Source organism: Enterobacter cloacae complex sp. P2B, from assembly GCF_014895985.1.
Classification (GTDB): Bacteria; Pseudomonadota; Gammaproteobacteria; order Enterobacterales; family Enterobacteriaceae; genus Enterobacter; species Enterobacter bugandensis.
On record NZ_JADBQQ010000012.1, the window covers coordinates 54,363 to 112,033 of the forward strand.

The window sequence follows — 57,671 nt, forward strand, 5'->3', positions numbered from 1 at the left end:
AGGCTGCTCCACCCCGCGTCCGTGGAAGCGCACTATACTCGGATAGGTTTGTGATGCAACCCCTTTTTCACATAAATCATTAACTTTGTATGTAAAGTGAACGGCATTGCGACATTTAGACTATTTTTTGCTCTGAATTTGCCAAAGGGCATGCGATCGCATTTCATTCGCTTTGTCGGTTTGTTATCTTCATCACGCGGAAATGGGCAACTTAAAGACGAGATATAATGAAAGGACGTTGGGCGAAGTATCTGATGGCGGGCGCAATGGTAGCGATTCTTGCGGCCTGTTCTTCCAAACCGACCGATCGCGGTCAGCAGTATAAAGACGGGAAGTTATCCCAGCCTTTCTCTTTAGTTAATCAGCCTGACGCCGTTGGCGCGCCGATCAACGCCGGTGATTTCTCCGAGCAGGTCTACCAGATCCGCAATGCGTCGCCGCGTCTGTATAGCTCACAGAACAATGTTTATAGCGCGGTACAGGACTGGCTGAAGGCGGGCGGCGATACGCGCAACATGCGCCAGTTTGGTATTGATGCCTGGCAAATGGAAGGGGCGGATAACTACGGCAACGTCCAGTTCACCGGCTATTACACGCCCGTGGTTCAGGCGCGACACACGCGCCAGGGCGAGTTCCAGTACCCTATCTACCGTATGCCGCCAAAACGCGGCCGTCTGCCGTCCCGCGCCGAAATCTACGCCGGTGCGCTGAGCGAAAACTACGTCCTGGCCTACAGCAACTCCCTGATGGATAATTTCATCATGGACGTGCAGGGCAGCGGCTACATTGATTTTGGCGACGGTTCACCGCTCAACTTCTTCAGCTATGCCGGGAAAAACGGCCATGCCTACCGCAGCATCGGTAAGGTGCTGATTGACCGCGGCGAAGTGAAAAAAGAAGATATGTCGATGCAGGCGATCCGCGAGTGGGGCGAAAAGCACAGTGAAGCCGAGGTGCGCGAGCTGCTGGAGCAGAACCCATCGTTCGTCTTCTTCAAGCCGCAAAACTTCGCCCCGGTGAAAGGGGCCAGCGCCGTGCCGCTGATTGGCCGCGCGTCGGTGGCATCGGATCGTTCTATCATTCCTGCGGGTACCACGCTGCTGGCGGAAGTCCCTCTGCTCGACAACAACGGCAAGTTCAACGGCAAATATGAGCTGCGTCTGATGGTAGCCCTGGATGTGGGCGGAGCGATTAAGGGCCAGCACTTTGATATCTATCAGGGCATTGGCCCGGATGCCGGTCACCGTGCAGGCTGGTATAACCACTACGGACGCGTATGGGTGCTGAAGGCCGCGCCGGGCACCGGAAACGTATTCAGCGGCTGATTGTGGTATTCTGAGCGCAATACGGATTACTGTTCAGGGTGAGGAAAACCTCACCCTTTTTACATCTGAGGTTTTATGTCTGTGGTAATCAGCGATGCCTGGCGCCAGCGTTTTGGCGGCACGGCACGTCTCTATGGTGAAAAAGCCCTGCAGCTGTTTGCGGATGCGCACGTCTGCGTCGTGGGCATTGGCGGTGTCGGCTCCTGGGCGGCGGAAGCGCTGGCGAGAACCGGGATTGGCGCAATCACGCTGATTGATATGGATGACGTTTGTGTGACCAACACTAACCGTCAGATCCACGCCCTGCGTGATAACGTCGGTCTGGCGAAGTCCGAGGTGATGGCGGAGCGCATTCGCCTCATCAATCCGGAGTGTCGGGTGACGGTGATCGACGACTTTGTGACGGCAGATAACGTCGCGGAGTACATGAGCAAAGGCTACAGCTATGTGATTGACGCCATCGACAGCGTGCGGCCTAAAGCGGCGCTGATCGCATACTGCCGTCGTTACAAGGTGCCGCTGGTCACGACCGGCGGCGCGGGCGGGCAAATCGATCCCACGCAGATCCAGGTTGCCGATCTGGCGAAAACCATTCAGGATCCGCTGGCTGCCAAGCTGCGTGAACGCCTGAAGAGCGACTTCAATGTGGTGAAGAACAGCAAGGGCAAGCTGGGCGTCGACTGCGTGTTCTCCACCGAAGCGCTGGTCTACCCGCAGGCGGATGGTTCAGTTTGTGCGATGAAAAGCACGGCGGAAGGGCCAAAACGCATGGACTGCGCGTCAGGCTTTGGGGCGGCCACCATGGTAACCGCCTCTTTTGGCTTTGTGGCGGTCTCTCACGCCCTGAAGAAGATGATGGCGAAGGCGGAACGTCAGGCCTGAGCCTGACGTGCGGCGTCCAGCACCGCGTCGCTGAGCGCGATCAGGCCCTGACCGCGCGAGGCGCTAAGCTGCGCGCGCAGCCCCAGCTCGTCGAACAGCGCCAGCGGCGAGTGCGTTAACAATTCCGCCGCGCTTTTCCCCTCAATGGCGGTTAACAGGACCGCCAGCAGGCCCCGGACGATGCGCCCTTCGCTGTCGCCGAAGAAATGCAGCTTCTCGCCGGAGACGCTCACGCCCAGCCAGACGCGGTTTTCACAGCCCGCAATCTCTTTCGCCTGCGCTTTAAGATCGTCGGAAAGAGCTGGCAGCTGTTTACCCAGCAGGATCAGCTGACGATATTTATCTTCCCACTGCTGGAGCGGGGCGAAGGTCTGTTTTAAGGTCTCTTCAGTGATGACCGTGCCAAACGGATGTCCGGCTAAAGCAGCGCTAGTCATTAATCCACCAGTATTTCAAGGGCGCGGTCAACGGCGCTAACCAGCGCGTCGACATCGCTTTGGGTATTATACGGCGCAAACGAGGCGCGCAGCGTACCGCTTACGCCGAGCGCCGCCAGCAGCGGCTGGGCGCAGTGCTGTCCGGCGCGCAGGGCAATGCCGTACCCGGCCAGCAGCGTCACCATATCGCTATGATGCACACCAGCAAAATCAAAGGCGAGCAGGCTGGAATCCTGAACGCGGAACGAGCGGAAACCCGGGCGTTTTTTCAGTTCTTCCTCAGCCAGCGTCGCCAGCCCTCGGCTCCAGCTTTCCGCCTGAACCACGTCCGTTTCCGCCAGCCATTCAAGTGCGGCGCTCAGGCCGATGACCCCGGCCACGTTCGGCGTGCCCGCTTCCAGACGGTAAGGCACCTCCTGCGTTTTAAAACCGTCGAAGGTCACCTCGGTAATCATTTTGCCGCCGCCGAGCCACGGCGTCATTTTTGCCAGCAGTTCTGGCTTACCGTACAGCGCGCCAATCCCGGTTGGCCCGTAGAGTTTGTGCCCGGAGAAGGCATAGAAGTCGATATCCAGCGCCTGCACATCAGCGGGGAAATGAACCACGCCCTGAGCACCGTCGACCATCACCACCACGCCGCTGGCATGGGCAATCTCAATGGCGCGAGCCAGATCCGGACAGCCGCCGGTGACGTTGGACATCTGCCCCAGCGCCAGAATACGGCTGCGGGGGGTAATCAGCTCAGGGAGACGGGCCACGTCAGGCAGAAAGTCTGCACTCAACGGGAGCTTAATAACGCGCGCGCCCGTTTGCTCAGCCACCATCAGCCACGGCACCATGTTAGCGTGGTGCTCTGCTTCGCTGACAATGATTTCGTCCCCTGGCTGCAGCAGCGGGCGGGCATAGCTCTGGGCCACCATATTGATGGCTTCAGTCGTACCGCGCGTCCAGACGATATTTTTCCCGCTTTCGGCATTGATCAGGCGTGCAACCTGATCGCGTGCGGCTTCATAGCGCGCGGTCAGGCGCTGCGCTTCGGCAAACTGGCTGCGATGTACGTTGCCGGCGCTCAGGCTGTAGAACTGCTGCGTGGCCTCGATCACCGCCTGGGGCTTCAGGGCCGTGGCGGCGCTATCAAGATAAATACCGGCATCGGCCAGCGCCGGAAACTGTGCGCGAAACTGCGCAGGACTGAAAGCGTTCATGGAATTCCTCGTGTCGATAGAGAGATCGTCGCGCAATTTCAGCGGCAGGGCAAGGAAGTTGATATCTATCAGATTTGTCTGCTTATCCTGGCGACCTCGAAAAAGCAGGTTATGCTAAATAGTGTTAGGCGGATGTTTTAGCCTGTTATAAATCGAGGTTTGAATAGCATTAATTGCTAAAGGAGAATAATCATGAATAAGACAGCTGCAATCATTTCTGCCTGTGCGTTTACTTTTGCCCTGAGCGCCTGTTCTGGTAACAACTACGTGATGCACACAAACGATGGTCGTTCTATCGTTTCGGAAGGGAAACCGACTACCGATAACGATACCGGGATGATTTCGTACAAAGATGCTAACGGGAACAAGCAGCAGATCAACCGCACGGACGTGAAAGAGATGAAAGAGATCGAGCATTAACCGATCGCAGGCGAAAAAAAAGCACCGCAAATTGGCGGTGCTACATTAATCACTATGGACAGACAGGGTAAATGTACAGGAAGTGAAAAATTGGTAGCGTTGCTACCGTGGTCTGAATCGCAGACCAATTGCAAACACAACAACACAACATCACAACCGTAAGCCAAAAGCCCTTCAGAACACGCATTCCGAAAAAAGCTCTTCGTTCCGGCTCAGGAAGTGCCGCCACTATAGGTATTTGCTGGTAGTTCCTCAACGGACAAATTATAATGGCTCAGATAAAAAAAACTAATAGGTTAAACGTTGTTTCCTGTTTGTTAAATTCCGTTAACATCTAAGCCAGATAACCATGTCAAAGCGATTGCCACCCCTTAATGCATTACGCGTTTTTGATGCAGCAGCACGTCACCTGAGCTTCACCCGTGCGGCAGATGAGCTTTTTGTGACACAGGCCGCAGTAAGTCACCAAATCAAGTCCCTGGAGGATTTCCTGGGCCTTAAGCTGTTCCGCCGACGCAATCGTTCCTTGCTGTTGACCGAAGAGGGGCAGAGCTATTTTCAGGATATTAAAGAGATTTTTTCCCAGCTCACGGAAGCCACGCGTAAGCTGCAGGCACGCAGTGCAAAAGGTGCCCTGACTGTTAGTTTATTGCCCAGTTTTGCCATTCAGTGGTTGGTGCCCAGACTCTCAAGCTTTAACTCAGCTTATCCGGGGATCGACGTTCGAATCCAGGCGGTGGATCGTCAGGAAGACAAGCTGGCCGATGATGTGGATGTCGCCATTTTTTATGGTCGCGGCAACTGGCCGGGCTTGCGTGTCGAGAAATTATACGCAGAATATCTGCTGCCGGTCTGTTCGCCTCTGCTTTTAACAGGCGACAAGGCGCTGAAAACACCCGCTGACCTGGCGCAGCATACGCTTTTACATGATGCCTCTCGCCGCGACTGGCAAACTTATACCCGTCAATTAGGTCTTAGTCATATAAACGTGCAGCAGGGCCCCATTTTTAGCCATAGTGCGATGGTGCTACAGGCTGCCATTCACGGACAGGGCGTGGCGTTGGCGAACAACGTGATGGCGCAGTCCGAAATTGAGGCAGGCCGTCTGGTTTGCCCTTTTAATGATGTACTGGTCAGCAAGAATGCATTTTATCTGGTTTGTCATGACAGTCAGGCAGAACTGGGTAAAATAGCCGCCTTCCGGCAGTGGATACTGGCGAAAGCGGCAAGCGAGCAAGAAAAATTCCGCTTCAGGTATGAACAATAACGTTTGTGTGCCGGGCACGCATTAATTCAGGACTTAAACATGACCAGCCGATTCATGCTGATTTTTGCCGCGGTGAGTGGCTTTATTTTTGTTGCACTGGGCGCCTTTGGCGCGCACGTATTGAGCAAGTCTTTGGGCGCCGTCGAGATGGGCTGGATCCAGACCGGCCTTGAATACCAGGCGTTTCATACGCTGGCTATTTTTGGGCTGGCGGTAGCGATGCAGCGCCGGATAAGCATCTGGTTTTACTGGAGTAGCGTATTTATGGCGCTGGGTACCGTGCTGTTTAGCGGCAGCCTTTACTGTCTGGCCCTCTCGCATTTGCGCCTGTGGGCGTTTGTTACACCTGTCGGCGGCGTGAGCTTCCTGGCGGGTTGGGTATTAATGTTTATCGGAGCTATCCGTCTGAAACGCAAGGGCGTTGTTCATGAATAAGGTTGTTTTATATTGTCGCCCGGGGTTTGAGAAAGAGTGCGCCGCGGAAATTACCGATAAAGCGGCGAAGCGCGAAGTCTTCGGCTTTGCTCGCGTAAAAGAAAATGCGGGCTATGTGGTATTCGAATGTTATCAGCCTGAAGACGCCGATAAGCTGGCGCGCGAGCTGCCGTTCAGCTCGCTGATCTTCGCCCGCCAGATGTTCGTCGCGGGTGAGTTGCTGAAAGATCTTCCGCCGGAAGATCGCATCACGCCGATTGTGGGCATGCTGCAGGGCGTGGTGGAGAAGGGCGGCGACCTGCGCGTTGAGGTTGCCGATACCAACGAAAGCAAAGAGCTGATGAAGTTTTGCCGTAAGTTCACCGTGCCGCTGCGCGCAGCGCTGCGTGACGCGGGCATACTGACAAACTACGAAACGCCGAAGCGTCCGGTGGTGCATATCTTCTTTATCGCACCGGGCTGCTGCTATGCGGGCTATTCGTACACCAATAACAATTCGCCATTCTTTATGGGCATCCCGCGCCTGAAGTTCCCGGCAGATGCGCCGAGCCGTTCAACCCTGAAGCTGGAAGAGGCGTTTCACGTCTTTATCCCGGCAGATGAGTGGGACGAGCGTCTGGCTAACGGCATGTATGCCGTCGACCTTGGCGCGTGCCCGGGCGGCTGGACCTATCAGCTGGTGAAACGCAACATGTGGGTGTCGTCTGTGGATAACGGTCCAATGGCGCAAAGCCTGATGGACACAGGGCAGGTCACCTGGCTGCGAGAAGACGGTTTCCGCTATCGCCCAACCCGCAACAACATCTCGTGGATGGTGTGCGACATGGTGGAGAAGCCGGCGAAAGTGGCCGCGCTGATGGCCTCCTGGCTGGTGAACGGCTGGTGCCGTGAGACCATTTTCAACCTCAAGCTGCCGATGAAAAAGCGCTACGAGGAGGTATCCCAGAACCTGGCCTATATTCAGGCACAGCTGGATGAGCACGGTATTAACGTGGAGATCCAGGCGCGTCAGTTGTACCACGACCGCGAAGAGGTAACGGTACACATCCGTCGCTGGTGGGCGGCTGTAGGCGGACGTCGCGACGAGCGATAGTGCGTGCTTTGTTTTGCCCGGTGGCGCTGCGCTTACCGGGCCTACAAAACCGTGTTGACGTTTTAACGTTCTAACCGCAACTGCTGTAAATTCCCGTCCAGCTGTAAATCTGTCTGTAGCGTCGCCACCTCGCGGCAGATAAACGCCATCTCTTTATGCGCCTCCAGCTTCTTGCGCCACTTTTCTGGCACCTCATCCAGACGGGCGTAAATCCCTTCCAGACTCTGAAAATCGGTCAGCAACTGGGCGGCGCTCTTTGGTCCAATACCGGCGACACCCGGAACCTTAGAGCTGCTGATGCCTGCCAGACCCCAATAATCCGGCAGTTGCTCAGGCAAGACGCCGAACTCGCTGGCAATAAACGGCGCGTCCAGCCAGCGTTTTTGAAAATAGTCGCGAATGCGGATCGTGGGGAAGAGCAGCTGGCAGTAGCCTTTGTCAGTTGAAACGATAGTGGCCTGATGCCCGGCACTTGCCACTTTTACGGCCAGGGTGGCCGCGAGATCGTCGGCTTCATTGCCCTGTGCACCCCAGCAGGGGACGCCACGCTGCTCAAAGGCGGCACGCAGAGCGGGCATTTCGGCATGGAGATCGTCCGGCATCGGCGCGCGTCCAGCCTTGTAGTCGGGCAGGCGCTGATGTCGCCAGCCGCTGTTGCGCGCTTCGTCATCAAACACGGCCACGACGTGCGTCGGCTCGCTGTGGCGAATAAGCTGCTCCAGCGCGTGCAGGCAGGTGTCCTTGCAGGGCGTGCCTTGTACCGCATGGATTCGGCGAATCAGATTGAGCGCGTCGACGATAAGCAAATGAACAGCCACAGATATTCTCCCTTAAATCTAATGGGTAAAGGGTATCACTGTCGGCAGGATGAAACGAATAGCGTGAGGGAAAACAGGAAGAAGCCTCGCAAAACGAGGCTTCCTGAGAGGCTTAATCGCAGGTTACGATCTTCATCGCCAGGCCGCCGCGAGAGGTTTCGCGGTATTTGGCGTTCATATCTTTACCGGTTTCGTACATGGTTTCGATAACTTTATCGAGACAGACGCGTGGCTCACTGGTGCGGCGCAGCGCCATACGCGCCGCGTTCACCGCTTTGACGGAGGCGATGGCGTTACGCTCGATGCACGGCACCTGTACCTGTCCGGCAACCGGATCGCAGGTTAGCCCCAGGTTATGTTCCATGCCGATTTCCGCAGCGATGCAGACCTGCGCCGGGCTTGCGCCCAACAGTTCCGCCAGGCCCGCTGCCGCCATGGAGCATGCCACGCCGACTTCGCCCTGACAGCCTACTTCCGCACCGGAAATGGAAGCGTTCATTTTATACAGAGAACCAATCGCGCTGGCGACCAGCAGGTAGCGCGCCAGGGAGTTAGCGTTCACTTCACGGATAAACTTGTCGTAGTACGCCAGCACGGCCGGAACGATACCGCAGGCACCGTTGGTTGGCGCCGTGACGACGCGGCCCCCTGCGGCGTTCTCTTCGTTCACCGCCAGGGCGAACATGTTGATCCAGTCGACGACGGCCATCGGGTCCGTTGTCGTTTTGTCGGTGCTCACCAGCATACGACGTAGCGCCGCCGCACGACGCGGTACGCGAAGCTTGCCCGGCAGAACGCCTTCGGTGGTGATCCCGCGCTCAATGCCGCCGCGCATCACTTCCCAGACGCTAGCGAAATGCTGTTCCAGCTCCTCTTTGCTGTGAAGGGCCAGCTCGTTTTTCATCATCAGGCCGGAGAGGGAAAGCCCCGTCTCCTGGCAGTGGCGCTGGAGATCTGCCGCGGTTTTGTACGGATACGGGACCTCAACAGAAGAGGTGGTGGTTTGACCAAAGTGGTCTTCATCGACGATAAAGCCGCCGCCGATGGAGTAATACGTCTGGCTGTAAACCGCTTTGTCGCCGGCCAGCGCGGTAATGCGCATGCCGTTTTCGTGCAGCGACAGGTTGTCCGCATGGAAATTCATGCAGTGGTCAACCGGGAATTCAACCTCATGCTCACCGTTTGCCAGCAGCAAACGACCGTGGGTGTTCACGTCCTGGATGAAGCCAGGGATCGCGTCAATATCAACGGTATCCGGCAGATTTCCCGCCAGGCCCATGATAATGGCGATATCGGTATGGTGGCCTTTCCCGGTCAGGGAAAGCGAGCCGTACACATCGACAACCACGCGGGTGATGTCGTGCAGAATGCCGCGTGCAATCAAGTCATCCGTGAACTGCTTACCGGCTTTCATTGGTCCGACGGTGTGAGAGCTGGAAGGACCAATACCGATTTTGAAAATATCGAATACGCTAATCATGATGCGTCCATTGCTTTCAGTCAGAGGGGGAGGAGTGCGCCGCCCGAAGGCGGCGCGGGCGTTCATCAGAACATGGTGTACAGGGAGTAGAAGATCGCAGAGATAGCGATAAGGCCCATGATAACCACAAACACGTTGCTGACCTGGCCGCTGTACTTGCGCATGGCAGGCACTTTCTGAATCGCGTACATCGGCATCAGGAACAGAATCATCGCGATAACCGGGCCACCCAGGGTTTCAATCATGCCCAGGATGCTTGGGTTCAGGGTCGCTACCGCCCAGGTGGTGAGCAGCATGAACAGTGCAGTGATTTTGTTCAGCTTGTTGATTTCAATGCTCTTGCCTTTACCGCGCAGAGATTTAATCACCATACCGTTGAAGCCTTCACGCGCGCCCAGGTAGTGGCCCAGGAAGGATTTGGTGATGGCGATCATCGCGATGATCGGTGCCATCCACGCAATCAGCGGTGCGTTAAAGTGGTTCGCCAGGTAAGACAGAATAGAGATGTTCTGTTCTTTCGCTGCCGCCAGGTCCGCCGGGGAGAGGCTCAGTACGCAGCTGAAGACGAAGAACATCACGGTCAGCACCATCATCACGTGAGCGCGGGCCAGGATGCTGGAGCACTTCTTCTCTGCACCATTACCGTACTCTTCGCGTTTCGCCACGGCGAAAGAGGAGATGATTGGGGAGTGGTTGAAGGAGAAGACCATTACCGGGATCGCCAGCCACAGGGTCATCAGCAGGCCGTTACCGGTCGCAGACGCGCTGCTCAGGGACAGGGTTTCCAGCGCTGCACCGTTCCACTGTGGGATCAGGTAGCAGGCCAGCAGCATCAGCGCAGCCACAAACGGGAAGACCAGCACGCTCATGGCCTTAACAATCATCTGCTCGCCGAAGCGCACGATGGTCATCATGCCGACGATCAGGATCAGAGACAGAATGGCACGCGGTGGCGGCGTCATGTGCAACTGGTGCGTCATGAAGCTTTCTACGGTGTTGGTGATCGCCACGCTGTAGACGAGCAGGATTGGGTAAATCGCGAAGAAGTAGAGCAGGGTAATCAGTTTACCTGCGCCAACGCCGAAATGTTCTTCAACCACTTCGGTGATGTCTTCGCCCGGGTTTTTACCGGACAGCACGAAGCGGGTCAGACCGCGGTGTGCGAAGTAGGTCATCGGGAAGGCGATGATGGCCATGATGATCAGCGGAATCAGACCGCCGACGCCTGCGTTGATAGGAAGGAACAGTACACCAGCGCCGATTGCCGTGCCGTAAAGGCCCAGCATCCACATGGTATCCGTTTTGCGCCAACCACTTCGGGATTCAATCGAAGCAACGGTGCTGGTTTGAGTGGTTTCCATCTGTATCTCCTGGAGGAAGCAAATTGTCAGGTTTTTAGTCAAATCCGATGAAAAAGTGCCTGACGGTAATATGAAATTCGTTCAGTGACGGTTTTTTAATAATTTTCGCCCGTAACTATTGGCGGGCGGAAAGATACATTCTCGTTATGAATCTATCAGTGATCGCGATCCCAAATGCAATAATCCACTTATGATGTGGGCATCTTTAGACCATTTATCTGTTAAAAAAACATCAAATAGAATTTACGGGCGCGAAGGCTACCACCAACGACATGTGGGCTAAAAGAGCGGCCCGCAATATAGGTGTCTTCCGCTGTAAAGATATGGCTTTTTAGGATTTTCTTGCGGGTAATTTAGTTTAAGGCTGATAAATTACGGTTGTTAAATGGAGGTAATCGATTGCGTTCGCCGTAAGTTTGTTAAAGTTATAAGTGAGGCCTATGAATTGATTCGCTAATAAAAAAGCCGGGACCCGCTACAGGGTGCCCCGGCTTTGAGAAGAAGAAACTGAGCGTTACGTGCAGATTTCGTAGCACGGAATGTAGGCTGAACCCGGCAACTTCATGCGGTGTTGAGCCACAAAGCCCTGAAGCATGTCGTCCATACGGCGCATCATCTCCGGGTCGCCGTGGATCTTGTACGGACCATACTGCTCAATCGCGCGGATGCCCATCTCCTTCACGTTGCCCGCCACAATCCCGGAGAAGGCGCGACGCAGGTCGGCGGCCAGCACTTCCACCGGCTGGTCCGGGTAGAGTTTCAGGTTCGCCATATTTTCATGGGTCGGCTCGAACGGGATCTGCAGGTCAGGCGCAATGCGGATTGACCAGTTAAAGCTGTACGCATCACCGGTATCACGACGATTCTCTTTCACCAGCGGCATCGCTTTTTTCATCTGGCGCGCCACTTCCGCCGCATCATCAATGATGATGCGATAGTGACGACGCGCGGCTTCTCCCAGCGTATGCACGATAAACTCGTCCAGCACGCGGAAGTAGTCGGCGCTCTCTTTCGGGCCGGTCAGGATCAGCGGCAGAACCTGATCTTTGTTGGCCGGGTTCATCAGAATCCCCAGCAGATAGAGCAGCTCTTCCGCCGTTCCCACGCCGCCCGGGAAGATGATAATCCCGTGAGCGATACGAACAAACGCCTCAAGACGCTTCTCGATATCCGGCATGATAATCAGCTCATTGACCAGCGGGTTAGGCGGCTCAGCGGCGATGATTGACGGCTCGGTCATGCCGATAAACCGCCCCTCTTTGTAACGCTGCTGCGCATGACCCACGGCTGCACCTTTCATTGGTGCTTCCATTGCACCCGGACCACAGCCGGTACAGATATTCAGCTCGCGCAGGCCAAGCTGCGTTCCGACCCGACGGGCATAGAGATATTCGGTTTCGTTAATCGAGTGGCCGCCCCAGCAGACGACCATGTTTGGTGCTTCGCCAACGTGCAGGGCGCGGGCGTTGCGCAGAATAGAGAACACCAGGTTGGTGATATGAACGGAGCTTTCCAGGTCGAGATGCTGGAAGCGGCCCGCGTTGTGAATCTGCCCGTTAACAAACAGGATGTCGCGCAGGACGGCAAACAGGTTGGCCTGAAGGGAACGAATGATACGTCCGTCGACAAAGGCCTCTTCCGGCGGGTTGATCACTTCCAGTTTCACGCCACGCTCGCGGCGCAGCACGTTAATATCAAAGCTTTCGAAGCGGGACAGCAGTTCTTTACTGTTATCTGTCAGGCTTCCGGAGTTCAGTACGGCAAGTGAACAGTTACGAAACAGTTGATAAAGATCGCTGCTGGCCGTGCGTTTAAGCATGTCCACTTCCAGCTGCGACAACATATCCATTGAGCCAAGCGGGCTAATATGTGTAATCAAGTGAGCTCCTTATGGGACGATTATCGTCATTCCCTTTGATTACAATAGCCCTGGCGCGTGACGTTTCACAACACTTCGGAGGAATACCGCACGCATATTGTGAAAATATTTATATTATTGACGCACCAGCCGGCCCGTTGCCGGCACAAAATCGGTGTTAGTGCGCCACGGGTTAATGTCCAGCCCGCCACGGCGGGTATAGCGCGCGTAAACGCTCAGTTTCTCCGGCTGGCAGAAACGCTGAATATCGTTAAAAATACGCTCCACGCACTGCTCGTGAAATTCGTTGTGATGGCGGAACGACACCAGATAGCGCAGCAGTTTTTCCCGGTCAATTTTCGGGCCTCGGTACTGGATCTGCACCGAACCCCAGTCCGGCTGGTGGGTAATCAGGCAGTTGGACTTCAGCAAATGGCTGACGAGCGTCTCTTCAACCACTTTTCCGCTCGCCGCGTTTTCGAGGTAATCGGCGCTGAATTCATAATTCTCCACCTCGATGTCCTGCTCGTCGATGCAGGTTCCGTGGAAGTGGGCGATGGGCTGTCCTTCCAGCTCGTGCAGGCGGTATAACGAGACGGACACGTTCCCCTGTGCGCAGGCGGCTAAATCCCGCTCCAGCGTTTGCTGAACCTCGTCCCAGCTGTTGAATCGGGTCTGGTTGAAGCTGTTGAGATAGAGCTTAAAGCTTTTGGACTCGACCAGGTTCACGCTGGCATAGTCCAGCTCAACGTGGCCCACGGCCACCTGCGGCAGACCGCGCGCGTTAAGCCAGGAGAGTTCGTACAGCGTCCAGATATCGCCGCCGACAAACGGCAACGCGTCCGCATGCAGTCCAAGAGGATCGCGGTTCAGGCTGCGCGGCACGCCCTGCAGCAGGCTTGCATCGTAGGTATCGCGGTAATCGGTCGATTTACCCAGCGTTAGGCCGGTTAACGCCTGATGATTTTCGTAAGACATGTTTCATAGCCACTTTACAGGTACACTTATGGGCAGAGTTTATCCTGTCTTACAAGAAGAGAGAAATCGGTGGACATCGAAACTGCAAATGCCCTTACTACCTTCACAACCCGCTATTGCGACGCGTGGCATGAAAAGCACGGAACATGGCCGCAAAGCGCTGATTTATATGGCGTGCCGTCGCCGTGCATTATCTCTTCGCAGGATGACTATGTTATCTGGCAGCCGAAGCCCAATACCGCTGAGCAAAATGTAAATGCGGTTGAACGGGCTATGGACCTTGTGGTACAACCAGCGGTTCACGCGTTTTATGCCACGCAGTTTGCAGGGGATATGCCCGCGCGCTTGGGTGATTTGACGCTGACGCTGTTGCAGACCTGGAGCGAAGACGATCTGCAGCGTGTTCAGGAAAACCTGATTGGTCATCTGGTCACGCAAAAACGCCTTAAGCTTTCTCCGACGCTCTTTATTGCCACGCTGGACAGCGAACTGGATGTGATATCCGTCTGCAACCTGTCCGGGGAAGTGATTAAAGAGACCATCGGTACCCGCAATCGCGAAACGCTCGCCCCCTCTCTTGCGGATTTCCTTACCCGGCTTGAGCCACTTCTGTAATCCATGATGCTACGACGCGTGTGAGAGATCTCTTACAAGGTTTGTGAGAGATCGCTGGATCATTCAGTATTGCCTTATTTAATTCAGATTAATATCACTCTGTTTTTCAAAGAATTAGTTGTTCATCGCATCTTTTTTAGGGATTTCTTACGGCTTACAGTGCTGCAAGGGTGGGTTGTAAGACGAAGCGGAATAGCGGATTCTATCTCCGTCGACAGGATGCCGACACGAGAAACGAACATCAGGATGATGGCGTTTCTTACTCAGGACACGTCAGGATGGCGCTGCAGGAAGGCTTCAGGATGAAGCAAAAGGATAACGCAGGACGCGTAAGGGACACCTCCAGGAAGGAGAACGAGAACCGAACAGGATGGTCGGTGGGTCAGGAAGGCCAGGACGTTTCAGGATGAAACAAACACGTCAGGAAGATGTGTGCAGGATGCAAAAGGTATAAGGATGACCAGGCCTTCGGGCATCAGGAAAAGTTGTCACGGAAGAGCAGGGAGCACGAATTGTAGCTGGAATGCTGCGAAACGAACCGGGAGCACTGTTTTTACAGTGCTCCCTTTTTTATTTCTGTCTTCCGCAATGCTATGCTGCGCGCCGTTCACTTTTTCAGTTGAGGTTACTATGACGCAACACGATAGCGTTCGTGCTCAGTTGCACGCCATCGAAGCCCTTTTGCGCCAGCATCAGCTGTGGCAGGAGACCGCGCCGAATCCGGAAGCGTTTGCCAGTACCCAGCCATTCTGCCTGGATACGCTGGCACCGTTCGAGTGGCTCCAGTGGGTATTAATTCCGCGCATGCACGCGCTGCTGGAAGGCGGTCACCCTTTGCCGCAGGCGTTCGCCGTTTCTCCCTACTATGAAATGGCGCTTGAGGCGACGCACCCTGCGCGCGATGTGATGCTGGTTGAGCTGGAAAAACTGGACGCCCTGTTTGCCGGTGAAGAGGCATGACGCTGGAAATCCTCTATCAGGACGAGTGGCTGGTGGCGGTGAGTAAACCGTCTGGCTGGCTGGTGCACCGCAGCTGGCTGGATCGCGATGAGAAAGTGGTGGTGATGCAAACCGTGCGCGACCAGATTGGTCAGCATGTGTTTACCGCGCACCGCCTCGACAGACCGACTTCCGGCGTGCTGCTGATGGGGCTTTCCAGCGAGGCGGGCCGCCTGCTGGCGCAGCAGTTCGAACAGCACCAGATCCAGAAGCGCTACCACGCGATCGTTCGTGGCTGGCTGACCGAATCCGCCACGCTGGACTATCCGCTGGTGGAGGAGCTGGACAAAATCGCCGATAAATTTGCCCGCGATGACAAAGGCCCGCAGCCCGCGGTGACGGATTATCGCGGCATGGCGACAACGGAAATGCCGGTAGCAACCAGCAAATTCCCCACCACACGCTACAGCCTGGTTGAGCTTTTGCCCAAAACCGGACGCAAGCACCAGCTTCGCCGTCATCTTGCGCACCTGCGCCACCCGATTATTGGCGACAGCAAGCACGGCGATCTGCGCCAGAACCGCAGCGCGGCAGAGCATTTTGGCTGTAACAGACTGATGCTGCACGCCAGCGAGCTTAGCCTGACTCACCCGTTTACCGGTGAACCACTGATTATTCGTGCCGGGCTGGACGACGTCTGGATGCAGGCGCTGTCACAGTTTGGCTGGCGGGGACAACTCCCCGAAAATGAAAGGGTTGAGTTTGTATCAGGCAACGTTCAGGATGAACGGTAAGCGCAATAATTACGGGAGCAAAGCATGGCTGAAGTAGGCATTTTTGTCGGCACGATGTATGGCAACTCGCTGCTGGTAGCGGAAGAGGCTGAGGCGATTTTGACAAGCCAGGGCCATAAAGCCACGGTCTATGAAGACCCGGAACTGGCGGACTGGGAAAAGTATAAAGATAAATACATTCTGGTAGTGACCTCCACCACCGGTCAGGGCGATCTCCCGGACAGTATCGTGCCGCTTTTCCAGGGCATTAAAGATCGGCTTGGCTACCAGCCGGGCGTTCACTACGGCATTATTGCCCTCGGCGATAGCTCTTACGCCAACTTCTGCGGCGGCGGCAAGCAGTTCGATGCGCTTCTTCAGGAACAGAGCGCCCAGCGCGTCGGCGAGATGCTGTTGATTGATGCCGGTGAGCATCCTGAACCCGAAAGCGAGTCGAACCCGTGGGTTGAACACTGGGCAACGCTTCTTAAATAGTTTCGTAGGCCGGGTAAGGCGTAGCCGCCTCCCGGCAACAAAGCCGCATCAAATCCTCAATTCCGTGAAGTATCTTCCACTGCTTTGGGCTTATGCCTCAAACCACGTTCCCCACACTCCTCAATGTTGTGTTTCTGCACGGTGAGCGAACCTGTCACTCCTTCATATACTTTTCCGGTCACAATAAAACGGCTTCAGGCCGTACTAAAACGACAAAAACTTATCTCATTCTGATTACCCTACCGGTGCTGTACAGAATGAACAGGCGAAAGCTATGTTTCAGGAGTGCAACAATGAGTACATTAAGCCACGCAGCGAGCAGCGCTGAAAAGCGCACTAACGCCCGCTACTGGATAGTGGTGATGCTGTTTATCGTCACGTCCTTTAACTATGGTGACCGCGCCACGCTGTCGATTGCCGGCTCGGAAATGGCAAAAGACATCGGCCTTGATCCGGTGGGCATGGGTTACGTTTTCTCTGCATTCTCGTGGGCCTACGTCATCGGCCAAATTCCTGGCGGCTGGCTGCTGGACCGTTTTGGCTCTAAACGCGTCTATTTCTGGTCCATCTTTATCTGGTCTGCTTTTACCCTTTTGCAGGGTTTCGTCGATATCTTCAGCGGCTTTGGCATTATCGTGGCGCTCTTCACGCTGCGCTTCCTGGTGGGGTTAGCTGAAGCGCCTTCCTTCCCGGGCAACAGCCGCATTGTCGCGGCCTGGTTTCCTGCGCAGGAGAGGGGAACAGCGGTGGCAATTTTTAACTCCGCCCAGTATTTCGCAACGGTGATCTTTGCGCCCATTATGGGCTGGCTGACGCATGAGGTGGGCTGGTCGCACGTCTTCTTCTTTATGGGCGGGCTTGGGATCGTCATCAGCTTTATTTGGCTGAAAGTGATCCACGAACCGAATCAGCACCCTGGCGTGAACAAGAAGGAGCTGGAATACATTGCTGAGGGCGGGGCGCTGATCAATATGGATCAGAAATCTGACAAAGCAAAAGTCCCCTTCAGCCAGAAATGGGCGCAGATCAAGCAGCTCGTCGGCTCGCGCATGATGATCGGTATCTATCTCGGCCAGTACTGTATCAACGCTTTAACCTACTTCTTTATCACTTGGTTCCCGGTTTATCTGGTGCAGGCGCGCGGCATGTCGATCCTCAAAGCGGGGTTTGTTGCCTCGGTCCCGGCAATCTGCGGCTTCATCGGCGGCGTGCTTGGCGGGGTCATTTCCGACTGGCTGATGCGCCGCACGGGTTCGCTGAACATCGCGCGTAAAACGCCGATTGTGCTCGGCATGCTGCTTTCCATGACCATGGTGTTCTGTAACTACGTCAGTGCCGAGTGGATGATTATCGGCTTTATGGCGATGGCCTTCTTCGGCAAAGGGATTGGCGCGCTGGGCTGGGCGGTGATGGCGGATACGGCACCGAAAGAGATCAGCGGCCTGAGCGGCGGTCTGTTCAATATGTTCGGCAACGTTTCCGGGATTGTCACGCCTATCGCTATCGGCTACATCGTCGGCACCACGGGGTCTTTCAACGGCGCGCTGATCTACGTTGGTGTGCATGCCCTGGTGGCGGTGCTGAGTTACCTGGTGCTGGTGGGCGATATTAAACGCGTCGAACTTAAACCTGTCGTGGAGCGCGGATGATGACAACACAATCAAGCCCTATCGTCACGGAAATGAAAGTTATCCCGGTGGCCGGTCAGGACAGCATGCTGCTCAATATTGGCGGCGCGCATAACGCATGGTTTACCCGCAATATCGTGGTGTTGACCGATAGTGCAGGCAATACCGGGGTAGGTGAAGCCCCCGGCGGGGAAGTGATCTACCAGACCCTGGTAGAGGCTATTCCACAGGTCGTGGGTCAGGAAGTGGCTCGTCTGAACAAGGTGGTTCAGCGGGTGCATAAGGGCAATCAGTCGGCGGACTTTGATACCTTCGGCAAGGGCGCGTGGACGTTTGAACTGCGCGTCAATGCGGTCGCCGCCCTGGAAGCGGCGCTGCTGGATTTACTCGGTAAAGCCCTTAACGTTCCGGTCTGCGAACTGCTGGGGCCGGGCAAACAGCGCGATGCGGTCACCGTGCTGGGCTATCTGTTCTACGTTGGCGATCGCAATAAAACCGATCTCCCCTATCTGGCTCGTTCACCGGGTGACCACGACTGGTATCAGCTGCGCCATCAGGAAGCGCTCTCCAGCGAGACGGTTGTGCGCCTGGCTGAAGCTGCGCAGGATCGCTACGGCTTTAAGGATTTCAAGCTGAAAGGCGGCGTGCTGCCCGGCGAGCAGGAGATTGAAACGGCCCGGGCGCTGAAAAAACGCTTCCCGGAGGCGCGCATCACCGTTGACCCGAACGGCGCCTGGCTGCTGGATGAGGCGATTAGCCTGTGTAAAGGTCTCGGTGACGTGCTGACCTACGCGGAAGACCCGTGCGGCGCGGAGCAGGGCTTCTCTGGCCGCGAGGTGATGGCGGAATTCCGCCGCGCAACCGGGCTGCCGGTTGCGACCAATATGATCGCCACCAACTGGCGCGAAATGGGCCACGCGGTGATGCTGAACGCCGTCGACATTCCGCTGGCAGATCCGCACTTCTGGACGCTCTCCGGCGCGGTGCGCGTGGCGCAGCTGTGCGATGACTGGGGCCTGACCTGGGGCTGCCACTCCAACAACCATTTCGATATCTCGCTGGCAATGTTTACCCACGTTGGCGCGGCGGCGCCGGGTAACCCGACCGCCATCGACACCCACTGGATTTGGCAGGAAGGCGAAGCTCGCCTGACGAAAAATCCGCTGGAGATCAAAAACGGTAAAATTGCCGTACCCGATGCGCCGGGGCTGGGCGTGGAGCTTGACTGGGATCAGGTTCATCAAGCCCATGAGGCGTATAAAAAGCTACCAGGCGGCGCGCGTAACGACGCGGGCCCGATGCAGTACCTTATCCCCGGCTGGACATTTGACCGTAAGCGCCCTGTTTTTGGACGTCACTAATAAAAGGATTACACGATGAGTACTTTTACGACCCCTGTCGTCACCTCCATGCAAATCATTCCGGTCGCAGGTCATGACAGCATGCTGATGAACCTGAGCGGGGCGCATGCGCCGTTCTTCACGCGCAATATTGTCATTATCAAAGACAATGCCGGCCATACCGGCGTGGGTGAAATTCCGGGCGGGGAGAAGATCCGCAAAACGCTGGAGGATGCCATTCCGCTGGTGGTGGGCAAAACGCTGGGTGAGTACAAAAATGTCCTCAACACCGTGCGCAATACCTTTGCCGATCGCGATGCCGGCGGCCGCGGCCTGCAAACATTCGATTTGCGCACCACTATCCACGTGGTGACCGGCATTGAAGCCGCGATGCTGGATCTGCTGGGCCAGCACCTGGGCGTTAACGTCGCGTCGCTGCTGGGCGAGGGCCAGCAGCGCAGTGAAGTGGAGATGCTCGGCTATCTGTTCTTTGTCGGCGACCGCAAGCTGACGCCGCTGCCGTATCAGAGCCAGCCGGATGAGCAATGTGACTGGTACCGCGTTCGTCACGAAGAAGCGATGACCCCGGATGCGGTGGTGCGGCTGGCAGAAGCCGCGTATGAAAAATATGGCTTCAATGATTTCAAACTGAAAGGCGGCGTGCTGGCGGGGGAAGAGGAGGCGGAAGCCATTACCGCGCTGGCAAAACGTTTCCCGCAGGCGCGCGTGACGCTGGATCCGAACGGCGCGTGGTCGCTTGATGAAGCGATCGATATTGGCAAGCAGCTGAAAGGCGTGCTGGCGTACGCGGAAGATCCGTGCGGGGCTGAGCAAGGCTTTTCGGGCCGCGAAGTCATGGCGGAATTCCGTCGCGCTACGGGGCTACCGACCGCGACCAATATGATCGCCACCGACTGGCGTCAGATGGGGCACACGCTCTCTCTGCAATCGGTGGATATCCCGCTGGCGGACCCGCACTTCTGGACAATGCAGGGCTCGGTTCGCGTGGCGCAGATGTGCCACGAGTTTGGCCTGACCTGGGGCTCGCACTCCAACAACCATTTTGACGTGTCGCTGGCGATGTTTACCCACGTTGCCGCCGCCGCGCCGGGCACCATTACCGCTATCGACACGCACTGGATCTGGCAGGAGGGTAACCAGCGCCTCACCAAAGAGCCGTTTGAGATCAAAGGTGGCATGGTGCAGGTGCCGTCCACGCCGGGGTTGGGCGTTGAGCTGGATATGGATCAGGTGATGAAAGCACACGAGCTGTATCAAAAACACGGTCTGGGCGCGCGCGACGACGCGATGGCGATGCAGTACCTGATCCCTGACTGGACATTCGACAATAAACGTCCGTGCATGGTACGATAAACGCATTGGGACCGCTCCCATGGGCGGTTTCCTACGTGGTGTATGCTTAACGTAACGACTATGCGTAAGGATGGCTTATGAAAATTGTTATCGCACCGGACTCGTATAAGGAAAGTTTGAGTGCGCTTGAGGTTGCGACAGCGATCGAGCGCGGTTTTCGCGAGATTTTCCCTGAGGCGGAGTACGTCAAACTGCCGGTCGCTGATGGCGGTGAAGGCACGGTTGAGGCGATGATCGCGGCAACCCGGGGACGCATTGTGCACGTTCCGGTGACCGGTCCGCTGGGCGAGCGCGTGGACGGGTTTTATGGGATATCCGGTGACGAGCAGAGCGCCTTTATTGAAATGGCGGCGGCAAGCGGTCTGGAACTGGTAGCCCCTTCACTGCGTGACCCTCTGAAAACGACCTCCTGGGGCACGGGGGAACTTATCCGCCACGCGCTGGATGCGGGCGTTAAGCATATCATCATCGGTATCGGCGGCAGCGCCACCAATGACGGCGGCGCCGGGATGGTGCAGGCGCTGGGGGCTAAGCTGCTGGACGACAATGAACAGCCGCTGGGGCAGGGCGGGGGCGAGCTGGATAAGCTTGCGCGGATTGACCTGAGCGGCCTCGACCAGCGTCTGGCGGAGTGCCGGATAGAAGTCGCCTGCGATGTGACGAATCCGCTCACCGGTAAGGATGGCGCGTCAGCGGTATTTGGCCCGCAAAAGGGCGCCACACCCGAGATGATCGTCACTCTGGACAACGCGCTTGCGCACTATGCGAGAGTCATTGCCCGGGATCTGGACATTGATGTGCTCAACCTTGCTGGCGGCGGCGCGGCGGGTGGCATGGGCGCGGCGCTGTACGCTTTTTGTGGCGCGCAGTTGCGCCAGGGCATTGAGATTGTGACCGATGCGCTACACCTGGCCGACCAGGTGGCCGATGCGGATCTGGTGATCACCGGGGAAGGCCGCATCGACAGCCAGACGATCCACGGCAAAGTGCCGGTAGGGGTGGCGAAAGTGGCGAAACGCTTTAATAAGCCCGTTATCGGCATTGCAGGTAGCCTGACGGCGGATGTTGGCGTGGTACACGATCACGGCTTAGACGCGGTGTTTAGCGTGATCTACACCATCTGCTCGCTGGAGGACGCGCTGGAAAATGCCAGCGCGAATGTACAGATGGCCGCAAGGAATATCGCGGCGGTGCTGAAAGTAGGGCAGGCATTTTAACTGTGATTGCCGGGGGGTGGCTTCGCCTTACCCGGCCTACGTTAGCGCACCTGTAGGCCCGGTAAGCTTAGCGCCACCGGGCTTTTACCTCAGCTCCCCAACACCTTCATCGCTTCCCGCGTCACGTTATCCATCTCATCCAGCAGTTCCAGGAACTCCGGTTCAAGCTCCGATTCCGGCGTACCCGCGCGCAGCTGCTGCTCCAGCAGCTGGCAGAGGTTTTTCAGACGCGGTACGCCGCTGTAGCCGCAGCTGCCGTGCAGCTTGTGGATCGCTTCCAGCAGCTCTTCCGGGTTCTCGCCCACCAGCTGTTCTTCAACCTTATTACGGATCTCCGGCAGAAACGCGACCAGCATTTGCAGCATCTCTCGCGCTAAATCGGGTTTCCCTGCCGCCTGGCGCAGCGCCAGCTGCCAGTCAAAGGTCGCATTTTGATTAACGCTTACCTCAACCGGCTCGCTGAAAACCGTATATGTTCCGCCAATGTGCCCCGGCTTATAGCGTAACAGCAGGTTATGAAGCTTCTCTTCGTCGATAGGTTTCGCCAGGTAATCATTCATCCCGGCGCTCAGCAGCTTCTCTTTCTGACCAGCCATCGCATGCGCGGTGACCGCAATCACCGGGGTTTGCTGCTGATGCGGGAGCTGATGGATCAGCTCGCAGGCACGAATGCCATCCATGCCCGGCATCTGAATATCCATCAGAATTAAGTCGAACTGCATCTGTTTAGCCAGTTCAACCGCCTGGGCGCCGCTGGTACACAGCTCAACATGCTGAACCTGGTCTTCCAGCAATACGCCGATTAGCTTCAGGTTTGCCGGATTATCATCCACCGCCATCACGCTCATGGGCAGTTTTTGCTCGTCGTTAATCAACGGCAGTGCGTGCTGGCTAAGACGGCAATACTCCGTGAGGGCGGGCAGCAGGCGGGTCGCGGTGAGTGGTTTAAGCAGGCACGCGGCCGCTCCGTCGTTTTTCAACTCTTCCGCATTAAGCTGGGCGTGGCAGGGGAGCGCCAGCAGCAGATAGTCGGTCATCGACGCGGCTTTCGCCAGCCGCTCCTGCTGCATGGTCAGCTCGCCGGTGAAGGTCACCGGGATCCCCATCAGTAAAATGTCGTAATGATCAACGGCCAGGGCTGAGAAGGTTGGACTGTAAACCACTTCCAGCGGCGTGGTGCTTAAGATATCCAGCGCGCACTGCGCCGCTGCCGCGTTAGGCTCGACGTAGGCCAGGCGCTTACCTTTCAGGCAGTCCGTCACCGGGCCGTCGGTCAGCACGTTCGGATTGAGGTCGAGGTTAATATGGAACCAGAAGGTTGAGCCGCGGTTTGGCTGGCTGTGGAAAGAGATATCGCCGCCCATCTCGTTTACCAGCCTCTGCGTGATCACCAGCCCCAGTCCGGTACCGCCATGGCGGCGGGAGATGCTGGCGTCTGCCTGGCGGAAGGCCTGGAACAGACGCGACTGATCCCGCTCCGGAATGCCGATACCGGTATCGCGGATTTGAACCTCAATCTGCACCTTGTTATTACTGATGGCGCGTTTTTCTACCAGGATGTCGATGTTGCCGCTTTCGGTGAATTTAATCGCATTCCCGACAAGATTGGTAATGACCTGCTGCAGGCGCAGCGGATCGCCAATAACGTTGTCCGGCACGTCGTTTTTAATATTGAGCGTTAGCTCAAGGCCCTTGTCGTGCGACGAGTGCGCGAGCAGCGTCACGACTTCATCGAGCGTGCTGCGCAGCGGGAACGGGATGCTCTCCAGAATCAGTTTACCCGCCTCCAGCTTGGAGAAGTCCAGCACGTCGTTAATGATCGCCAGCAGGTTATTGGCCGAACGTTCAATGGTGTGCAGGTGATCCCGCTGAGTAGGATTCAGCTCGCTTTTCAGGGTCAGGCGGGTAAAGCCGATCACGCCATTGAGCGGCGTACGCAGCTCGTGCGACATATTGGCCAGAAACTCAGACTTAATACGCGCCGCTTCCTGAGCGCGCTTTTTCGCCAGATCCAGCTCAACGTTCTGAATCTCCATCTGCTCCAGCGTTTCGCGCAGATCAGAGGTGGCCTGGTCAACGTTATGCTGCATCTCTTCGTGATAGGCCGCCAGCGACATCGCCATCGAGTTAATGCCGTTTTTCAGCATATCCAGCTCGCCCAGCATAAACCCTTCCACGCGGCTGTCGAGCTGTCCCCGGCGGATGCGGTCAACGGTATTAACCATGTTGCGGATGGGGCCCGTGACGTCACGCATCAGACGCCAGCCGAAGATCAGCGCGATACCAATGCAGAACAGCATCATCACGCCGGAGATAAAAATTTCTTTGTACTGCTGCAGCCGTACCGACTTGAGATCCAGCTCAAGCGCTACATATCCCAGCATGTTATTGCTGGATTTGGCATCGGATTGCGCAGACTCATCGGGTGAATAGCTTTCCGACACGATCGGCGTGCGCAGGATCATGATATCGCCGCGCCGCAGTACTGTGAGGTGGCGCGGGAAGGGCGTTCCGTCCGGGATTTTCAGGGCCGCCGGATCGAGATGAAAGTTTGAGGTGACAAATAGGCGGTTATGTTCGTCGTAGACGGAAATGGCACGGACGATATCCGAGTGGCGGCGGTGGAGTACGCTGATTAACTGCCCAATGGATTCGCGGTTTTGCAGGTTCATGCCGTACTCGCTGGAGACGGCAAGCGGTTCGATAATGCTGGCGCCTGCATCCTCCAGCTGTCGCTGCAAATCGTTATAGCGGTGCACCACAAAGAAGATACTCAGCAGCAAACCGATGAGAACGGTGGGGGCGAGGATCAAAATCATCATGCGCGCGCGCAGGCTGTAGTTGGTCATGGCGTTCCGTTATGGGACAATTAAGATAATTATGTTTATGTGAGAAAAATCTCGGCGATGGCGCAATTCTACTCTGCAAAGCGACGCGTGACGACGCGTCAAATCATTACTGTTGAAGCCACGGACCTTGATCCGTTTGGTCAGGGAGTGGCTCGTCACAACGGTAAGACTCTGTTTATAACAGGTTTGCTGCCAGGAGAACGAGCAGAAATTACGCTGACGGAAGACAAGCGTCAGTACGCGCGCGGACAGGTGAAGCGTCGCCTCAACGCGAGCCCGGAGCGCGTGGAGCCCCGCTGTCCCCATTTTGGCGTGTGCGGAGGCTGCCAGCAACAGCATGCGAGCACAGAATTACAGCAAAAAAGTAAAAGCCGCGCGCTGGCGCGCCTCCTTAAACACGAAGTTGACGAGGTTATCGCCGATGAGCCCTGGGGCTATCGCCGCCGCGCGCGCCTGAGCCTGAGCTATCAGCCCAAAACGGAGCGGCTGGAGATGGGTTTTCGCAAAGCGGCCTCCAGCGATATTGTTGACGTGAAGCGGTGCCCCATTTTGGTGCCCCATCTTGAGGCGTTACTTCCGGACGTGCACCGCTGTCTTGCATCGCTCGACGGGGTGCGTTCATTGGGCCACGTTGAACTGGTGCTGGCGAACAACGGCCCGCTGATGGTGCTGCGCCACACCGTGCCGCTGTCGAAAAAAGATCGCGAAAAACTGGAACGCTTTTCGCATTCTCATGAGCTTGCGCTTTTCCTCGCGCCGCAAAGCGAGATACTTGAACAGGTATCGGGCGAAGCTCCCTGGTATGCGTCAGACGGGCTACGCTTAACGTTCAGTCCTCGTGATTTTATCCAGGTCAACGACGGCATAAACCAGCAAATGGTGGCGAAGGCCCTGGAATGGCTTGACGTACAGCCCACTGACCGTGTGCTCGATCTGTTCTGCGGCATGGGTAACTTTACCCTGCCGCTGGCGCGCAGAGCGGCAAGCCTGGTCGGGGTGGAAGGCGTTGAGGCGCTGGTGGTCAAAGGCCAGGAAAACGCAGAGCAGAACGGCTTGCAAAATGTGACATTCTTTCATCAAAATCTTGAGGAAGATGTCACTCAACAGCCGTGGGCAAAGCAGGGTTTCGACAAAATCCTGCTCGACCCGGCGCGTGCAGGTGCCCCAGGCGTCATGGCGCATATTATTAAACTCGCGCCCAGGCGTGTGGTCTATGTTTCCTGTAACCCGGCAACGCTTGCCCGTGACAGTGAGGCGTTAATCAGCGCGGGTTACCAGATTCGGCGTCTGGCAATGCTGGACATGTTCCCGCACACTGGACATCTGGAATCGATGGCGTTGTTCGAGCACATCTAATTTGTTTGGCTTGTCGACTTCGACAGGCCCTGGTCCCTAAAGGAGAGGACAATGGTTGCGGTAAGAAGTGCACATCTCAATAAAGCTGGGGAGTTTGACCCACAAAAATGGATCGCAAGTCTGGGAATTTCCAGCCAGCAGTCGTGTGAACGCTTAACCGAAACCTGGGCCTACTGTCTGCGCACCACGCAGGGACACCCGGATGCCGATCTGCTCTTGTGGCGCGGCGTGGAGATGGTTGAAATCTTGTCCATGCTGAACATGGACATCGAAACGCTGCAGGCCGCGCTGCTCTTCCCCCTCGCGGATGCGGATGTGGTCAGCGAAGACGTGCTGCGCGACAGCGTCGGCAAATCCGTCGTTGCGCTGATCCACGGCGTGCGCGATATGGCGGCCATTCGCCAGCTAAAAGCCGCGCATACCGATTCTGTCTCCTCTGAGCAGGTTGATAACGTCCGCCGGATGCTGCTGGCCATGGTGGATGATTTTCGCTGCGTGGTCATCAAGCTGGCCGAGCGTATTGCCCACCTGCGTGAAGTGAAAGATGCGCCGGAAGACGAGCGCGTGCTGGCCGCCAAAGAGTGTACGAACATCTATGCGCCGCTGGCGAACCGCTTAGGTATTGGTCAGCTGAAATGGGAGCTGGAAGATTACTGCTTCCGCTATCTGCATCCGGCAGAATACAAGCGCATTGCCAAACTCCTGCATGAGCGCCGTATCGATCGTGAGCACTATATCGACGAGTTTGTCAGCGGCCTGCGTCAGGCCATGAAAGAAGAGAACGTCCGCGCCGAAGTCTACGGTCGACCAAAACATATCTACAGCATCTGGCGCAAAATGCAGAAGAAACACCTCGCCTTTGACGAGCTGTTTGACGTGCGCGCCGTGCGTATCGTGGCGGAGCGTCTGCAGGACTGCTACGCCGCGCTGGGGATAGTACATACTCACTTCCGCCACCTGCCGGATGAATTTGACGACTATGTCGCGAACCCAAAACCGAACGGCTACCAGTCCATTCATACCGTGGTGCTTGGCCCCGGCGGCAAAACGGTCGAGATTCAAATCCGCACCAAACAGATGCACGAAGACGCCGAGCTGGGCGTAGCCGCGCACTGGAAGTACAAAGAGGGCACTTCTGGCGGGGCACGCTCCGGCCACGAAGACCGCATCGCCTGGCTGCGCAAGCTGATTGCGTGGCAGGAGGAGATGGCCGACTCCGGCGAAATGCTCGACGAGGTGCGCAGCCAGGTCTTTGATGACCGTGTCTACGTCTTTACCCCGAAAGGGGACGTTGTCGACCTGCCGGCTGGCTCCACGCCGCTCGATTTTGCCTACCACATTCACAGCGACGTGGGGCACCGCTGCATCGGGGCGAAGATCGGCGGACGTATCGTGCCGTTTACCTATCAGCTGCAGATGGGCGACCAGATTGAAATCATTACCCAGAAGCAGCCAAACCCGAGCCGCGACTGGCTTAACCCGAACCTCGGTTACGTCACCACCAGCCGCGGGCGCTCCAAAATTCACGCCTGGTTCCGCAAGCAGGATCGTGACAAAAACATTCTTGCCGGTCGCCAGATCCTTGACGACGAGCTGGAGCATATCGGGATCAGCCTGAAAGAGGCAGAGAAATTCCTGCTGCCGCGCTACAACTTCAACGAGCTGGACGAGCTGCTGGCGGCGATTGGCGGCGGTGATATTCGTCTGAATCAGATGGTGAACTTCCTGCAGGCGCAGTTCAACAAGCCTAGCGCGGAAGAGCAGGACGCGGCGGCGCTGAAGCAGCTGCAGCAGAAAACCTATGCCCCGCAGCAGCGCAGCAAAGACAACGGCCGCGTGGTGGTCGAAGGTGTCGGTAACCTGATGCACCACATTGCCCGCTGCTGCCAGCCGATTCCGGGGGACGATATCGTCGGCTTTATCACCCAGGGGCGCGGGATCTCGATCCACCGCTCCGACTGCGACCAGCTTGCCGAGCTGCAGTCCCATGCGCCGGAGCGTATCGTGGAAGCGGTCTGGGGGGAGAGCTACTCCGCCGGTTACTCGCTGGTGGTGCGCGTCACCGCCAACGATCGCAGCGGGCTGCTGCGCGACATCACAACCATTCTCGCCAACGAGAAGGTCAACGTGCTGGGCGTTGCCAGCCGCAGCGATACCCGCGAGCAGCTTGCCACCATCGATATGACCATCGAAATCTACAACCTGCAGGTGCTCGGCCGCGTGCTGGGCAAACTGAACCAGGTGCCGGATGTGATTGACGCGCGTCGTCTGCACGGCGGCTAAACATCCTTTTCCGTAGGCCGGGTAAGGCAACGCCGCCACCCGGCATTTTTTCATCAGGACAGAACTATGACTCAAATCGACCGCCTGCTCGGCATCATGAAACGCCTGCGCGACCCGGAAAACGGCTGCCCGTGGGACAAGGAGCAGACTTTCGCGACCATCGCACCTTATACCCTCGAAGAGACCTATGAGGTGCTGGACGCCATTTCACGCGAGGATTTCGATGACCTGCGCGGTGAACTCGGCGACCTGCTGTTCCAGGTAGTGTTCTACGCCCAGATGGCGCAGGAGGAAGGGCGCTTTAACTTTGACGATATCTGTGCCGCTATCAGCGACAAGCTGGAGCGCCGCCATCCGCATATCTTTGGCGATGCCACCGCAGGAAACAGCGCAGAGGTGCTGGCCCGCTGGGAGCAGATTAAAAGCGCCGAGCGCGCTGAAAAGTCGCAACACTCTGCGCTGGACGACATCCCGCTGAGCCTGCCCGCGCTGATGCGCGCCCACAAAATTCAAAAGCGCTGCTCGGCGGTAGGATTTGACTGGGATTCCCTGGGACCCGTGCTGGATAAAGTGCATGAAGAGATCGACGAAGTGATGCACGAAGCGCAGCAGGCGGTGGTCGATGAAGCAAAGCTTGAGGAAGAGATGGGCGACCTGCTGTTCGCCACCGTCAATCTTTCTCGCCATCTAGGGGTAAAAGCGGAAACCGCCCTGCAAAAAGCCAACCTGAAATTCGAACGACGCTTTCGTGAAGTCGAGCGGATTGTGGCCTCGCGCGGCCTGGAAATGACCGGAATTGACCTCGACGCGATGGAAGAAGTCTGGCAGGAAGTAAAACGCCAGGAATCTGATCTCTAACGGAATTTTGCGATCAAGCGCAATTTGTGTGATTTTTTAAATGACAAGCGCTTGATTTGCGTCAAAAACATTTACCCAAAAGGGGCTATTTTCTCACTCCTTATGTTTGTCATGGCCTGGAATGGAGACGGAGAATGAAAGTTTGTGGCGCTCGCCGTGTTCGGGTATACTACTTTCCCGTCCTGGTTATTCCATCGTTTCACCCTAACTTCTCAGGTTCAGCATGACAACGAACTATATTTTTGTGACCGGCGGGGTCGTATCCTCTCTGGGTAAAGGCATTGCCGCAGCCTCCCTCGCAGCCATTCTTGAAGCCCGTGGCCTCAATGTGACCATGATGAAACTGGATCCGTATATCAACGTCGATCCTGGCACCATGAGCCCAACCCAACACGGGGAAGTGTTCGTTACTGAAGACGGCGCTGAAACCGATCTGGATCTTGGCCACTACGAGCGTTTCATTCGTACCAAAATGACCCGTCGTAACAACTTTACGACTGGCCGCATCTACTCTGACGTTCTGCGTAAAGAGCGCCGCGGTGACTACCTGGGCGCGACCGTGCAGGTTATCCCACACATCACTAACGCCATCAAAGAGCGTGTTCTTGCCGGTGGCGAAGGGCATGACGTTGTGCTGGTTGAAATCGGCGGTACCGTGGGTGATATCGAATCCCTGCCGTTCCTCGAAGCGATTCGTCAGCTGGCGGTAGACATTGGTCGTGAACACGCGCTGTTCATGCACCTGACGCTGGTGCCTTACATGGCGGCGGCAGGTGAAGTGAAAACCAAACCGACTCAGCACTCCGTTAAAGAACTGCTCTCCATCGGTATTCAGCCTGACATCCTGGTTTGCCGTTCCGATCGTGCCATTCCAGCGAACGAACGTGCGAAAATTGCATTGTTCTGTAACGTGCCTGAAAAAGCCGTTATTTCAATGAAAGATGTCGATTCCATTTATAAAATCCCGGGCCTGTTGAAATCACAGGGTCTGGACGATTATATTTGTAAACGATTCAGCTTGAACTGTCCGGAAGCTAACCTGTCTGAATGGGAACAGGTTATTTATGAAGAAGCGAACCCGGCAGGCGAAGTGACTATCGGTATGGTCGGCAAGTACATCGAACTGCCGGACGCCTATAAGTCCGTTATCGAAGCGCTGAAGCACGGTGGTCTGAAGAACCGCGTCTCCGTGAACATCAAGCTGATTGATTCGCAGGATGTTGAAACACGTGGCGTTGAAATTCTGAAAGATCTGGATGCTATCCTCATCCCTGGCGGCTTCGGCTACCGTGGTGTTGAAGGCAAGATCGCCACTGCACGCTATGCGCGTGAAAACAATATTCCATACCTCGGCATCTGCCTGGGTATGCAGGTTGCGCTGATCGAATTTGCGCGCAACGTAGCGGGAATGGAAAACGCGAACTCTACGGAATTTGTGCCAGACTGTAAGTACCCTGTCGTGGCGCTGATTACGGAATGGCGCGACGAAGACGGTAACGTCGAAGTCCGTACCGAGAAGAGCGATCTGGGTGGCACTATGCGTCTTGGCGCGCAGGCCTGCCAGCTGTCCGACGATAGCGTGGTTCGCAAGCTGTACGGCGAGCCGGTCATCACCGAGCGCCATCGTCACCGCTATGAAGTCAACAATATGTTGTTGAAACAAATTGAAGCCGCGGGCCTGCGTGTTGCGGGTCGCTCCGGGGACGATCAGTTAGTCGAGATCATCGAGGTGCCAAACCATCCGTGGTTTGTTGCCTGCCAGTTCCACCCGGAATTTACTTCAACGCCGCGTGATGGACATCCGCTGTTTGCAGGCTTCGTGAAAGCCGCCAGCGAGTACCAGAAGCGTCAGGCGAAGTAAAAAAGTTAGAACGGCAACGCGTACCAACGGTACGCGTTGTTTGTCTGGAGTTTTAGTTTAACTTGTACTGAGGAAAATCTAATGTCCAAAATCGTTAAAGTCATCGGTCGTGAAATCATCGACTCCCGTGGTAACCCGACCGTTGAAGCCGAAGTTCATCTGGAAGGTGGTTTCGTCGGTATGGCAGCTGCTCCATCAGGTGCTTCTACGGGTTCCCGTGAAGCGCTGGAACTGCGTGATGGCGACAAATCCCGTTTCATGGGCAAAGGCGTACTGAAAGCGGTTGGCGCTGTTAACGGTCCTATTGCTCAGGCTATCGTTGGCAAAGATGCCAAAGATCAGGCTGGCATCGACAAGATCATGATCGATCTGGACGGTACTGAAAACAAATCTAACTTCGGTGCGAACGCAATCCTGGCCGTTTCCCTGGCGAACGCCAAAGCAGCAGCCGCTGCTAAAGGTATGCCACTGTTCGAGCACATCGCTGAACTGAACGGCACCCCAGGCAAATACTCTATGCCTGTACCAATGATGAACATCATCAACGGTGGTGAGCACGCAGACAACAACGTTGATATTCAGGAATTCATGATTCAGCCAGTTGGCGCGAAAACCCTGAAAGAAGCGGTTCGTATGGGTTCTGAAGTGTTCCACAACCTGGCTAAAGTTCTGAAAGCTAAAGGTATGAACACTGCTGTTGGTGACGAAGGTGGCTACGCGCCAAACCTGGGTTCTAACGCAGAAGCACTGGCTGTTATCGCTGAAGCGGTTAAAGCAGCAGGCTACGAGCTGGGCAAAGACATCACCCTGGCGATGGACTGTGCAGCATCTGAATTCTACAAAGACGGTAAATACGTTCTGGCTGGCGAAGGCAACAAAGCGTTCACCTCCGAAGAGTTCACTCACTTCCTGGAAGACCTGACCAAACAGTACCCAATCGTTTCTATCGAAGACGGTCTGGACGAGTCTGACTGGGATGGTTTCGCATACCAGACCAAAGTACTGGGCGACAAAATCCAGCTGGTTGGTGACGATCTGTTCGTAACCAACACCAAGATCCTGAAAGAAGGCATCGAGAAAGGCATCGTTAACTCCATCCTGATCAAATTCAACCAGATCGGTTCTCTGACCGAAACGCTGGCTGCGATCAAAATGGCGAAAGACGCTGGCTACACCGCTGTTATCTCTCACCGTTCTGGCGAAACTGAAGACGCGACCATTGCTGACCTGGCTGTTGGTACCGCTGCTGGCCAGATCAAAACCGGTTCTATGAGCCGTTCTGACCGTGTTGCTAAATACAACCAGCTGATTCGTATCGAAGAAGCGCTGGGTGAAAAAGCACCTTACAACGGTCGTAAAGAGATCAAAGGCCAGGCATAATTGCTTAAGCCTTAACATGAAAATGCCAGTCGAATGACTGGCATTTTTTTTGGTTATTTAAAATCGACCGCCATCTGCTCGGGAATGGTCAGTCCCCGGGTGGTTTGCACGCAGCGGGCGATATAATCCGTAAAACGAGGTGGCTTCGGCATCCCCATGCTGAGCAGCTTATCGTTGCTGAAGCGCACGTTCAGCGTGGCAAAGGCACCGTATAAGCGCATCGCTCTCAGCATCAGACGTTCGTTGCACGGACCAAAAATGGTTTTCAGTTCACGGCGCATTTTGACCAGCGTTTCGTAGCTGACCTGCGCGTACTTATCGCCAACGGGCGCTTTCTCCAGCGCCTGCGCCATTGCCCGATCGATATCCGCAAAGCGAACGCTGTTCTCTTCCCCGGCTGAAATGTGTACCACTTCCCCCGGACGCGCGTTGCTGCTCAGCAGCATTAACATTGCGTCGGCGCAATAATCTACCGGGACAACGTCGATCCGGTCTTCCATCGAGCACATAAACTTCTGCAGCATCAGGCCCATGCTGAAGACCCAAAAGATACTGCTCGACGGCGTGCAGCCGTGGCGGGTATGGCCGACGACGATGGACGGACGGGCGATGAGCAGCGGCAGGTTAGGACATTCCTGGCGCATCAGCTGTTCGATGGTTGACTTCGAATACGTATATTCCACCAGGTGTTCAGCGTTTTCTCTGAATTCCGCACTTTCGGCGACCAGCGAATCCTGCTCCGGCGTGCATGACATTGCGGTGCCTACATGCAAGAAACGCTGCAGCCCTGCGACCTGCTCCATGCGGCGCGCCAGCGCTAGCGTACCCTCTACGTTCACCTTCCAGATCAGCGGGTTATTGCCAAATGACGCAACTGCCGCGCAGTTAACGACATGCGTAACCTGGTCCAGACGGGGATCGTTCAGAAAGGCTTCCGGCTGGCTGAGGTCGCCGATGAGGATATTATCCACGCTCAGGGAGGCCAGTTTCTCCTCAGAAATGTTGAACTTACGCATGTTCTCCTGCACGCGCGCCAGCCCGCTTTGCGGATCGCCGGCACGGGCAAGCAAAAGGAGTTTTACGGATTGATCGCTGGTCAGGATTTTTTCAAGTACTGCACCGCCCAAAAACCCGGTCACGCCTGTAATTAATAACATCTTCATTATTACCGTCTCATTATGATTGATGAGGCGGATTGTAGGCGCGCAAAAGTAAACGGCGTTTAAATAATAAAACGTCGGGACGGACAGCGTCTTAAGCTTATTTTAAGGAATGGAAATCAGGTGAAAATATTGGACATTGCAGAAAGCGGAAAAATTCAATTTATTCATGTTTTTATTTTAACTTGATGATTTTAATCTGTTTTTGTCTCTTGGGTAGCGCGAGGGAAATAATTCAAACTGTAATAAACAAAATAATTTGTTACACCAAACATTTATCATATAAATGAATTGAGCCCTGCTTAAGTAAAATTGAGCAAAATAAAACGCAGGCTATTTTATTTAGCCTGCGAAGGGTTTTCAGAGCAGAAGAGGAAGCGTGGCGCTGGCCGTTTGCTGGCTGACGTCAGCGTAATGACCATCCAGCGCAATCATGGATGTCGTAAGTAATTCGACCAGCAGCATCACCCCAACTTTGGCATTGAGCGCGCCCGCGCTAAGAGGGCCTTCTGGCTTGGCGGCCACCAGCAGCATATCGCTAAGAGACGCCAGCGGGCTGCGGGGTGTGTTGCTGAGCGCCAGAACCTTCACCCCGCGCTTGCGGGCAAGTTTCACCACGTGAAGTAAATCTCGCGTTGAACCGGAACTGGAGATCGCCACCACCAGCGTCTCTGCCGAAAGCGTGGTCGCATTCATGGCTGCGCGGTGCATATCGCTAAACAGCTGTGCGGATTTACCCAGCCTTAATAACTTGTAATGCAGATACTCCCCGAGGATCGCGCTGGCCGCGACGCCATAAATCTGCACGGACTGCGCCTGATGCAGCGCCAGTGCTGCTTTTTCAAGCAGCGCGCGGTCGAGGAGCCTCGCGGTATCCTGCAAAGCCTGCACCGATTCATCCACCACGCTGTCAATCTCATCCCCCGCCTGACGTGCGGGCTGGCCCTGCTGAATGTCCAGCGCCAGCGCCATTTTGAATTCGTTATACCCCTTACATCCCAGCGTCCGGCAAAGACGCGTCACGCTGGCCTCGCTGGTGTGGCTCTCTCGCGCCAGTTCGGTGATGGTCAGGTAGAGCACCCGGGCAGGGTCGCTGAGGACAAACTCACCGAGTTTTTGTTGCGTTGGGCTGTACCCGGAAGCCTCCTGGCGGAGCTTCAGCAGCAGGTTTTCATGGTCCGACATGCCACGTCCTTAATGTGTTTCACTGCGACTAGTGTGGCGGAAAGGGGGGGAAAGATGCCAGTCATTTTAAAAAAGTATGATCGGCCTCCTGGTTTGTGATGATAATTTTCATTATAAAATATTTATATGGTAAAAATTTTCATCTTTTAATGGGGGGATGAAAAAATGATGCAAATATTCAGTGGCGCTTCGTCGGGTGGATGGTTTGAAAAAGCGCAGCGCTTTGGCAAATCCTTTATGTTGCCTATCGCCGTATTGCCCGCGGCGGGTCTGCTGCTCGGTATCGGCGGGGCGTTATCGAACCCTAATACGCTGGCGGCCTATCCGTTTTTAGATGTGAGCTGGCTACAGGCCATTTTCACCATCATGAGCAGTGCGGGTTCGATTGTGTTTGCGAACCTCTCGGTGCTTTTTGCGGTTGGGGTGGCCGTCGGGCTGGCAAAAAACGATAAGGGCACGGCGGGGCTGGCAGCGCTACTCGCGTTTCTGGTGATGAACGCCACCATCAACGCGCTGCTGATCCTCACCGGCAAACTGGCGCACGAGAACCCGGGCGCTGTAGGGCAGGGCATGACGCTGGGTATTCAGACGCTGGAAACCGGGGTGTTTGGCGGCGTGGTGATTGGTCTCGTGACCTGCGCGCTGCATCATCGGTTTAACAAGATAGCGCTTCCGCAGTTCCTGGGCTTTTTTGGCGGCTCGCGCTTTGTCCCGATTATCAGCTCGCTGGCGGCGATACTCGTTGGCGCGATCATGACCGTGGTCTGGCCGCATTTCCAGAAGCTTATTTTTGGTCTGGGCGGGCTGGTGGATGCCACCGGTTATCTTGGCACGCTGCTGTACGGCTTTATTTTGCGCATGCTTGGCCCGTTTGGTCTGCACCATATCTTCTATCTGCCGTTCTGGACCACCGCGCTCGGCGGCAGCGAGATCGTCAACGGCCACCTGGTTGAGGGCACGCAGCGGATCTTCTTCGCTCAGCTCGCCGACCCGAACACGCAGCATTTCTATGAAGGCACGTCACGCTTCATGTCCGGGCGCTTTATCACGATGATGTTTGGCCTGCTCGGCGCGTGTCTGGCGATGTACCACACGGCGAAACCGGAGAACAAAAAGCGCGTTGCCGGGCTGCTGCTCTCCGCGGCGTTAACCTCATTCCTGACGGGAATTACCGAGCCCATCGAGTTCTCCTTCCTGTTCATTGCCCCGGTGCTCTACGTCATTCACGCGCTGTTTGACGGGCTGGCGTTTATGCTCGCGCACATGCTGCACATCACCATCGGGCAGACCTTCTCCGGCGGTTTTATTGACTTCGTGCTGTTCGGCATATTGCAGGGGGAGGCCAAAACCAACTGGATGTTCGTTCCGCTGGTCGGCGTGCCGTGGTTCTTCCTCTACTACTTCACTTTCCGCTACCTGATTAACCGCTTTGATTTCGCCACGCCGGGCCGTGAAAAGGAGGCGATGGTTGATGACGTCAGCCTGCCGCAAAGCGAGCGCGCTGCGGCGGTGATCGCCGGGTTGGGCGGAAAAGACAATCTGGAAGAGGTGGACTGCTGCGCCACGCGGCTTCGCGTGACGGTCAAAGACGGCAGCAAAGTGAATGACGCGGCGCTGAAAGCCACCGGCGCGCGCGGCGTTATCGTGCGCGGTAACGGTGTACAGGTCATTTATGGCCCGCACGTCACGATTATCAAAAACGAAGTGGAAGAGATTTTATCGTAATGAAAAATGTACTGGATAACCTGAAGGGAAAACTGGTCGTCTCCTGTCAGGCGCTGGAAAACGAACCGCTGCACAGCCCGTTTATCATGTCGCGAATGGCGCTGGCGGCGGCACAGGGCGGAGCCTTCGCCATTCGCGCCAACAGCGTGGTGGATATCGAGGCCATTAAGCAGCAGGTATCTTTACCGGTTATCGGCATCATCAAACGGGACTATCCAGGGAGCGAAGTATTTATCACCGCTACGATGAAAGAGGTGGATGAGCTCATGGCCGTCTCTCCAGAAATCATTGCCCTTGATGCGACGGCGCGGGAACGTCCTGGCGGTGAATCCCTGGAAACACTGGTCACGGCCATCCGCTCACGTTACCCCTCGGTACTGCTGATGGCAGATATTTCCACCGTAGACGAAGCCGTGACGGCGCAGACGCTTGGCTTTGACTGCGTTGGCACCACGCTGTACGGCTATACGGCGGAAACGGCAGGCCATACGCTTCCGGAGAATGACTGTGCGTTCCTGAAAGCGGTGCTGGCGGCCGTGACGGTCCCCGTGGTTGCCGAAGGCAACGTGGATACGCCCGAGCGCGCGGCCCGGTGTCTGGCGCTGGGCGCGCATACGGTCGTTGTCGGCGGGGCGATCACCCGCCCACAGCAAATTACCGCGCGCTTTATGGCGGCGATTAGCGCGCAAAGCACCGATGGAGCATGACCATCCGACGGGGATCTGCGATACTTATCGTTTATCCCCTTTACTGAGATGACTATGCAGTACCCGATTAACGAGATGTTCCAGACCCTGCAAGGCGAGGGTTACTTTACCGGCGTTCCCGCTATCTTTATTCGTTTACAGGGATGCCCGGTTGGCTGTGCCTGGTGTGATACCAAACATACGTGGGATAAGCTCGCAGATCGGGAAGTGTCGCTGTTTAGCATTCTGGCGAAAACCAAAGAGAGCGATAAGTGGGGCGCGGGCAGTGCAGAAGACCTGCTGGCCATTATTGGTCGCCAGGGCTGGACGGCTCGCCACGTCGTCATCACCGGCGGCGAACCTTGCATTCACGATCTGACGCCGCTGACCGAGCTGCTCGAAAAGAACGGCTACAGCTGCCAGATTGAGACCAGCGGCACCCATGAAGTGCGCTGTTCACACACCACCTGGGTGACGGTATCGCCAAAAGTGAATATGCGTGGCGGGTATGACGTGCTGTCTCAGGCGCTGGAGCGCGCGGATGAAATTAAGCATCCGGTAGGACGCGTACGTGATATCGAAGCGCTGGATGAACTGCTGGCGACGCTGACGGATGAGAAGCAGCGGGTAATCGCCCTGCAGCCGATCAGCCAGAAAGAGGATGCGACGCGCCTGTGCATTGAAACCTGCATTGCGCGCAACTGGCGGCTGTCGATGCAGACGCACAAGTATCTGAATATTGCCTAAAAAAAAGCCCGGTTTTGCCGGGCTTTTTTTTACTCTCCGCGATACACGCAGCCTGCCGTGCAGGTTTCTTTGATCATCACCGCGCTCAGCAGCGGTACCAGCGGCTTCATCTGATCCCAGATCCATTTTGCCAGCACTTCGCTGGTCGGGTTTTCCAGACCCGGAATATCGTTGAGATAGTAGTGATCCAGACGATCGTAGGTCGGCTTAAACGCGGCCTTCAGCTCGGCAAAGTCCATGATCCAACCGGTATGCGGATCAACTTCACCGGTGATCTCAAGACGCACCATAAACGAATGCCCGTGCAGGCGGCCGCATTTATGTCCTGCAGGAACGTGCGGAAGGTGGTGGGCGGCTTCGAAGGTGAAATCTTTAAACAGTGTGGTGGACATGATCGCTCTCAGTAATGCGGAAAAAACCGCCGCATAGTACCGGAAAGCACAATTTTTAGCATTAACTAAAACGGCTCTGAACGGTGAACGCCCGGTATTCAGGGTGATTATTGGTTTTTATTCTTTTATTTCAAATGGTTATTCAATCGTTTTTATCGCTAAGAACGATAACTAAAACAGGTTAGTCCATTTGGTTATTTATTATTTCCATCCCTTCTTTAATTGTTATTATCCACGCCGTTAACCTTATCTTCTGTTTGGATTTATTCGCTTAAAGTCCGCTTGGCTACTGGAACATAACGACGCATGACAACACAGGCCCCACCTTCAAATTTGCTTCCCCTTAACCCGGAGCAACTGGCGCGCCTTCAGGCTGCCACCTCTGATTTTTCCCCCACTCAGCTTGCCTGGGTCTCCGGTTATTTCTGGGGAATGCTCAACCAGCAGCCTGGCGCGGTGGCTGGCGCACCGGCAACGGCCGTGGAAATTCCTGCCATTACGCTGATTAGCGCCTCGCAGACGGGCAACGCCCGCCGCGTGGCCGAAGCGCTGCGTGATGATCTGCTGGCCGCCAAACTGAACGTGAACCTGGTCAACGCCGGGGATTATAAATTCAAACAAATCGCGTCAGAAAAACTGCTGGTGATGGTCGCCTCGACCCAGGGTGAAGGTGAACCTGCTGAAGAAGCGGTGGCGCTGCATAAGTTCCTGTTCTCGAAAAAAGCGCCGAAGCTGAACGGCACGGCGTTTGCCGTATTTGGCCTGGGCGATACCTCCTATGAATTCTTCTGCCAGTCCGGTAAAGACTTCGACAGCAAGCTGGCGGAGCTGGGCGCGGAGCGCCTGCTGGACCGCGTGGACGCGGATGTGGAATACCAGACTGCCGCCGCTGAATGGCGTGCGCGCATCGTTGAGGTATTGAAAGCCCGCGTTCCGAAAGAGACGCCAGCACAGGCCGCGGTGACCGCTGCGGGCACCGTCAATGAGATCCACACCAGCCCGTACACCAAAGAGTCGCCGCTGACGGCGAGCCTGTCGGTGAACCAGAAAATTACGGGCCGCGACTCGGAAAAAGACGTGCGCCATATTGAAATCGATCTTGGCGACTCCGGCCTGCGCTATCAGCCTGGCGATGCGCTGGGCGTCTGGTATCAGAACGATCCGGCACTGGTGAAAGAGCTGGTGGAACTGCTGTGGCTGAAGGGTGACGAGCCCGTCACCGTTGACGGCAAAACCCAGCCACTTTCAGAGGCGCTGCAGTGGCATTTCGAGCTGACGGTGAACACCCCGAATATCGTCGAGAATTATGCCACCCTAACGCGCAGCGAATCCCTGCTGCCGCTGGTGGGCGACAAAGCGAAGCTGCAGCATTACGCCGCGACGACGCCGATTGTCGATATGGTGCGTTTCTCTCCGGCACAGCTGGATGCCGATGCGCTGATCGGTCTGCTGCGTCCGCTGACCCCACGCCTGTACTCTATCGCCTCTTCCCAGGCGGAAGTGGAAAGCGAAGTTCACGTTACCGTCGGCGTGGTGCGCTACGACATCGAAGGCCGCGCCCGCGCGGGTGGGGCATCAAGCTTCCTGGCGGACCGCGTGGAAGAAGAGGGCGAGGTGCGCGTCTTTATCGAGCACAACGACAACTTCCGCCTGCCGGCGAACCCGGAAACGCCGGTGATCATGATTGGTCCGGGCACCGGCATTGCGCCGTTCCGCGCCTTTATGCAGCAGCGTGCCGCGGATGACGCGCCGGGTAAAAACTGGCTGTTCTTCGGCAACCCGCACTTTACCGAAGATTTCCTCTACCAGGTTGAGTGGCAGCGCTACGTCAAAGAGGGCGTACTGACCCGCATCGATCTGGCCTGGTCCCGCGATCAGAAAGAAAAAGTATACGTACAAGACAAACTGCGCGAACAGGGCGCAGAGCTGTGGCGCTGGATCAATGACGGTGCCCACATTTATGTCTGCGGCGACGCCAATCGCATGGCGAAAGACGTTGAGCAGGCACTGCTGGAAGTGATTGCCGAATTCGGCGGTATGGATGCCGAAGCGGCGGATGAATTTTTAAGTGAGCTGCGCGTTGAGCGCCGTTATCAGCGAGATGTCTACTAATGAGCGAAAAACATCCAGAGCCACTGGTGGTCGAAGGTAAACTGACAGACGCCGAGCGCATGAAGCTGGAAAGCAACTATCTGCGCGGCACCATTGCTGAAGATCTGAATGACGGCCTGACCGGCGGTTTCAAAGGCGACAACTTCCTGCTGATCCGTTTCCACGGCATGTATCAGCAGGACGACCGCGATATCCGCGCCGAGCGCGCAGAACAGAAGCTGGAGCCGCGCCACGCGATGCTGCTGCGCTGCCGCCTGCCGGGTGGAGTGATCACCACCAAACAGTGGCAGGCGATCGACAAGTTTGCCGGTGAAAACACGATCTATGGCAGCATCCGCCTGACCAACCGTCAGACCTTCCAGTTCCACGGGATTCTGAAGAAGAACGTCAAGCCGGTGCACCAGATGCTCCACTCCGTGGGTCTGGACGCGCTGGCGACCGCCAACGACATGAACCGTAACGTGCTCTGCACCTCGAACCCGTACGAGTCCGAGCTGCACGCCGAAGCGTATGAGTGGGCGAAGAAAATTTCCGAGCACCTGCTGCCGCGTACCCGCGCCTATGCGGAGATCTGGCTCGATCAGGAAAAAGTCGCCACCACCGACGAAGAACCGATCCTCGGTCAGACCTACCTGCCGCGTAAGTTCAAAACCACGGTGGTGATCCCGCCGCAGAACGACATCGATCTGCACGCCAACGACATGAACTTCGTGGCGATTGCCGAAAACGGCAAGCTGATTGGCTTTAACCTGCTGGTGGGCGGCGGCCTGTCCATCGAACACGGTAACAAGAAAACCTACGCCCGCACCGCGAGCGAGTTCGGCTTCCTGCCGCTGGAGCACACGCTGGCCGTGGCGGAAGCAGTAGTGACCACCCAGCGCGACTGGGGCAACCGTACCGACCGTAAAAACGCGAAAACCAAGTACACTCTGGAGCGCGTGGGCGTTGAAACGTTCAAAGAGGAAGTGGAGCGTCGTGCGGGGATCAAATTTGAGCCGATCCGCCCTTACGAATTCACCGGTCGCGGCGATCGCATCGGCTGGGTGAAAGGCATCGACAATAACTGGCACCTGACGCTGTTCATTGAAAATGGCCGTATTCTGGATTATCCGGGCCGCCCGCTGAAAACCGGTCTGCTGGAAATCGCGAAGATCCACAAAGGCGAGTTCCGTATCACCGCTAACCAGAACCTGATCGTCGCCAGCGTGCCGGAAAGCGAAAAGGCGAAAATTGAGGAGCTGGCGCGCGAGCACGGGTTGATGAATGCGGTGAAGCCACAGCGTGAAAACTCGATGGCCTGCGTGTCGTTCCCGACCTGTCCGCTGGCGATGGCCGAAGCCGAGCGTTTCCTGCCGTCATTTACTGACAAAGTGGAAGCGATTCTGGAAAAACACGGTATTCCGGACGAGCATATTGTTATGCGCGTGACGGGCTGCCCGAACGGCTGCGGTCGCGCGATGTTGGCCGAGCTGGGGCTGGTGGGGAAAGCGCCGGGTCGTTATAACCTGCACCTGGGCGGTAACCGTATCGGCACGCGTATTCCACGCATGTTCCGCGAGAACATCACCGAGCCGGAAATTCTTGATTCTATCGACGAGCTTGTCGGGCGCTGGGCGAAAGAGCGCGAAGCGGGTGAAGGCTTTGGCGACTTTACGGTGCGTGCGGGCATCATTCGCCCGGTGCTCGATCCCGCAAGGGATTTCTGGGAGTAACCACGAGAGGTAATTATGTCCGTACTCGATCTAAACGCCCTTAATGACCTGCCAAAAGTCGAACGCATTCTGGCGCTGGCAGAAACTAACGCTCACCTTGAAAAGCTGGACGCCGAAGGGCGCGTAGCGTGGGCGCTGGAAAACCTGCCGGGAGAGTATGTGCTCTCATCAAGCTTTGGTATTCAGGCGGCGGTCAGTTTGCATCTGGTGAATCAGATCCGTCCGGACATACCGGTGATCCTCACCGATACCGGCTACCTGTTCCCGGAAACCTACCAGTTTATCGACGAGCTGACGGACAAGCTCAGGCTGAACCTTAAAGTCTACCGCGCAACGGAAAGCGCGGCCTGGCAGGAGGCGCGCTACGGCAAGCTGTGGGAGCAGGGCGTTGAGGGCATTGAGAAATACAATGAGATCAACAAAGTTGAGCCGATGAACCGGGCGCTGAAAGAGCTGAATGCCCAAACGTGGTTTGCCGGCCTGCGCCGCGAGCAGTCCGGGAGCCGCGCAACCTTACCGGTACTGGCGGTACAGCGCGGCGTGTTCAAAGTGCTGCCGATTATCGACTGGGATAACCGCACGGTGTACCAGTACCTGCAAAAACACGGGCTCAAGTACCATCCGCTATGGGACCAGGGCTACCTGTCCGTGGGCGACACCCACACCACGCGCAAATGGGAACCGGGAATGGCGGAAGAAGAGACGCGATTCTTCGGGCTGAAGCGCGAGTGCGGGCTGCACGAAGGGTGATCCTTTATCCTCCCTCTCCCTGTGGGAGAGGGTTGGGGTGAGGGCATCAGGCCCCGCTATACTTAAAAACCTCAGGCTTTGCCCGCTTTCGCCAGCTCCTTCACCAGCGGCAGCATCACTTTCACCACGTCGCGGCTGCGGTGCTCAATCCGCTGCGGCAGCGTTTTATCAATGTGCTGCTGATTATCCAGCCGCACATCATGCCAGCTGGTCCCGTCCGGGAACGCTTTCGATTTAGCGCGCTGCTGATAGCCATCCTTTTTGCCCAGCGCCCAGTTCGTCGCCTCGACGTACAGCACCGGAATGCCTGCCTTATCAAACACTTCCCCGTCGTTACAACAGCCAGTGCCTTTTGGATAATCCGGGTTACCGCCTGGGTTTGTTGCGGCATAGACGCCATGCGTACGGGCAAGCGCCAGCGCACGGTCGCGGGTGAGTTTACGCACGCTGCTCGGCGTGCTCTGTCCACTATTAAAATAGAGCTTATCGCCCACGATCAGGTTATCGAGGTTAATCACCAGCAGCGTATTTTTCTTCTCCTCAGCGCTCATCCGTTTAAGGAGATTCTCAGCGCCGAGTTTTCCTTCTTCTTCGCCGCTGGTCGCCACAAAGCGAATACCGTATTTCGTCGGAATATTTTTAAGGCGTTCAGCCAGTTCAAGCATCACACCGAGACCCGCTGCGTTATCGTCCATGCCCTGCAGCGTCAGTCCCCCGAGGTTATTATCAATATCGGCGTCGCTCATTGGCGCATAGGTATCCAGGTGCGCCATGATAATAATCTGCTCAGCCGCTTTCCCCTCATGCGCCGCAATCACCGTGCTGCCGGTCACGTTATGCCAGTTTTGCGTTTTATTGCGTGAGGTATAGATGTAGCGGCTGTGAAACGAGCGTATGTCACTCTGGTAGCCCATCAGTGCAAACTGCTGGCGAATATAGTCGGCGGAGAGCATCTCCGCGGGTGAACCGGTCATGCGGCCAGGGAAAACCGTCGCAATATGTCGCGCCTGCATAGTGGCGATTTCACCATAAGGTTGATTTTTTGCCTGAGCCGGAAGGATAAAGCAAACGCCGAGCGCAAGGGCAGCAATACGGTGGCGCGTTGCGGAAAACATAGTGAGTCCTTAAAAACAGAGCAAAATAATAACGTGCATAGTATGAAACTGTGATCGTCCATACACAATTTGAATTGCTCTTAAATGCCCGAAATTTCGCGGGTTAAGCATTTTTTGGTATTTGCTTTTTCACGGCGTTATTCCATTGAGTAACTACTCATTCCAATTCGTAATTTCATTCGATCTAAGCCGCCCCCTATAGTCCCTCTATTCCTCGTTGTTAGTGAGTTGTTGCCTGTGGACTATCTGCCCCTTTTTGCCGCCTTAAAAGACCGACCGGTACTGGTTGTCGGCACGGGAGAAATTGCCGATCGCAAAATCGCGTTTTTGCAGCGCGCAGGGGCACAGGTGCGGGTTGTTGAAGAGGCGGATTTCGACGAGTCACAGATCGACAGCGTGGTGCTGGTGATTGCGGCGACTGAAAATCGGGAACTTAACCGGCGGGTCTCCGACGCGGCCCAGGCCCGTTACCGTCTGGTGAACGTGGTGGACGACCAGCCTTTATGCTCGTTTATCTTCCCGTCGATCGTTGACCGCTCGCCGCTGCTGGTGGCGATCTCCTCCGGCGGCACCGCGCCGGTGCTGGCGCGCGTGCTGCGGGAAAAGATCGAAGCGCTGCTGCCGACCAGCCTCGGGCGCATGGCGGAGAAAACCAGCTACTGGCGCAACCATCTGAAAAACCGCCTGACCAGCGTGACGGAACGCCGTCGCTTCTGGGAGCGCGTATTTCGCGGCCGCTTTGCCAGCCTGATGCAGGCGGGCAATGAGACGGCGGCGCAGAAAATTCTCGAAGACGAACTGGATAACCCCGGCAGTACGGGCGGGGAAATTATTCTAGTGGGAGCCGGGCCGGGGGATGCCGGTTTGCTGACGCTGCGCGGCCTGCAGGTTCTGCAGGATGCGGACGTGGTGTTCTACGACCACCTGGTCACCGATGGCGTGCGCGAGCTGATCCGTCGCGATGCGGAGCTAATCTGCGTCGGCAAACGGGCGGGGGAACACTCCGTGCCGCAGCACGATACCAACCAGATGCTGATTGACGCCGCGAAAGCGGGCAAAACCGTGGTGCGCCTGAAAGGGGGCGACCCGTTCATTTTCGGTCGCGGCGGTGAAGAACTGCAGGCGGCAGCCGAAGCTGGCGTGCCGTTCCAGGTGGTGCCCGGCATCACGGCGGCGTCAGCCGTGACGGCCTACGCCGGCATTCCGCTGACCCATCGCGATTACGCCCAGAGCGTCACCTTTGTGACCGGGCACTATAAAGCCGACAGCACGCCGTTCGACTGGTCGCACCTCGCCCAGAGCCGACAAACGCTGGCGATATACATGGGCACGATGAAGGCGGCGGACATCAGCGAACAGCTTATTCAGCACGGTCGCGAGGCGACGACGCCCGTTGCCGTCATTTCTCGCGGTACGCGCGTCGATCAGCATGTCGCTATCGGCACATTACAAGACCTTGCAACCCTGGCGAAAGACGCCCCGATGCCTGCCCTGATCGTGGTGGGAGAGGTGGTGCAGCTGCACAGCACCCTCGCCTGGTTCCAACACACAACCGATACAGAAGGCTTTGGTTCTTCTGTTGTAAATTTGGCTTAAGGAACGGTTATGGACCAAAAACGACTTACTCACCTGCGGCAGCTCGAAGCGGAAAGTATCCATATTATCCGCGAAGTGGCCGCCGAGTTCTCTAACCCGGTGATGATGTACTCCATCGGTAAAGATTCCAGCGTCATGCTGCACCTGGCGCGTAAAGCGTTTTATCCTGGCACGCTGCCGTTCCCGCTGCTGCACGTGGATACCGGCTGGAAATTCCGCGAAATGTACGAATTCCGCGACCGTACCGCCAAAGCCTACGGCTGCGAGCTGCTGGTGCACAAAAATCCGGAAGGGGTGGCGATGGGCATTAACCCGTTCGTCCACGGCAGCGCCAAGCATACCGACATCATGAAAACCGAAGGGCTGAAGCAGGCGCTGAACAAGTACGGTTTTGACGCGGCCTTCGGCGGCGCGCGGCGTGACGAAGAAAAATCCCGCGCCAAAGAGCGAATCTACTCCTTCCGCGACCGCTTCCATCGCTGGGATCCGAAAAACCAGCGCCCGGAGCTGTGGCACAACTACAACGGCCAGATCAACAAGGGCGAAAGCATTCGTGTCTTCCCGCTCTCTAACTGGACCGAGCTGGATATCTGGCAGTACATCTATCTGGAAAACATCGAGATTGTTCCGCTGTACCTGGCCGCCGAGCGCCCGGTGCTGGAGCGCGACGGCATGCTGATGATGATTGACGACGATCGTATCGACCTGCAGCCGGGTGAAGTGATCAAAAAACAGATGGTCCGTTTCCGTACCCTCGGCTGCTGGCCGCTGACCGGCGCGGTGGAATCGAACGCGCAGACGCTGCCGGAGATCATCGAAGAGATGCTGGTGTCCACCACCAGCGAGCGACAGGGGCGCGTGATTGACCGCGACCAGGCAGGCTCCATGGAGCTGAAGAAACGTCAGGGTTATTTCTAAGGAGCCGCCATGAACACCACTATTGCTCAACAAATTGCCAACGAAGGCGGCGTGGAAGCGTATCTGCACGCCCAACAACATAAAAGCCTGCTGCGCTTTCTGACCTGCGGCAGCGTGGATGACGGGAAAAGTACCCTGATTGGCCGCCTGCTGCACGACACGCGCCAGATTTATGAAGATCAGCTCTCTTCCCTGCATAACGACAGCAAGCGTCACGGCACCCAGGGCGAAAAACTTGACCTGGCGCTGCTGGTGGACGGCCTGCAGGCGGAGCGCGAGCAGGGCATCACTATTGACGTGGCCTATCGCTATTTCTCCACCGAGAAGCGCAAGTTTATTATCGCCGACACCCCGGGGCACGAGCAGTACACCCGCAATATGGCGACCGGCGCATCCACCTGCGATCTGGCGATCCTGCTGATGGACGCCCGTAAAGGCGTGCTGGATCAAACCCGTCGCCACAGCTTTATCTCCACTTTGCTGGGGATCAAGCACCTGGTGGTGGCGGTCAACAAGATGGATCTGGTGAACTTCAGCGAAGAAAAATTCGAGGAGATCCGCCAGAGCTACCTGACCTTTGCCGAACAGCTGCCGGGCAACCTGGATATTCGCTTTGTGCCGCTCTCGGCGCTGGAAGGGGATAACGTCGCCTCCCAGAGCGCAAACATGCCGTGGTACAGCGGCCCGACGCTGCTGGAAGTGCTGGAGACCGTTGAAATTCATCGCGTGGTCGACACTCAGCCAATGCGCTTCCCGGTGCAGTACGTGAACCGTCCAAACCTCGATTTCCGCGGCTTCTCCGGCACTATTGCTTCCGGTTCCGTGAAGGTGGGGCAGCGCGTGAAGGTGCTGCCATCCGGCGTGGAGTCGGCAATCGCTCGCATCGTGACGTTCGATGGCGACCTGCAGGAAGCCGGGGCAGGGGAAGCGGTCACGCTGGTGCTGAAAGACGAAATTGATATCAGCCGCGGTGACCTGCTGGTCGACGCGCAGGAGACGCTGGCGGCGGTGCAGGGCGCTTCCGTGGACGTGGTGTGGATGGCCGAACAGCCGCTGACCGCAGGCCAGAGCTACGACATCAAAATTGCGGGCAAGAAAACCCGTGCCCGCGTGGACGGCATTCAGTTCCAGGTGGACATCAACAACCTGACCCACCGTGATGTGAGCGAGCTGCCGCTGAACGGTATTGGCCTGGTGGATCTGACTTTCGACGAGCCGCTGGTGCTGGATCCGTATCAGCAGAACCCGGTGACGGGCGGGCTGATCTTTATTGACCGCCTGACCAACGTTACCGTCGGTGCTGGCATGGTGCGCGAGCCTAACGCGCAGGCGAGCGTGACCTCTGAGTTCAGCGCCTTCGAGCTGGAGCTGAACGCGCTGGTGCGTAAGCACTTCCCGCACTGGGGCGCCCGCGATCTGCTGGGAGGCAAGTAATGGCCGCCCATGATGAGAACGTCGTCTGGCATCCTCATCCGGTCACCGTCGCCCAGCGCGAACAGCTTCACGGCCACCGTGGGGTGGTGCTGTGGTTTACCGGGCTGTCTGGCTCCGGTAAATCCACGGTGGCGGGCGCGCTGGAAGAGGCGCTGCATCGGCAGGGAGTAAGTACCTACCTGCTGGATGGCGACAACGTGCGTCACGGCCTGTGCAGCGATTTGGGGTTCAGCGACGACGACCGCAAAGAGAACATTCGCCGGGTAGGTGAAGTCGCCAGCCTGATGGCTGACGCCGGGCTGGTGGTGCTGACGGCGTTTATCTCGCCGCACCGCGCCGAGCGCCAGATGGTGCGCGAGCGCGTGGGTCAGGATCGCTTTATCGAAGTGTTTGTCGATACGCCGCTGGAGATCTGCGAAGCGCGCGATCCGAAAGGGCTGTACAAAAAAGCGCGTGCCGGCGAGCTGCGAAACTTCACCGGAATTGACTCGGTTTACGAAGCGCCTGAATCGCCTGAGATTCACCTGGAAGGTCAACAATTGGTAACAAATTTAGTAAGCCAATTATTAGACCTGCTCAGACGGGACGATATTATCAGATCCTGAGGCGGTATCGTTCGGGAGCTGTCTTCCCGAACGATGAGTCACGGTCACAGGATTAGCTATGCGCAACAGTGAAAACTACATTATCACCACCGGGTCGGAACCGTTAACCACCGACAATGAGACGACCTGGTCCTTCCCTGGGGCGATAGTCGGCTTTGCGTCGTGGTTACTGGCGCTGGGTATCCCGTTTTTGATCTATGGTGGTAACACCCTTTTCTTCTTTCTCTACACCTGGCCCTTCTTCCTGGCGCTGATGCCCGTTGCGGTCGTTGTCGGGGTTGCGCTGCACTCTCTTTTCAACGGCAAGCTCCTGTACAGTACGGTTATCACGATTGCCACCGTTGTCGTCATCTTTGGCCTGCTGTTTTTATGGCTGATGGGCTAACTTGCGACATAATTAAAACCCCGCAGTAGAGTCGAACGGAAAGTTATGGGATGATGATGCCGTTTTTTCAGGGGGCAGGATGGGTAAACTAACGCTGCTGTTGCTGGCTTTACTGGTCTGGCTGCAATATTCGTTGTGGTTCGGTAAGAACGGGCTGCACGACTACAGCCGGGTGAGCGATGACGTCGCGGCTCAGCAGGCAACAAATGCCAAACTTAAGGCGCGTAACGATCAACTCTTTGCTGAAATTGATGACCTCAATGGCGGCCAGGAGGCGATTGAGGAGCGCGCACGCAATGAACTCAGTATGACTAAGCCGGGAGAAACCTTTTATCGTCTGGTTCCGGATGCGTCTAAACGCAATCAGGGCTCAGCACAAAACAATCGATAATCAGGCCCAGGATTACGACATGGCAGCAACTTTTTCGGACGTATGTGCCGTGGTGCCGGCCGCAGGTTTTGGCCGGCGCATGCAGACAGAATGTCCCAAGCAGTACCTCTCAATTGGCGATAAAACGATCCTTGAGCACGCCGTGGCGGCGCTGCTGGCGCACCCGCGGGTGACGCACGTGGTCATCGCCATCAGTCCCGGCGATGCCCGCTTTGCGCAGCTGCCGCTGGCAAACCACCCACAGATTACCGTAGTTGATGGCGGCGCCGAGCGCGCCGATTCCGTGCTGGCGGGCATTCAGGCTGCCGGAAGCGCCCAGTGGGTGCTGGTCCATGACGCGGCACGTCCGTGCCTGCATCAGGACGACCTGGCACGCCTGCTGGCGCTGAGCGAAACCAGTAAAGTGGGCGGCATTCTGGCCGCGCCGGTGCGCGACACCATGAAGCGTGCCGAGCCGGGCAAGCGTGCCATCGCCCACACCGTTGAGCGCGTCGACTTATGGCACGCGCTGACGCCGCAATTTTTCCCCCGCGAACTGCTCCACGACTGCTTAACGCGTGCCCTTAATGAAGGCGCGACCATCACGGACGAAGCCTCCGCGCTGGAGTATTGCGGTTTTCACCCCACGCTTGTTGAAGGGCGCGCTGATAATATAAAAGTGACGCGCCCGGAAGATTTACAGCTCGCGGAATTTTATCTTACCCGTTCGACCCATCAGGAGAAGGCATAATGCGAATTGGACACGGTTTTGATGTACACGCCTTTGGCGGAGAAGGCCCAATTATCATTGGCGGCGTACGTATTCCTTACGAAAAAGGGCTGCTGGCGCATTCTGATGGCGACGTGGCGCTGCATGCGCTGACCGACGCGCTGCTCGGCGCTGCCGCGCTGGGTGATATCGGTAAGCTGTTCCCGGACTCCGACCCGGCCTTTAAAGGGGCGGACAGCCGCGAACTGCTGCGCGAAGCGTGGCGCCGCATTCAGGCGAAAGGTTACACCCTCGGCAACGTCGACGTGACGATTATTGCCCAGGCCCCGAAAATGCTGCCGCACATTCCGCAGATGCGCGTATTTATCGCTGAAGATCTGGGCTGCCATATGGACGACGTCAACGTCAAAGCCACCACCACGGAGAAGCTGGGCTTTACCGGTCGTGGCGAAGGGATTGCCTGTGAAGCCGTGGCGCTGCTGGTGAAGGCGGTAAAATGACGGACTTCGATAATCTGACATACCTGCACGGCAAGCCGCAGGGGAACGGGGTGCTGAAAGCCAGCCCGGAAGATTTCCTCGTGGTGGAGGATCTGGGCTTTGAGCCCGATGGCGAAGGCGAACATATCCTGGTGCGTATTCTGAAAAACGGCTGCAACACCCGCTTTGTGGCCGACGCGCTGGCAAAATTCCTCAAAATTCACGCCCGGGAAGTGAGCTTTGCCGGGCAGAAAGATAAACACGCCGTCACCGAGCAGTGGCTCTGCGCCCGCGTGCCCGGCAATGCGATGCCTGATTTAAGCAAATTTGAGCTTGAAGGCTGTAAGGTGCTGGAGTACGCCCGCCACAAGCGCAAGCTGCGCCTGGGGGCGTTGAAAGGCAACGCATTTACGCTGGTGCTGCGCGAAGTGACTAACCGTGAAGACGTTGAAAAACGTCTCAACGCCATTAATGAACGCGGCGTTCCGAACTACTTTGGCGCGCAGCGCTTTGGCATTGGCGGCAGCAACCTGCAGGGCGCGCTGCGCTGGGCGCAAAGCGATGCGCCGGTGCGCGACAGGAATAAACGCAGTTTTTGGTTGTCGGCGGCCCGCAGCGCGTTGTTTAATCAGATTGTGAGCGAAAGGCTGAAAAAACCGGACGCGAATCAAGTTGTTGTTGGCGATGCGCTACAATTAGCGGGACGCGGAAGCTGGTTTGTGGCAACGGCCGAAGAAATGGCCGATGTGCAGTCGCGCGTGGATGCCAAAGCACTGATGATTACCGCAGCTTTGCCGGGCTCAGGCGACTGGGGCACCCAGGGCGACGCGTTGAGCGCTGAGCAGTCCGCCGTGGCGGATGCGCCGGAATTACAATCCTTGCTGGTGCGGGAAAAAGTCGAAGCAGCGCGCCGCGCGATGCTGCTCTATCCGCAGCAGTTAAGCTGGAACTGGTGGGATGACGTGACCGTCGAGTTACGCTTCTGGCTGCCGGCAGGTAGCTTTGCCACCAGTGTTGTCAGGGAACTAATCAACACCTCGGGTGATTATGCGAATATTGCTGAGTAACGATGACGGGATCCACGCGCCGGGCATTCAGACCCTGGCGAAGCACCTCCGTGAATTTGCGGATGTGCAGGTCGTGGCCCCCGATCGTAACCGCAGTGGAGCGTCTAACTCACTGACGCTGGAGTCGTCGCTTCGCACCTTTACCTTTGAAAATGGCGATATTGCCGTGCAGATGGGCACGCCGACGGACTGCGTGTTTCTGGGCGTGAACGCGCTGATGCGCCCGCGTCCGGATATCGTCGTCTCCGGCATTAACGCCGGGCCGAACCTCGGCGATGACGTGATTTACTCCGGAACGGTAGCGGCGGCAATGGAAGGGCGCCATCTGGGGTTCCCGGCGCTGGCGGTCTCGTTAAACGGCCACACGCACTACGATACCGCCGCCGCGGTGACCTGCTCGATCCTGCGGGCGCTCGGCCGCGAGCCGCTGCGTACCGGGCGTATTCTCAACATCAACGTGCCGGATCTTCCTCTCAATGAAATTAAGGGCATTCGCGTTACGCGCTGCGGAAGCCGGCATCCGGCCGATCAGGTGATCCCGCAGCAGGATCCTCGCGGCAACACGCTTTACTGGATCGGGCCTCCTGGCGATAAGTGCGATGCGGGTCCGGACACCGACTTTGCCGCCGTGGATGATGGCTATGTCTCGGTCACTCCGCTGCACGTAGATTTAACCGCGTATAGCGCGCATGATGTGGTGTCGGGCTGGCTGGATCGCGCAGGAGTGAACGCGCAATGGTAAGCAAACGTGTACAAACTCTTCTGGAACAACTTCGCGCACAGGGGATCCGCGACGAGCACGTGCTTGAAGCGCTCGCTCAGGTCCCGCGTGAGAAATTTGTAGACGAGGCGTTTGAACACAAAGCGTGGGAAAACGTAGCGCTGCCCATCGGGCAAGGCCAGACGATTTCGCAGCCTTATATGGTGGCGCGGATGACGGAGCTGCTGGAGCTCACGCCCGACTCACGCGTGCTGGAGATTGGCACCGGGTCGGGGTATCAGACCGCCATCCTGGCGCATCTGGTACACCATGTCTGTTCCGTAGAGCGGATCAAAGGTTTGCAATGGCAGGCGCGTCGTCGCCTGAAACAACTTGATTTACATAATGTTTCGACACGACACGGTGATGGATGGCAGGGTTGGCAGGCTCGCGCCCCGTTTGACGCTATCATCGTGACGGCGGCTCCGCCTGAAATTCCCGCTGCGCTCTTGTCGCAGCTGGATGAGGGGGGCATTCTTGTTCTGCCCGTCGGGGACGAGCAGCAGCTATTAAAGCGCGTTCGTCGGCGCGGCGGCGAGTATATTATCGACACCGTGGAAGCCGTGCGCTTTGTGCCTCTGGTAAAGGGGGAGTTGGCCTGAGACTCGGATTTATCCAGGGTTATTAAGGCAAATTCAGCGTATGGTGTGGCGCGAAAGATTCGTGTCATCACGGTAAATTTTAAGTCACTGGTAGTTAACACATTCCTGGGGGATAAATGAGCGCGGGAAGCCCTAAATTCACCATCAGCCGTGTTGCGGCATTATCACTGGTTTCGCTCTGGCTGGCAGGCTGTACAAGTTCCAACAACGCGCCTGCGCCCGTCAGTTCCGTCGGGGGAAACAGCGGCTCCGGTAACACGTCCAGCGGAATGTTAATCACGCCTCCGCCTAAAATGGGTACTGCTGCGCCGCAGCAAATACCACAAATTCAGCCTGTGCAACATCCTGTTACACAGCCAACGCAGATTCAGCCAGTTGAACAGCCTGTTCAGACCCAAAATGGCCGCATAGTCTATAACCGCCAGTATGGGAACATTCCGAAAGGCAGCTATACCGGCGGCAGTACCTATACCGTGAAGCGCGGCGATACGCTGTTCTACATTGCCTGGATCACCGGGAACGATTTCCGTGACCTCGCGCAGCGCAACAACGTCCAGGCCCCGTATGCTCTGGAAGTTGGCCAAACGCTCCAGGTGGGCAACGCAACGGGTACGCCACTCACGCCTGGCAATACGGTTTCAGCGGCCGATGTGACTGCTCAAAATAACAGCGTCAAGCCTGCACAAAAATCCACCACGGTGGTTGCTTCACAACCTGTAATTACGTATTCTGAGGATTCAGGTGATCAGACTGCTAACAAAATGTTGCCGAATAATAAAGGGACTGCGACTGTTGTCACAGCACCGACCACGGCACCTGTGGTTAGCTCTACTGAACCGACTGCAAGCAGTCAGAATGCCAGTTCGTCCATCACCGCATGGCGCTGGCCAACCGACGGCAAGATTATCGAGAACTTCGCAACCTCTGAGGGTGGGAACAAAGGGATCGATATCGCAGGCAGTAAAGGACAGGCTATCATCGCGACCGCAGACGGACGCGTTGTGTATGCCGGTAACGCGCTGCGCGGTTACGGTAATCTGATTATCATCAAACATAACGATGATTACCTGAGTGCCTACGCCCATAACGACACAATGCTGGTCCGGGAACAACAAGAAGTTAAGGCGGGGCAAAAAATCGCTACCATGGGTAGCACCGGAACCAGTTCTACACGCTTGCATTTTGAAATTCGTTACAAGGGGAAATCCGTAAACCCGCTGCAGTACTTGCCGCAGCGATAAATTGACGGGGCATGCCAGCCAGGGTGTCTCGTTCAGGGATCACGGGTAGGAGCCACCTTATGAGTCAGAATACGCTGAAAGTTCATGATTTAAATGAAGACGCGGAATTTGATGAGAACGGAGCAGAGGCTTTTGACGAAAAAGCCTTAGTAGAAGAGGAACCCAGTGATAACGATTTGGCTGAAGAAGAGCTGTTATCGCAGGGCGCCACACAGCGTGTACTGGACGCGACTCAGCTTTACCTTGGGGAGATTGGTTACTCCCCACTGCTAACGGCCGAAGAAGAAGTCTATTTCGCACGTCGTGCTTTGCGTGGTGATGTTGCCTCGCGTCGTCGCATGATCGAAAGTAACCTGCGACTGGTCGTGAAAATTGCCCGCCGTTACGGCAATCGTGGTCTGGCTCTGCTGGATCTGATTGAAGAGGGCAACTTAGGTCTCATCCGCGCAGTTGAGAAGTTTGACCCGGAACGCGGGTTCCGTTTCTCAACCTACGCGACCTGGTGGATTCGTCAGACCATCGAACGGGCTATTATGAACCAGACCCGTACGATCCGACTGCCGATCCACATCGTCAAAGAGTTGAACGTCTATCTGCGTACCGCGCGCGAGTTGTCCCATAAACTGGACCACGAGCCAAGCGCAGAAGAAATTGCCGAACAACTCGACAAACCGGTTGATGACGTAAGCCGTATGCTGCGTCTCAACGAGCGCATTACCTCGGTTGACACCCCGTTGGGTGGCGACTCCGAAAAAGCGCTGCTGGACATCCTGGCCGATGAAAAAGACAACGGCCCGGAAGACACCACGCAGGACGATGACATGAAGCAGAGCATCGTCAAATGGCTGTTCGAATTGAACGCCAAACAGCGTGAAGTGCTGGCACGTCGTTTCGGTTTACTGGGGTATGAAGCTGCGACACTGGAAGACGTCGGCCGCGAAATTGGCCTGACCCGTGAACGTGTTCGTCAGATTCAGGTAGAAGGTCTGCGCCGCCTGCGTGAAATCCTGCAGGGGCAAGGTCTGAATATCGAAGCGCTGTTCCGCGAATAAGCATCCTTTCGTCAAAAAAGGCCCGTCGTGAGACGGGCCTTTTTCTTTTGTGCTACGGCTGGGCCGTTTCGTGCAGCAGACGCCATGTAATCCCGTCGCCTTCCTGATTAAGCACCGCGGTTGACCAGCGCACGTTGACGGGCAGGTCCGGCCGGGTTTGCGTCTCCCGGTAGTGCAGTACCGCGCCACGATCCCAGCGCTCGATCGTGGATAATTCGTCAATGACGATCTTCAGTCCGGGGCGGCTACCTCGCTGACTGAGCAGAAAGTCCACAAGGCCGTGATAGTCGATATGAACGCCTCCCGGTGGGATCATCAGAAAATCTGGCCGGAAACGGGCGAGCAGGGCGTCGGAGTCGCCTTCGCCTTTGCCTAACCAGTTTTCAAGCGCAATGTGGAGGTCGATAATGTCGTGTTCAAAAGGCGTCATGAATTCTCCTGTCGCAGCTGGGCGAGCACCTGCGTATTGTTAAGTCGGAAAACGTACAGTACAGGCAATAGGGTCATGCCTGCGGCAAAAAGAAACATTCCGTGCCATGCGGCGAGCGGCGCCAGATAACTCTGCGCCAGACTCAGCACCTCTGCCAGCAGCAGGGCTCCGGCAAAAAAGCTCAACTGACGATTGAGATTCCACAGCGCGCTGGCATCCGGCATCTCTTCCCGGCGCGTTGTCAGAAAAGCGCTGCTCTGAGCGGTACTGCTGCACAGGCTTCCCCCCGCGCCCATCAGGGTAAACGCAACGACAGGAAGCAACGTAGCCGAACTGACGTTAAGCAAAAGCAGAATGCCCGTCGCCTGCAGCAGGCAGCCGATAACAATCAGCGGCTGTGGGCCGAAACGGTTAAAATAGCGTCCCGTCGCCGTGATGGCGATAAACGATGCCACGGACCACGGCAGCATGAGCATACCCGTTGTGGCTGGGCTCATGTTCGCCTCGTGCTGAAGATAAAACATGCCCGTAATGTTCACCCCGATAAATACGCCAGGAACGCATACATAGACAAGCATGGCAAAACGCAAAAGCGGGTCCGCGAGCAACCGCAGGTTGAGCAGCCTGGCCGCTTTCATCGCGGGTATTTCATGTTTAAGCCACAGGCAGGCCAACACAAAGGTCACGATGGCCACCGGAAGCGTCGCGAAAAATATCCACCGCCAGCTTAGCATCTGCACCAGCAGGCCCCCGATAGCGGGGGAGCAGGCGGGAGCAAGCAGCGCGACCAGCATGACCGCCGAGGAGAGTCTGGCTCGCTCGTGAGGCTGAAACAGTTGCCAGGTCAGCGCCTGTCCTACGGGGATCAGTAAGCCACCGCCGATGCCCTGCAGCACGCGCCAGGCGATCAGACTTTCCAGCGTTGCAGACAAGCCTGCCGCAGCAGAAGCCGCGCTGAACAGAAAAAGCGAGATCAGGATGACCCGCTTTGGTCCGAAGCGGCGCGTGAGCATGCTGCTAAACGGGATCGCCAGCGTCAGGCCGGCAATATACCCGTTACTGACCCAGGCAAGCGCTGAAGGCGTGGCGTTAAGAGCTTGCGCCATCGCCGGAAAAGCGACGCTGGCAATAAACATGTTGATCAAATCAAGAAAAAAGCCCAGCAGATAGACAGCGGCGACTTTGCTGCGATACGTCATGGTGGATCCTCCCGTGAGGTGGCGTATCGTATCGACCCCGGAAGCACGGATAAACCTGACAAAGCGCGATATACTGTCAAAAAAATTTTGACGGTAAAAGGCGTAATGATGATTAACCTACAGCGGACGCAGATGTTTGTTGCGGTGGCCGATACCGGCAGCTTTACTGCCGCAGCCGATGCGCTGGGTCTGACAAAAGCCGTGGTCAGCTTCAATATTCGCCAGCTCGAAGCCGAGCTGGGGGTGACGCTGCTGCTGCGCTCCACCCGCCGCCTGACGTTAACCGAGGCGGGAGCGCTTTTTCATCAGCGCAGCGTGGCGCTTCTGAAGGACGCAGAACGGCTGCAGGATGACGTTCGCGCGAATCATGCAGGACTCACGGGTGAATTGCGGATCACCACCACCCCTGAGTATGGTTCGCGGGTCGTGGTACCGTTGCTGGCAAGGTTTAGCCAGCTGCACCCGGAGCTTCGCGTGCGTCATGTTTCGTCTTCACTCCATGCCGACCTGATCTCAGAGCGCTTTGACGTGGCTATTCGGTTGGGAACGCTTACCGACTCGCGCTACCACGCCGCATTGATTTCACATTTTTCCATCCTGCCCGTCGCGACGCCGGAATGGCGGATGAATCATCCGGTTGAATCGCTTGCGCAGCTGGCACAAGCCGACTGGATTATTCACGAGCGCTTAGC

General features: G+C 56.6%; 53 protein-coding genes (1 of these 53 only partly in view). 39 read left to right on the forward strand and 14 right to left on the reverse strand.

What is annotated here, in order from left to right; genetic code table 11:
* The first annotated feature begins 227 nt into the window (after positions 1-227).
* A complete protein-coding gene (mltA, locus tag IM313_RS12385; RefSeq protein ID WP_028014275.1) occupies positions 228-1,325 on the forward strand; it encodes a murein transglycosylase A in 1,098 nt (365 codons plus the stop codon).
* Between the two features lie 75 nt (positions 1,326-1,400).
* A complete protein-coding gene (tcdA, locus tag IM313_RS12390; protein WP_006811804.1) occupies positions 1,401-2,207 on the forward strand; it encodes a tRNA cyclic N6-threonylcarbamoyladenosine(37) synthase TcdA in 807 nt (268 codons plus the stop codon).
* Here tcdA and csdE read toward each other — a convergent pair.
* Together csdE and csdA are read right to left on the reverse strand one after the other, a co-directional pair.
* Complete coding sequence (gene csdE, locus IM313_RS12395; RefSeq protein WP_047364461.1) at positions 2,198-2,644, reverse strand: cysteine desulfurase sulfur acceptor subunit CsdE; 447 nt, start codon at positions 2,642-2,644, stop codon at positions 2,198-2,200. The genes tcdA and csdE overlap by 10 nt on opposite strands.
* Positions 2,644-3,849 carry a cysteine desulfurase CsdA gene (gene csdA, locus IM313_RS12400; protein WP_192971670.1) on the reverse strand — a complete coding sequence of 402 codons (1,206 nt, stop codon included), beginning with the start codon at positions 3,847-3,849 and terminating at the stop codon, positions 2,644-2,646. Before csdA ends, csdE begins: the two co-directional genes overlap by 1 nt.
* A gap of 192 nt (positions 3,850-4,041) precedes the next feature.
* Here csdA and IM313_RS12405 point away from each other — a divergent pair, with 192 nt between their 5' ends.
* The 4 genes from IM313_RS12405 (at position 4,042) to rlmM (ending at position 7,064) form a co-directional block, all read left to right on the forward strand.
* A complete protein-coding gene (locus IM313_RS12405; RefSeq protein WP_008499648.1) occupies positions 4,042-4,269 on the forward strand; it encodes a YgdI/YgdR family lipoprotein in 228 nt (75 codons plus the stop codon).
* Between the two features lie 349 nt (positions 4,270-4,618).
* The gene (gcvA, locus tag IM313_RS12410; RefSeq protein ID WP_014885066.1) at positions 4,619-5,536 is read left to right on the forward strand and encodes a glycine cleavage system transcriptional regulator GcvA; all 918 of its coding nucleotides are present in this window, start codon (positions 4,619-4,621) and stop codon (positions 5,534-5,536) included.
* 39 nt (positions 5,537-5,575) lie between these two features.
* Positions 5,576-5,971, forward strand: a complete 396-nt coding sequence (locus tag IM313_RS12415; protein WP_028014272.1) for a DUF423 domain-containing protein — start codon at positions 5,576-5,578, stop codon at positions 5,969-5,971.
* Complete coding sequence (gene rlmM, locus IM313_RS12420) at positions 5,964-7,064, forward strand: 23S rRNA (cytidine(2498)-2'-O)-methyltransferase RlmM (protein WP_028014271.1); 1,101 nt, start codon at positions 5,964-5,966, stop codon at positions 7,062-7,064. The genes IM313_RS12415 and rlmM overlap by 8 nt, the downstream gene beginning before the upstream one ends.
* A 62-nt stretch (positions 7,065-7,126) precedes the next feature.
* Here rlmM and xni read toward each other — a convergent pair whose 3' ends face one another.
* The 5 genes from xni to queF all read right to left on the reverse strand — a co-directional run bounded on the left by xni (position 7,127) and on the right by queF (position 13,559).
* The gene (gene xni, locus IM313_RS12425; RefSeq protein WP_192971671.1) at positions 7,127-7,882 is read right to left on the reverse strand and encodes a flap endonuclease Xni; all 756 of its coding nucleotides are present in this window, start codon (positions 7,880-7,882) and stop codon (positions 7,127-7,129) included.
* Positions 7,883-7,994: 112 nt separating this feature from the next.
* On the reverse strand, positions 7,995-9,362 hold the full coding sequence (gene sdaB, locus IM313_RS12430; protein WP_028014269.1) for an L-serine ammonia-lyase II: 1,368 nt from the start codon (positions 9,360-9,362) through the stop codon (positions 7,995-7,997).
* A 65-nt stretch (positions 9,363-9,427) separates the two neighbouring features.
* Entirely contained in the window at positions 9,428-10,723 is a 1,296-nt protein-coding gene (locus IM313_RS12435; protein WP_028014268.1) for an HAAAP family serine/threonine permease, read from the reverse strand.
* Positions 10,724-11,237: 514 nt separating this feature from the next.
* Complete coding sequence (ppnN, locus tag IM313_RS12440; RefSeq protein WP_023309027.1) at positions 11,238-12,602, reverse strand: nucleotide 5'-monophosphate nucleosidase PpnN; 1,365 nt, start codon at positions 12,600-12,602, stop codon at positions 11,238-11,240.
* A gap of 114 nt (positions 12,603-12,716) precedes the next feature.
* The gene (queF, locus tag IM313_RS12445) at positions 12,717-13,559 is read right to left on the reverse strand and encodes an NADPH-dependent 7-cyano-7-deazaguanine reductase QueF (RefSeq protein ID WP_028014267.1); all 843 of its coding nucleotides are present in this window, start codon (positions 13,557-13,559) and stop codon (positions 12,717-12,719) included.
* Between the two features lie 69 nt (positions 13,560-13,628).
* Between queF and syd the strand changes: the two genes are divergently transcribed.
* From syd to IM313_RS12485, 8 genes are all read left to right on the forward strand, one after another.
* Complete coding sequence (gene syd, locus IM313_RS12450; RefSeq protein ID WP_028014266.1) at positions 13,629-14,174, forward strand: SecY-interacting protein; 546 nt, start codon at positions 13,629-13,631, stop codon at positions 14,172-14,174.
* A 630-nt stretch (positions 14,175-14,804) separates the two neighbouring features.
* Positions 14,805-15,134 (forward strand): YqcC family protein, encoded by a 330-nt coding sequence (locus IM313_RS12455; RefSeq protein WP_028014265.1) that lies wholly within the window; start codon positions 14,805-14,807, stop codon positions 15,132-15,134.
* Positions 15,131-15,907 (forward strand): tRNA pseudouridine(65) synthase TruC, encoded by a 777-nt coding sequence (gene truC, locus IM313_RS12460; RefSeq protein ID WP_192971672.1) that lies wholly within the window; start codon positions 15,131-15,133, stop codon positions 15,905-15,907. Before IM313_RS12455 ends, truC begins: the two co-directional genes overlap by 4 nt.
* Positions 15,908-15,931: 24 nt before the next feature.
* Positions 15,932-16,381, forward strand: a complete 450-nt coding sequence (locus tag IM313_RS12465) for a flavodoxin (RefSeq protein ID WP_045261315.1) — start codon at positions 15,932-15,934, stop codon at positions 16,379-16,381.
* A gap of 293 nt (positions 16,382-16,674) precedes the next feature.
* The gene (gudP, locus tag IM313_RS12470; RefSeq protein WP_041908405.1) at positions 16,675-18,030 is read left to right on the forward strand and encodes a galactarate/glucarate/glycerate transporter GudP; all 1,356 of its coding nucleotides are present in this window, start codon (positions 16,675-16,677) and stop codon (positions 18,028-18,030) included.
* Positions 18,030-19,370, forward strand: a complete 1,341-nt coding sequence (locus IM313_RS12475; RefSeq protein WP_063155170.1) for an enolase C-terminal domain-like protein — start codon at positions 18,030-18,032, stop codon at positions 19,368-19,370. The genes gudP and IM313_RS12475 overlap by 1 nt, the downstream gene beginning before the upstream one ends.
* Before the next feature lie 15 nt (positions 19,371-19,385).
* Entirely contained in the window at positions 19,386-20,723 is a 1,338-nt protein-coding gene (gene gudD, locus IM313_RS12480; RefSeq protein ID WP_045261271.1) for a glucarate dehydratase, read from the forward strand.
* Between the two features lie 77 nt (positions 20,724-20,800).
* Positions 20,801-21,940 carry a glycerate kinase gene (locus IM313_RS12485; protein WP_028014259.1) on the forward strand — a complete coding sequence of 380 codons (1,140 nt, stop codon included), beginning with the start codon at positions 20,801-20,803 and terminating at the stop codon, positions 21,938-21,940.
* 89 nt (positions 21,941-22,029) lie between these two features.
* On the opposite strand, the gene barA is transcribed toward IM313_RS12485, so the two are convergent.
* Complete coding sequence (gene barA, locus IM313_RS12490) at positions 22,030-24,789, reverse strand: two-component sensor histidine kinase BarA (RefSeq protein WP_048998526.1); 2,760 nt, start codon at positions 24,787-24,789, stop codon at positions 22,030-22,032.
* Positions 24,790-24,846: 57 nt separating this feature from the next.
* Here barA and rlmD point away from each other — a divergent pair, with 57 nt between their 5' ends.
* The 5 genes from rlmD to eno all read left to right on the forward strand — a co-directional run bounded on the left by rlmD (position 24,847) and on the right by eno (position 32,527).
* Positions 24,847-26,145 (forward strand): 23S rRNA (uracil(1939)-C(5))-methyltransferase RlmD, encoded by a 1,299-nt coding sequence (gene rlmD, locus IM313_RS12495; RefSeq protein WP_192971673.1) that lies wholly within the window; start codon positions 24,847-24,849, stop codon positions 26,143-26,145.
* Positions 26,146-26,196: 51 nt separating this feature from the next.
* Positions 26,197-28,428, forward strand: a complete 2,232-nt coding sequence (gene relA, locus IM313_RS12500; protein ID WP_028014256.1) for a GTP diphosphokinase — start codon at positions 26,197-26,199, stop codon at positions 28,426-28,428.
* A 66-nt stretch (positions 28,429-28,494) separates the two neighbouring features.
* Positions 28,495-29,286, forward strand: a complete 792-nt coding sequence (gene mazG / locus IM313_RS12505) for a nucleoside triphosphate pyrophosphohydrolase (protein WP_045261274.1) — start codon at positions 28,495-28,497, stop codon at positions 29,284-29,286.
* Positions 29,287-29,509: 223 nt separating this feature from the next.
* Entirely contained in the window at positions 29,510-31,147 is a 1,638-nt protein-coding gene (pyrG, locus tag IM313_RS12510; RefSeq protein WP_028014254.1) for a glutamine hydrolyzing CTP synthase, read from the forward strand.
* Positions 31,148-31,228: 81 nt separating this feature from the next.
* On the forward strand, positions 31,229-32,527 hold the full coding sequence (eno, locus tag IM313_RS12515; RefSeq protein ID WP_006811784.1) for a phosphopyruvate hydratase: 1,299 nt from the start codon (positions 31,229-31,231) through the stop codon (positions 32,525-32,527).
* Between the two features lie 53 nt (positions 32,528-32,580).
* Here the strand turns inward: eno and IM313_RS12520 are convergent, their stop codons facing one another.
* Together IM313_RS12520 and IM313_RS12525 are read right to left on the reverse strand one after the other, a co-directional pair.
* Positions 32,581-33,690 (reverse strand): SDR family oxidoreductase, encoded by a 1,110-nt coding sequence (locus IM313_RS12520; protein ID WP_041908416.1) that lies wholly within the window; start codon positions 33,688-33,690, stop codon positions 32,581-32,583.
* A 357-nt stretch (positions 33,691-34,047) separates the two neighbouring features.
* Complete coding sequence (locus IM313_RS12525; protein ID WP_028014252.1) at positions 34,048-34,872, reverse strand: MurR/RpiR family transcriptional regulator; 825 nt, start codon at positions 34,870-34,872, stop codon at positions 34,048-34,050.
* A gap of 165 nt (positions 34,873-35,037) precedes the next feature.
* Between IM313_RS12525 and IM313_RS12530 the strand changes: the two genes are divergently transcribed.
* From IM313_RS12530 to queE, 3 genes are read left to right on the forward strand one after another with little or no spacing between them, the layout of a single operon-like run.
* Positions 35,038-36,597, forward strand: coding sequence for a maltose/glucose-specific PTS transporter subunit IIC (locus IM313_RS12530; RefSeq protein WP_041908418.1), 1,560 nt, complete (start codon positions 35,038-35,040; stop codon positions 36,595-36,597).
* Positions 36,597-37,304 (forward strand): N-acetylmannosamine-6-phosphate 2-epimerase, encoded by a 708-nt coding sequence (locus IM313_RS12535; RefSeq protein WP_045261276.1) that lies wholly within the window; start codon positions 36,597-36,599, stop codon positions 37,302-37,304. Before IM313_RS12530 ends, IM313_RS12535 begins: the two co-directional genes overlap by 1 nt.
* 54 nt (positions 37,305-37,358) lie before the next feature.
* Positions 37,359-38,030 (forward strand): 7-carboxy-7-deazaguanine synthase QueE, encoded by a 672-nt coding sequence (gene queE, locus IM313_RS12540; protein ID WP_028014249.1) that lies wholly within the window; start codon positions 37,359-37,361, stop codon positions 38,028-38,030.
* A 29-nt stretch (positions 38,031-38,059) separates the two neighbouring features.
* Here queE and queD read toward each other — a convergent pair whose 3' ends face one another.
* Positions 38,060-38,422 (reverse strand): 6-carboxytetrahydropterin synthase QueD, encoded by a 363-nt coding sequence (gene queD / locus IM313_RS12545; RefSeq protein ID WP_003862700.1) that lies wholly within the window; start codon positions 38,420-38,422, stop codon positions 38,060-38,062.
* A gap of 306 nt (positions 38,423-38,728) precedes the next feature.
* Between queD and cysJ the strand changes: the two genes are divergently transcribed.
* Genes cysJ through cysH form a run of 3 tightly spaced genes read left to right on the forward strand, consistent with a single transcriptional unit; the run spans position 38,729 to position 42,996 of the window.
* The gene (cysJ, locus tag IM313_RS12550) at positions 38,729-40,534 is read left to right on the forward strand and encodes an NADPH-dependent assimilatory sulfite reductase flavoprotein subunit (RefSeq protein ID WP_041908421.1); all 1,806 of its coding nucleotides are present in this window, start codon (positions 38,729-38,731) and stop codon (positions 40,532-40,534) included.
* The gene (gene cysI / locus IM313_RS12555) at positions 40,534-42,246 is read left to right on the forward strand and encodes an assimilatory sulfite reductase (NADPH) hemoprotein subunit (RefSeq protein ID WP_192971674.1); all 1,713 of its coding nucleotides are present in this window, start codon (positions 40,534-40,536) and stop codon (positions 42,244-42,246) included. The genes cysJ and cysI overlap by 1 nt, the downstream gene beginning before the upstream one ends.
* Before the next feature lie 15 nt (positions 42,247-42,261).
* Positions 42,262-42,996 carry a phosphoadenosine phosphosulfate reductase gene (gene cysH / locus IM313_RS12560; RefSeq protein ID WP_008499616.1) on the forward strand — a complete coding sequence of 245 codons (735 nt, stop codon included), beginning with the start codon at positions 42,262-42,264 and terminating at the stop codon, positions 42,994-42,996.
* Positions 42,997-43,067: 71 nt separating this feature from the next.
* On the opposite strand, the gene IM313_RS12565 is transcribed toward cysH, so the two are convergent.
* Positions 43,068-44,111 (reverse strand): aminopeptidase, encoded by a 1,044-nt coding sequence (locus IM313_RS12565; protein ID WP_045261234.1) that lies wholly within the window; start codon positions 44,109-44,111, stop codon positions 43,068-43,070.
* 246 nt (positions 44,112-44,357) lie between these two features.
* Between IM313_RS12565 and cysG the strand changes: the two genes are divergently transcribed.
* The 13 genes from cysG to rpoS all read left to right on the forward strand — a co-directional run bounded on the left by cysG (position 44,358) and on the right by rpoS (position 55,350).
* Positions 44,358-45,707: a siroheme synthase CysG gene (cysG, locus tag IM313_RS12570; RefSeq protein ID WP_192971727.1), complete on the forward strand. Its 1,350-nt coding sequence runs from the start codon at positions 44,358-44,360 to the stop codon at positions 45,705-45,707.
* A 9-nt stretch (positions 45,708-45,716) separates the two neighbouring features.
* Complete coding sequence (gene cysD / locus IM313_RS12575) at positions 45,717-46,625, forward strand: sulfate adenylyltransferase subunit CysD (RefSeq protein ID WP_008499613.1); 909 nt, start codon at positions 45,717-45,719, stop codon at positions 46,623-46,625.
* A gap of 9 nt (positions 46,626-46,634) precedes the next feature.
* Complete coding sequence (gene cysN / locus IM313_RS12580; protein ID WP_045261235.1) at positions 46,635-48,059, forward strand: sulfate adenylyltransferase subunit CysN; 1,425 nt, start codon at positions 46,635-46,637, stop codon at positions 48,057-48,059.
* A complete protein-coding gene (gene cysC / locus IM313_RS12585; RefSeq protein ID WP_192971675.1) occupies positions 48,059-48,664 on the forward strand; it encodes an adenylyl-sulfate kinase in 606 nt (201 codons plus the stop codon). The genes cysN and cysC overlap by 1 nt, the downstream gene beginning before the upstream one ends.
* A 58-nt stretch (positions 48,665-48,722) precedes the next feature.
* The gene (locus tag IM313_RS12590) at positions 48,723-49,049 is read left to right on the forward strand and encodes a DUF3561 family protein (protein WP_028014241.1); all 327 of its coding nucleotides are present in this window, start codon (positions 48,723-48,725) and stop codon (positions 49,047-49,049) included.
* 79 nt (positions 49,050-49,128) lie between these two features.
* Positions 49,129-49,440 (forward strand): cell division protein FtsB, encoded by a 312-nt coding sequence (ftsB, locus tag IM313_RS12595; protein ID WP_003862095.1) that lies wholly within the window; start codon positions 49,129-49,131, stop codon positions 49,438-49,440.
* 19 nt (positions 49,441-49,459) lie between these two features.
* Positions 49,460-50,170 carry a 2-C-methyl-D-erythritol 4-phosphate cytidylyltransferase gene (ispD, locus tag IM313_RS12600; RefSeq protein WP_028014240.1) on the forward strand — a complete coding sequence of 237 codons (711 nt, stop codon included), beginning with the start codon at positions 49,460-49,462 and terminating at the stop codon, positions 50,168-50,170.
* Positions 50,170-50,649 (forward strand): 2-C-methyl-D-erythritol 2,4-cyclodiphosphate synthase, encoded by a 480-nt coding sequence (gene ispF / locus IM313_RS12605; protein WP_192971676.1) that lies wholly within the window; start codon positions 50,170-50,172, stop codon positions 50,647-50,649. Before ispD ends, ispF begins: the two co-directional genes overlap by 1 nt.
* The gene (truD, locus tag IM313_RS12610; RefSeq protein WP_045261236.1) at positions 50,646-51,695 is read left to right on the forward strand and encodes a tRNA pseudouridine(13) synthase TruD; all 1,050 of its coding nucleotides are present in this window, start codon (positions 50,646-50,648) and stop codon (positions 51,693-51,695) included. The genes ispF and truD overlap by 4 nt, the downstream gene beginning before the upstream one ends.
* Positions 51,676-52,437 carry a 5'/3'-nucleotidase SurE gene (surE, locus tag IM313_RS12615; protein WP_041908434.1) on the forward strand — a complete coding sequence of 254 codons (762 nt, stop codon included), beginning with the start codon at positions 51,676-51,678 and terminating at the stop codon, positions 52,435-52,437. The genes truD and surE overlap by 20 nt, the downstream gene beginning before the upstream one ends.
* A complete protein-coding gene (locus tag IM313_RS12620; RefSeq protein WP_028014237.1) occupies positions 52,431-53,057 on the forward strand; it encodes a protein-L-isoaspartate(D-aspartate) O-methyltransferase in 627 nt (208 codons plus the stop codon). The genes surE and IM313_RS12620 overlap by 7 nt, the downstream gene beginning before the upstream one ends.
* 116 nt (positions 53,058-53,173) lie before the next feature.
* Positions 53,174-54,298: a murein hydrolase activator NlpD gene (gene nlpD / locus IM313_RS12625; RefSeq protein WP_192971677.1), complete on the forward strand. Its 1,125-nt coding sequence runs from the start codon at positions 53,174-53,176 to the stop codon at positions 54,296-54,298.
* A gap of 59 nt (positions 54,299-54,357) precedes the next feature.
* A complete protein-coding gene (gene rpoS / locus IM313_RS12630) occupies positions 54,358-55,350 on the forward strand; it encodes an RNA polymerase sigma factor RpoS (RefSeq protein ID WP_013098493.1) in 993 nt (330 codons plus the stop codon).
* A gap of 52 nt (positions 55,351-55,402) precedes the next feature.
* Here rpoS and IM313_RS12635 read toward each other — a convergent pair whose 3' ends face one another.
* Positions 55,403-55,780 (reverse strand): DUF4440 domain-containing protein, encoded by a 378-nt coding sequence (locus IM313_RS12635; protein ID WP_136343719.1) that lies wholly within the window; start codon positions 55,778-55,780, stop codon positions 55,403-55,405.
* Complete coding sequence (locus IM313_RS12640; protein ID WP_192971678.1) at positions 55,777-56,979, reverse strand: MFS transporter; 1,203 nt, start codon at positions 56,977-56,979, stop codon at positions 55,777-55,779. Before IM313_RS12640 ends, IM313_RS12635 begins: the two co-directional genes overlap by 4 nt.
* A 108-nt stretch (positions 56,980-57,087) precedes the next feature.
* Here IM313_RS12640 and IM313_RS12645 point away from each other — a divergent pair, with 108 nt between their 5' ends.
* On the forward strand, positions 57,088-57,671 hold the 5' portion of the coding sequence (locus tag IM313_RS12645; RefSeq protein WP_192971728.1) for a LysR family transcriptional regulator. Its footprint extends 304 nt past the window's final position; 584 of the gene's 888 nt are visible here — the first part of the coding sequence; its start codon is at positions 57,088-57,090; its stop codon lies off the right edge, out of view.

Bases quoted from the DNA above. Each gene is read 5' to 3' on its own strand.
- gudP (WP_041908405.1), top strand. From the start codon at position 16,675: ATGAGTACATTAAGCCACGCAGCGAGCAGCGCTGAAAAGCGCACTAAC.
- ispF (WP_192971676.1), top strand. From the start codon at position 50,170: ATGCGAATTGGACACGGTTTTGATGTACACGCCTTTGGCGGAGAAGGC.
- cysI (WP_192971674.1), top strand. From the start codon at position 40,534: ATGAGCGAAAAACATCCAGAGCCACTGGTGGTCGAAGGTAAACTGACA.
- IM313_RS12415 (WP_028014272.1), top strand. From the start codon at position 5,576: ATGACCAGCCGATTCATGCTGATTTTTGCCGCGGTGAGTGGCTTTATT.
- IM313_RS12640 (WP_192971678.1), bottom strand. From the start codon at position 56,979: ATGACGTATCGCAGCAAAGTCGCCGCTGTCTATCTGCTGGGCTTTTTT.
- IM313_RS12435 (WP_028014268.1), bottom strand. From the start codon at position 10,723: ATGGAAACCACTCAAACCAGCACCGTTGCTTCGATTGAATCCCGAAGT.
- IM313_RS12565 (WP_045261234.1), bottom strand. From the start codon at position 44,111: ATGTTTTCCGCAACGCGCCACCGTATTGCTGCCCTTGCGCTCGGCGTT.
- rlmM (WP_028014271.1), top strand. From the start codon at position 5,964: ATGAATAAGGTTGTTTTATATTGTCGCCCGGGGTTTGAGAAAGAGTGC.
- mltA (WP_028014275.1), top strand. From the start codon at position 228: ATGAAAGGACGTTGGGCGAAGTATCTGATGGCGGGCGCAATGGTAGCG.
- IM313_RS12590 (WP_028014241.1), top strand. From the start codon at position 48,723: ATGCGCAACAGTGAAAACTACATTATCACCACCGGGTCGGAACCGTTA.
- truD (WP_045261236.1), top strand. From the start codon at position 50,646: ATGACGGACTTCGATAATCTGACATACCTGCACGGCAAGCCGCAGGGG.
- pyrG (WP_028014254.1), top strand. From the start codon at position 29,510: ATGACAACGAACTATATTTTTGTGACCGGCGGGGTCGTATCCTCTCTG.
- sdaB (WP_028014269.1), bottom strand. From the start codon at position 9,362: ATGATTAGCGTATTCGATATTTTCAAAATCGGTATTGGTCCTTCCAGC.
- IM313_RS12530 (WP_041908418.1), top strand. From the start codon at position 35,038: ATGATGCAAATATTCAGTGGCGCTTCGTCGGGTGGATGGTTTGAAAAA.
- csdE (WP_047364461.1), bottom strand. From the start codon at position 2,644: ATGACTAGCGCTGCTTTAGCCGGACATCCGTTTGGCACGGTCATCACT.
- IM313_RS12405 (WP_008499648.1), top strand. From the start codon at position 4,042: ATGAATAAGACAGCTGCAATCATTTCTGCCTGTGCGTTTACTTTTGCC.
- gudD (WP_045261271.1), top strand. From the start codon at position 19,386: ATGAGTACTTTTACGACCCCTGTCGTCACCTCCATGCAAATCATTCCG.
- cysD (WP_008499613.1), top strand. From the start codon at position 45,717: ATGGACCAAAAACGACTTACTCACCTGCGGCAGCTCGAAGCGGAAAGT.
- truC (WP_192971672.1), top strand. From the start codon at position 15,131: ATGACGCTGGAAATCCTCTATCAGGACGAGTGGCTGGTGGCGGTGAGT.
- cysH (WP_008499616.1), top strand. From the start codon at position 42,262: ATGTCCGTACTCGATCTAAACGCCCTTAATGACCTGCCAAAAGTCGAA.
- relA (WP_028014256.1), top strand. From the start codon at position 26,197: ATGGTTGCGGTAAGAAGTGCACATCTCAATAAAGCTGGGGAGTTTGAC.
- queE (WP_028014249.1), top strand. From the start codon at position 37,359: ATGCAGTACCCGATTAACGAGATGTTCCAGACCCTGCAAGGCGAGGGT.
- nlpD (WP_192971677.1), top strand. From the start codon at position 53,174: ATGAGCGCGGGAAGCCCTAAATTCACCATCAGCCGTGTTGCGGCATTA.
- queF (WP_028014267.1), bottom strand. From the start codon at position 13,559: ATGTCTTACGAAAATCATCAGGCGTTAACCGGCCTAACGCTGGGTAAA.
- eno (WP_006811784.1), top strand. From the start codon at position 31,229: ATGTCCAAAATCGTTAAAGTCATCGGTCGTGAAATCATCGACTCCCGT.
- IM313_RS12520 (WP_041908416.1), bottom strand. From the start codon at position 33,690: ATGAAGATGTTATTAATTACAGGCGTGACCGGGTTTTTGGGCGGTGCA.
- IM313_RS12465 (WP_045261315.1), top strand. From the start codon at position 15,932: ATGGCTGAAGTAGGCATTTTTGTCGGCACGATGTATGGCAACTCGCTG.
- rlmD (WP_192971673.1), top strand. From the start codon at position 24,847: ATGGCGCAATTCTACTCTGCAAAGCGACGCGTGACGACGCGTCAAATC.
- surE (WP_041908434.1), top strand. From the start codon at position 51,676: ATGCGAATATTGCTGAGTAACGATGACGGGATCCACGCGCCGGGCATT.
- IM313_RS12635 (WP_136343719.1), bottom strand. From the start codon at position 55,780: ATGACGCCTTTTGAACACGACATTATCGACCTCCACATTGCGCTTGAA.
- cysN (WP_045261235.1), top strand. From the start codon at position 46,635: ATGAACACCACTATTGCTCAACAAATTGCCAACGAAGGCGGCGTGGAA.
- IM313_RS12535 (WP_045261276.1), top strand. From the start codon at position 36,597: ATGAAAAATGTACTGGATAACCTGAAGGGAAAACTGGTCGTCTCCTGT.
- IM313_RS12485 (WP_028014259.1), top strand. From the start codon at position 20,801: ATGAAAATTGTTATCGCACCGGACTCGTATAAGGAAAGTTTGAGTGCG.
- IM313_RS12525 (WP_028014252.1), bottom strand. From the start codon at position 34,872: ATGTCGGACCATGAAAACCTGCTGCTGAAGCTCCGCCAGGAGGCTTCC.
- cysJ (WP_041908421.1), top strand. From the start codon at position 38,729: ATGACAACACAGGCCCCACCTTCAAATTTGCTTCCCCTTAACCCGGAG.
- ftsB (WP_003862095.1), top strand. From the start codon at position 49,129: ATGGGTAAACTAACGCTGCTGTTGCTGGCTTTACTGGTCTGGCTGCAA.
- csdA (WP_192971670.1), bottom strand. From the start codon at position 3,849: ATGAACGCTTTCAGTCCTGCGCAGTTTCGCGCACAGTTTCCGGCGCTG.
- IM313_RS12620 (WP_028014237.1), top strand. From the start codon at position 52,431: ATGGTAAGCAAACGTGTACAAACTCTTCTGGAACAACTTCGCGCACAG.
- ispD (WP_028014240.1), top strand. From the start codon at position 49,460: ATGGCAGCAACTTTTTCGGACGTATGTGCCGTGGTGCCGGCCGCAGGT.
- rpoS (WP_013098493.1), top strand. From the start codon at position 54,358: ATGAGTCAGAATACGCTGAAAGTTCATGATTTAAATGAAGACGCGGAA.
- queD (WP_003862700.1), bottom strand. From the start codon at position 38,422: ATGTCCACCACACTGTTTAAAGATTTCACCTTCGAAGCCGCCCACCAC.
- tcdA (WP_006811804.1), top strand. From the start codon at position 1,401: ATGTCTGTGGTAATCAGCGATGCCTGGCGCCAGCGTTTTGGCGGCACG.
- IM313_RS12475 (WP_063155170.1), top strand. From the start codon at position 18,030: ATGACAACACAATCAAGCCCTATCGTCACGGAAATGAAAGTTATCCCG.
- cysC (WP_192971675.1), top strand. From the start codon at position 48,059: ATGGCCGCCCATGATGAGAACGTCGTCTGGCATCCTCATCCGGTCACC.
- gcvA (WP_014885066.1), top strand. From the start codon at position 4,619: ATGTCAAAGCGATTGCCACCCCTTAATGCATTACGCGTTTTTGATGCA.
- barA (WP_048998526.1), bottom strand. From the start codon at position 24,789: ATGACCAACTACAGCCTGCGCGCGCGCATGATGATTTTGATCCTCGCC.
- IM313_RS12455 (WP_028014265.1), top strand. From the start codon at position 14,805: ATGACGCAACACGATAGCGTTCGTGCTCAGTTGCACGCCATCGAAGCC.
- mazG (WP_045261274.1), top strand. From the start codon at position 28,495: ATGACTCAAATCGACCGCCTGCTCGGCATCATGAAACGCCTGCGCGAC.